This window comes from Rhodococcus sp. NPDC060090, assembly GCF_042729855.1.
In the GTDB taxonomy this organism is placed as follows: Bacteria; Actinomycetota; Actinomycetes; order Mycobacteriales; family Mycobacteriaceae; genus Rhodococcus.
Genome location: NZ_JBHWXB010000002.1, coordinates 1 through 57314, shown reverse-complemented (window position 1 = coordinate 57314; position 57314 = coordinate 1). Strand labels below are relative to the sequence as shown.

The following is a 57314-nucleotide window of genomic DNA, read 5'->3' as shown; positions in this document are numbered from 1 at the left end:
TCCACCTGCCGCTCGTGTTCCTCGCCGACAATCCCGGGATGCTGCCGGGCAGCGAATCCGAACGCGGCGGCGTCCTCCGCAGTGGTGCCCGCATGTTCGTCGCACAGACCACCGCCACGACGATGAAAATGCATGTGACGCTGAGAAAAGCCTATGGATTCGGATCCATGGTGATGTCGCTGATCGGGTTCGACGGGCAGGTCGCCGCGTATGCCTACCCGGGGGCGACGATGGGTGCCATGAGCGCAGACGCCCTCAGTGGCGCATCGAACGCTGACGACGGCCTCTCGGCGTCGCTTCGAGAAATGGAACTCGAGGCGTCCTATCGTTCGGCCGAGCACATGGGTTTCGACGAACTCATCAGTCCCGAGGAAACCCGCAATGCCCTGCTCACATCGTTGCAGCGGGGGATCTACGCACGACAGGCAGTGGCGGAACCCGTCGGCCGCTGCGTGATCGTCCCCTGAATTCACGCCGACCGACAGACTTTCGCTGAACGACAGACTTTCGCTGAACGACCTGCCCAAGGAGAATGCGTTGACCGAATGGACTCTCGGCGAGGTCTTCGACGCCGTCGCAGAAGCAGTACCCGAACGAACCATGACCGTCTGCGGGGATCGTCGGAACACCTTCGGTGAATCCGCGTTGCGCACCCGACGGTTCGCAAACTTCCTCGCCGAACGCGGATTCGGAGCCCATGCCGCAAGGGAGGGACTCGAGCGGTGGGAGTGCGGCCAAGACCGTGTCGCCATGCTCATGTACAACGACCTGTATCCCGATGTGCTGATCGGATGCCTCAAGGCGCGGGTCGTACCGGTCAACATCAACCCTCGCTACACGGCGCAGGAAGTTCGCAGTCTTCTCGAATACATTGCGCCACGAGGAATCGTTTATCACAGGTCGTTCGGTCCGGTGGTATCCGAAGTGATCGACGGTAGTGCAGCGCTGAAGGACGGCGTGGAGCTGCTGGTGTCCGTCGACGACGGCACCGACACGCCCGAACTGAGTAGTGTCGTCACCTTCGACGACGCTGTCGCACAAGGCAACCCGGACCTCAGGATCACAGGATCACCCGACGACCTGATGATGATGTGCACGGGCGGCACGACCGGCCGTCCGAAGGCGGTGCTCTGGCGACAGGGCGACGCGTACGTGTCGTCGATGAACGGCTCCGACCACGAGTCCGCCGAACCGATCAAGGCACTCACCGCATTGACCGGTCAGAGCTGGTTTGCGGTGTCGCCGCTGTCGCACGCGGCAGGGACGTGGACGGCGTTCTCAGGCCTGCTGGCCGGCCAGACCGTGGTGCTCTACGACGATCGGAACACATTCGATGCGCGTACGGCGTTGGAGATCGTCGAGAAGGAGAATGTGCTGCTCATGACCATCGTCGGCGACGCATACGCCGGCCCTCTCGTCGATGAGATGCGCAAGCGCCGACACAACTTCGAGTCGTTGGTGGTCATCGCAAGTGGTGGAGCCGCAACGAATGCGATCCACCGGAAGGCGTTCCTCGAGCTGCTCCCGAACGTGACCATCGTGGAAGGATACGGCTCGACCGAGACAGGCGGGATGGGATTCGGACGGAGCAGCCGCGGTGCCGAGGTAGACACGTTCGCCCCGATGCCGGGGGGATCTGCGGTGTCGCACGATCGCACCCGGCTGCTGAAGCCTGGTGATGACGAGATCGGATGGGCCGCCCGCTCCGGCCGAGTCCCCCTCGGTTACTTCCGCGACCGGCAGGCCACCGAAAACACCTTTCCGGTGGTCGACGGCGAGCGAATGGCGATACCGGGAGATCGCGTGAGGATGGCGGACGATGGGTCGCTGCGCTTGCTCGGCCGCGATTCGCTCGTCATCAACACAGGAGGCGAGAAGGTCTTCGTCGAAGAGGTCGAGGCAGTCCTACGCGCATATCCCGGTGTGGTCGATGCCCTGGTTATCGGTCGTGCGAGTGAACGCTGGGGCCAGGAGGTCGTCGCACTGGTGCACGTCGTGGACGAGATAACGTGCTTTGCAGAGCAATTGAAAGACGCTTGCGGCGCATCGCTCGCAAGGTACAAGATCCCGAAGCACTTCGTGTTCGTCCCTGCGATACGGCGCCTGGGCAACGGAAAACCCGACTACCGGTGGGCTGCCCAACAGGTGCAGGAAGAAGTGCTTTCGTGAGCGCACCCACCACACGCCTGGCGCCGTCGACCTCACCGGAGACGGAGTTCTTCTGGGCCTCCGGCGCCGACGGCCACTTGCGGATACAGGAATGTCGCTCGTGCTCGGCGCTGATCCATCCACCGCGGTCGGCGTGCCGTTACTGCCACGGCAGCGAGATGGGCATTCGCGTCGTCTCGGGTCGCGCGACACTCATCGGCTTCACGGTCAACCACAGGTTTGCGGCACCGGGAATGCCACCGCCGTACATCGTCGCCCAGGTCGCGCTCGAGGACGACCCGCGCGTGCGCTTGACAACGAACGCGGTCGCATGCGCGGAAGACGATCTCACGCTCGGTATGCGGATGGACGTGGTCTTCGAAGAAGCCGACGGAGTGTGGCTCCCACTGTTCCGTCCGGCCGAAGCCGCAGCGGTGACAGAACTACCGGCCGATGAACCGGACGCCGAATCGATTCGCCGAAGTGTGCGCCCGATGGTGAGTACGAACAAGTTCGAGGACGAGGTCGCGCTCACCGGAATCGGTATGTCGCGCATCGGTCGTCGTCTCATGGTCGATCCGTTGTCGCTGACCATCGACGCCTGCCGGGCCGCGATCGACGACGCCGGCCTCACCGTCGGCGACATCGACGGGCTTTCCACCTACCCGGGGGCCGGATCTCTCGGCCCGTTCACCGAAGGTGGGATCGCGGCCGTCGAATCGACACTCGGACTGAGGCCGACCTGGCACAACGGCGCCGCGGAGACGTTCGGTCCCGGAGGCTCGGTGATTGCAGCGATGCTCGCCGTGGCGTCCGGTCTCGCGCGACACGTGCTGTGTTTCCGCACGGTGTGGGAATCGACGTACAGCGAACTCGTGCGCACCGGCCGCACCGCACCGGCAGGCGGACTGCCGGATGAATGGTTCGCGCCGTACGGCGCCGTCTCGGCCGCGCACCTACTGGCACAGACTGCGCAGCGGCACTTTCATCGCTACGGAACGAACCGTGAGACGCTCGGGTGGATTGCGCTCAACCAACGCGCGAACGCCGCCCGGACGTCCGAAGCGATCTACCGCGACCCGCTCACCATGGACGACTACCTGGGTGCCCGCCCGATCACGACACCGTTCGGACTCTACGACTGCGACGTACCGTGCGACGGTGCAGTGGCGGTCATCGTGTCGGCCCGCGACACCGCCCACGACCTCGCGCAACCGCCGGTGTTCGTCGAAGCGGTCGGTACCCAGATACTCGAGCGGCTCGACTGGGACCAGAGCACCCTCGCCCACGAACCCCAGGTCCTGGGGCAGGCCGCGCACCTGTGGAGTCGCACCACGATGCGTCCCGACGATGTAGATGTCGCGGAGCTCTACGACGGATTCACCTTCAACTGTCTGTCGTGGATCGAGGCATTGGGCTTCTGCGACATCGGGGAATCGAAGGACTTCCTCGACAAGGGAACGAACATCGCGCTCGACGGAAGGTTGCCGTTGAACACCCACGGAGGTCAGCTCTCACACGGACGCACCCACGGTATGGGACTCGTGCACGAGGCAGTCACGCAGATGCGCGGCCACGGGGGAGACCGTCAGGTTCGAGACGCGCGTGTCGCGGTGGTGAGCAGCGGAGGGCTCACACCGAGCGGCGTCATGTTGCTGAAAGCCGATCGATGAACGCCGCGGACGCCGGAGCGCTCGCCGACACCGTGACCGCCCGAACCGTCGAGGTAGACGGAGCACAGATCTCGGCCTTGTGTTCGTACGTGGAGCAGCCGCGCGCGGTGATCGTCGCCTTGCATGGCGGAGCCACGACCTCCCGGTACTTCGATCTGGACGGCCATCCGGAACTGTCGCTGCTCCGCACCGCTGCGGCACTCGGCTACACCGTCCTCGCGATCGACCGCCCGGGCTACGCAGACTCGTTCGAATATCAGGAACGGTTCGACGATCCCGCCAACCGTGTCGACGCCGCCTACGGCGCTGTAAATGCACTGCTCGAAGGACATTCGCGCGGCGCCGGTGTCTTCCTTCTCGCGCACTCGGCAGGCTGCGACCTCGGTCTCCGGATGGCAGCAGACCCGCGAGGCGCGTCGCTACTCGGTGTCGAACTCGCGGGCACCGGCACACGTAAGCAACGCGAGGCGCTCGAGATCATCAAGCAGATGCGTACGACGCGGAACCGGGGCGCCATCCGGGATCTGCTGTGGCATCCCGAGGACACCTACCCGCCGGAGGTGCGTGGAGGTCGCAGCCTCACCTGCATCACCCCTCGCTACGAGGCGGTGGTCGCAGCCGAGTGGCCGAAGGACTTCATGCATCTCGCTCCCGATGTCTGCATCCCGGTTCGGTTCACCTATGCCGAGCACGAAAAGGTCTGGGAGACAGACGATGCTCTACGGTCGGAAATCGAGGAAATGTTCGTCGAATCCCCGCGCTTCGTCGAGCATCGGCAGGCAGGCAGCGGACACAACATGAGTGTGGGGTTCGCGGCGTCCGAGTACCACCGCGGTGTGGTGGCATTCGTCGAGGAATGCGCAGCAGGCGAGTAACGACCGTCACCAGGGTGTCGGTGCGTCCTGTCGTCGGCGGTCGCGGGCCCTGTCGATTCGGCGGTCGAGTTCCTCACGCAGAATGTCGTTGGTAGCGGGCACTACTCGCGTGTCGGTGCCCGGGGAGAACATGTAGCGACCGTCGTCGACGACATCGAACCAGCCGATATCCGATTCCGTCGTGAGGCGACCGTGAGCGTTCGGAGCGAGCAGTCGGATGCTGCCCGCACCGGAGCGGTCGCGGAGAAGGAGACGACGCAACGCGCGCGGTTCACTCTCGCCGATCTGCTGCCTCACCGATGTGGTGGCGGTCGGTTCGGTGAGTTCGCGGATGGAGGCGGCTCGGGCCTGCTCGTGTCCTCGGGGTGCAGTAGGTATCTGCGCGACGACGGCGCGGGCGAGGATGCTCGACTGGATTGGGACGATCTGGATGTCGCCGGAGGCATACTGGCGTGCGACAACAGCGAATGCGCCTTCTTTTCCGCCCCTGACTCGAATGTCTGCGGTCCCCGCATTTCCGTACATCTCGACGGCGAGCTCTCCGGCCTGCAGGATCCGGATCGCGTGGTCGAGACGCGGATCGGCCAGTTGTCTGCGCCACTCGTCGGCGGCGTGCCGGTCGGCGTCGTATTCGTCCTCCCACATCGACGCCGACCGGTAGCGCAGGGGGAATGGAAACTCGTCGTTTCCCGCCGCAGTCCACAGCGACAGGAAACGGTCGGGGGTCACATGCCAGGTCACAGCGGGTCGACTCCTAGGACGGGCGGGGCGGTGTCGGGGATCGACCCGATGAGTTCGTTTCCGTGATCGTTCGTGACGAGATAACTCGCGACCTGTCGTTCTTCGTCGTTGCCGCGCTGCTGGCCGCCCATCATGCCGGGCATCATTCCCATCGGGCGCATCGAGCCGGCGCGAGCGGCGGCAGTTCCCTGTTGAGATGCGGCGGGTGCCGAGGTGCCGGTCGCGCCGACGCCTCCGGCAACGCCGGGGCCGAGTGCAGGGCCACTTCCGGCTCCGCCCACGCCACCTCCGCTCGAGCCTGAGCCGCCACCGCCATAACCTCCGGTTCCGTACGTCCCGCTCCCGGGCATACCGGAGCCGGCAGCCGAAGAACCATACGGTTGACCTGTGGTGCTTCCGGGGAGGGTCGAAGTCGGGGCCGTCGAGGTCGGTGACGTGCGGGCCGATTCCGAGTCCGGCGAACCTGCCGCCCCGGTTTCAGCAGACTGCGAGGCTCCGCTACGGGAAGAATCCGTCTCGGAACTGTCAGGTGTATTGCCGTCGGCTGCAGCCCCCGCAGATTCGGACGGTTGACCGCCCGCTGCGCCGCTCCCGTTCGAGGCTGCCGCTGCGCTGTTGCCGCCACCGGATGCCGATGGGTTTCCGAAACTCGAGGGAACCGCGCTCGCGGCGCCGGCCCTGGTGGAGTCCTGGGGCGGAGGTAATACCGGAACCGCGGATCCGGAATCGCGGTAGTACGGCTTGTAGAGCGACTCCATGACGCGAATCGCCTGCTGACGCGCGGCCTCCTCCTGGCGCTCCCGGTCGGCGGCGGCGATGGGACTCACCAGGTCCATCGGCATCGGGACAGAGATCGACGGGGGAGTGACCGACGTCTTCACTCGCGCGCCCACATCCGCTGCGATCTGGAGTTTCTGCGACACCGCGAGCGACGCATCGCTCAACCGCTGGGCGGAGGTACCGAACAGTTCCGTCGACGACGACGCCGCGTTCGCAGCGTCGCCTTCCCAATGCTGGGCGATCTTGTCGCGGATCATGGCGGTGGCCACAGAGACCGTGAAGCTGAATACCGTTCCGAGCTTTTGCCATTCATTCGCCAGCGTGGTCATCGCAAGGGGACTGATCGTCTGGCTGAGCTGATAGATCGCGGCGTGATCCATGCCGTGGAAGTTCTCGAACTGCGCGATGTAATCGGGGTCGACACCGCTGTCCACTCGCCCCGCCAATTCATCGTGGCGGGCCTGTCGACGCGCGACCGACTCCGGCGGCACAGGGCCCAACAGTGGGGAGAGGAGTGTCTGGATCGGGTTGTCGGTGTCGGACATCGTCACAACTCCTGTTCGATGGTGGCGAGTTGGCGGGCCCAGTCGAACTCTGCGTCGAGGAAGGCTTCGCCGCCGGAAGCGAAGGCGTCGCGAAGATTGGTGAAGGCGACGATGAACTGGTCGACGCGTTCCTTTGCCGATTCGGGAGTGCCTGCGCCCTTGCGGGCGAAGCCTGCGGCGAGTTGCCTGGCGGACTCGAACTCGCCGAATCCTTCAGCGTTGCCGAGTGTCTTTGCAACCTCGGCTGCGTTCTCGAGTTCGGCGAGCACGGTGTCGCAGATCGCGAGGATCTCGTCGATCACGTGGGGTTCGAGGCGGACGAATTCGCTCACTGCGGCTTCTTTCCGAGATTGTTCTCGATGAACGGTTCGAACAGTGCGACGGTGTCGTGCAGCCCGCCGCAGCGTTCGTCGTAGGTGAGGGTTCGGGTGTGGTCGGGGTGGTAGAGACGGTCGAAGATGACGATCCCGAAGTCGGTCTGCAGCGTGATCGCGCACGCATTGTCCGGTTTGGGGTCGTACTCCAGCAGGGCGCGGCGCCCATTGACAGTCGTTTCGCTGGCGACATCGCCCACCTTGGCGAGTTCTTCATCGATCGTGACGTTTCCGGAGAGGACGATGAGCCCGTAGGCGCGGATGACACCCGGTATAGCGACCGGCGCTCGGTACCGGCACACCATGAAGGTGTACTGCTCCATCAGATAGTCGGCTACGTCTTTTGTGCGCGGGTCGTAACCGGCGTCGACGAGGACGTCGTCGGGGATGTCGAGGCAAGGGTCGAAGGTGATGTCGGGTCGGCCGGACTCATCGGTGAGCCGTGGCGGGCGTGCCGTCGGCGTCGTCGGTGCCGGTTCCTCGGCCACGACCGGTGTCGTATCGCTCGTGGTGGTGCATCCGCTGAGAAGAACACCCGCGATGATGAGCGCCGCCCCCACCCTTGCGGCGTTCAGAAGACGTGGATATGTCATTGCCAAGGATCCCCCCGATCCGTTCGGTCGCGCAGATATTAACGCAGAACCGGGCACGCGTCCGAGCCAGTGCCTCGGCTGCGAAGCTTTCCTCCGCTCACATGGGTTTCCGTTGCCTCATGACCCACGGAAACCCGGACAACGCGAGGAAAGTTCCGCGCGCGGCACTGGGACTTGTATCACAATTGGCTGTTAGGTCATCCGGCAGACAATTGGGTAACCACTGATCACGGCACCGTGTGCCCCGACCCATAGAGGAAGTGCGGCTCGTGAGTACTCCCACCTCGACCGACAGCCCGGAATCCGCCGCCGAGCGGCACCTGTCTGCAGCAGTGAAGGCCGCGGCGCAGGTCGCCGACATTCCCGCGTCGGTGACGCCGCGCCCGATCAAACGTGTCGCGGTGATAGGCGCAGGCACCATGGGCTCCGGCATCGCCATGGCATTCGCCAATGGAGGTCTGTCTGTCGCGTTGATCGAGCAGAGCCCGGAGGCGCTGGACCGGGGGATCGGCACGGTTCGGAAGAACTACGAGTCGTCGGCAGCCAAAGGCAAGATCACCGCTGAGCAGGCGCAGGAGCGCGCGGCGTTGATCGAACCGCACCTCGACTTCTCGGCAGCCTCCGACGCGGATCTCGTCATCGAAGCCGTGTTCGAGGACATGGGCGTCAAGAAGGACGTGTTCGGCAAGCTCGACGCACTGTGCAAGACGGGGGCGATCCTCGCGTCGAACACCTCGCGTCTCGACCTCGATGAGATCGCGCGCAGCACCTCACGCCCGCACGACGTGATCGGGTTGCATTTCTTCAGCCCGGCGCATGTCATGAAGCTCGTCGAGGTGGTGCGCGGCGAGGCGACCGCCGACGATGTCGTCGTCACGTCCATGGCGCTGGCGCAGTCGATCGGCAAGGTTCCGGTGCTGGCCAAGGTCTGCGAAGGTTTCATCGGCAACCGCATGCTCACCCCGTACCGTCGTGAGGCCGACTTCCTCCTGGAAGAGGGGGCGACGCCGCAGCAGGTCGACGCTGCACTGAAGGAATTCGGGCTTGCGATGGGGCCGTTCGCCATGGCGGATCTGGCGGGCAACGATATCTCGTGGGCGGCGCGTAAGCGGCTGGCGCCGACCCGTCCGAAGGATCTTCGCTACTCGCGGGTGGCCGATACGCTCTGCGAGGCAGGACGGTTCGGCCAGAAGACCGGATCCGGTTACTACACGTACGACGAGGGAAGTCGCACCCCGGTTCCGGATCCGGCGGTGGACGAGATCATCCGCACGTGCGCGGCGGAGGACGGTATAGAACGTCGCACCATCACCGACGAGGAGATCGTCGACCGCTGCATGCTCGCACTGGTGAACGAGGGGGCGGCCCTGCTCGGTGAGGGCATCGCCCAGCGGGCATCGGATATCGACGTCGTCTACACCAACGGGTACGGATTCCCGAAGCGCCGTGGTGGTCCGATGCATTACGCGGAAACGGTCGGACTCGACGTGGTGTTGCGGAAGATCCGCGAGTTCGAGTCCGCTCACGGTCGAGTGTGGGCCCCGGCGCCGCTGCTCGTCGAGCGCGTCGAGGGCGGGCACACCACCTTCTCCGGTTAGGCACACAACATGACTGTCGGTGTATCGCAATTTCGGTACACCGACAGTCCCGTCCGGGTAGGGCGCGGTCCGTAGACTGACAGCACGCGGGCGCCGCACGAGATCCCGGCGCCCGACTCCCGATGGGGAGGGGCAATGCGGACACGCACACGGTCGGCGATCGTCGTCGCGGTGGCACTGGTGGTGCTGCTTGCTTTCGTGCCGCCGATGGTGCGGGCCTATACGGATTGGCTGTGGTTCGGCGAGGTCGGCTACCGCGGGGTCTGGACCAGGGTGTTCATCACCCGGTGGGTGTTGTTCTTCGTCATCGGAGCGCTGGTCGGTGGTGCGGTGTTCCTCGGGATGAGGGTGGCATTCCGGGCCAGACCACTTTTCCCGTCCGCGCGCAGCGGAGACCCCCTCGAGCCGTATCGACGGGTGGTGCTGCAGCGGGGCCGTCTGTTCGGCGTAGGCATTCCGGTGATGTTCGGATTGCTTGCCGGGCTGATCGCGCAAGGGAATTGGGCGACCGTTCAGTTGTTCCTCCATGGTGGAGCATTCGATTCCGTCGATCCTGAGTTCGGGCTCGACGTCGGCTTCTTCGTCTTCGACCTGCCGTTCTACCGGTGGGTGCTCAGCTGGTTGTTCGTGGCGGTGTTCTTCGCGGGAATCGCGAATGTCGCCACCAACTACCTGTTCGGCGGGATCACCGTCGGCGGCAAGATGCGAAACGTCTTCTCGTCCTCGGCGTTGATTCAGATCGCCGTCCTGGCCGGAATGTTCGTGTTGCTCAAGGCGCTCGCATACTGGCTCGACCGCTACGCGCTCGTGTCGTCGGGACATCGGGAGCCCGCTTTCACCGGCGCCGGATACACCGACATCAACGCAGTGCTTCCCGCGAAGTTCATCCTCTGCGCCATCGCGTTGCTGTGCGCGGTGGCATGTTTCGCTGTGATCCGACTCCGCGATCTGCGGATCCCGCTGCTGTCCTTGGGATTGCTGTTCCTGTCGTCGATCCTGGTCGGCGGGATCTGGCCGTTGGTGGTCGAACAACTCTCGGTTCGGCCGAACGCGGCCGTGCGCGAAGCCCCCTACATCGAACGCGGCATCGAGGCCACGCGACAGGCATACCGGGTAGGTGACGAGACCGTCGAGTACGTCCCGTACGGGGGTATCGGCACCACGCCGCCCGAGGACACCCCCGCCGACGTCACGACCATCGCGAATATTCGCCTCCTCGACCCCGACGTCCTGTCGCGCACGTTCACGCAGCAACAGCAGCTGAAGAACTTCTACGAATTCCCCGAGAACCTCGATCTCGACCGCTACCGGATCGACGGGGAGCTACGCGACTTCGTCGTCGGAGTACGTGAACTCTCGCCCGAGCGACTCACCGGCAACCAGACCCACTGGGTCAACCAGCACACCGTCTACACCCACGGCAACGGTTTCGTAGCGGCCCCGGCAAACCGTGTCAACGCAGCGGTGCACGACGCGGCCGAGGGCGCCTCGAGCAGCGACAGCGGCTACCCGCTCTATACGGTCAGCGACATCGCGACGCACGGCACCGAGCAGTTGATCCCGGTCGAACAACCGCGCGTGTACTTCGGCGAGGTGCTCGGGCAGTCCGGGCAGGAGTACGTGATTGTGGGCGCCGCACCGGGTGAGGCGCCCCGCGAGTACGACACCGACACCTCGTCGTTCACCTACGACGGTGAGGGCGGCGTCTCGATCGGGAACTGGTTCGACCGCCTCGCGTTCTCGGCTCGGTACGGGGAACGCAACATCATCTTCTCCAGCGAGATCGGCTCGGAATCGAAGATCCTCTTCCACCGCGACCCGGCGAAGCGGGTGAACATGGTGGCGCCCTGGCTCGAGACGGACACGAACCCGTACCCGGCGGTGGTGGACGGCCGGATCGTGTGGATCGTCGACGGATACACCACGGTCGACGGCTATCCGTATTCGCAGCGCAGCACGCTTCCCGAGCCGGATGCGTTGCGCTCCCAGGAGATCAACTACATGCGAAATTCGGTGAAGGCCACCGTCGATGCCTACGACGGCACCGTCACGCTCTACCAGGTGGACTCCGCCGACCCTGTTCTGCAGACGTGGATGCGCGTATTCCCCGGCACCGTCCGGCCCGAGAGCGACGTGCCCGACGGCCTGCGTGCCCACTTCCGATACCCCGAAGATCTCTTCCGGGTACAGCGGGAGATCCTGGCCCGCTATCACGTCGACGATCCGCTGGAGTTCTTCACCACCAACGCGTTCTGGTCGGTGCCGAGCGACCCCACCATCGACACGAATCCGAATCAGCCGCCGTACTACGTGCTCGTCGGTGACGAAGAGACCGCGCAGCCGTCGTTCCGGTTGGCGGGAGCAATGGTCGGATTCCATCGAGAGTTCCTGTCCGCCTACATTTCCGCGCGCTCCGACCCGGAAGGATACGGGAAGATCACGGTACTCGAACTACCGACCGACAGTCTCACCCAGGGCCCGCAGCAAACGCAGAACTCGATGATCTCCGATACCCGCGTCGCGTCGGAGCGCACACTGCTCGAGCGGTCGAATCGCATCCACTACGGCAATCTGCTGACGCTGCCGATCGCCGACGGTGGGTTGCTCTACGTCGAGCCGCTGTACACCGAGCGGATGTCGGCGGCGACCGACGGTTCGACCTTCCCGCAGCTGGCCCGCGTACTGGTGAGCTATCGGGATCCGCAGACGGGTGGGGTGCTCGTCGGTTATGCCCCCACGTTGGCGGAAGCGCTCGACCAGGTGCTCGGCGGCGGTGCAGGCAGCGCAGCGACACCGCCGGGCGGCGACGCGGCGACGCCGGCCGAGGAAGCGCCACCGCCGGCTGAGGGGCCGGCACCCGCCGGAAATCCGGATATCGCGGCTGCCGCGCAGGACCTTCAGATGGCACTCGAGGAGCTGAGGGCTGCGCAACGCGACGGCGACTTCCGGTCGCTGGGCGCCGCACTCGACCGGCTACAGGGGGCGGTCGACGCCTACGTCGCCGCGACCGGAGGTCAGTGAACCGCCCCGACCAGACGCAACGCAAGATCGGCATAGAGGGCGCTGATCGTCTCCGGATCGCTGTATCGACCGGACGGGTACCAGCGGCAGATGTCGACGCACAGCGACATGAGGGCGAGGGTGACGCCCTCGGCGTCGGGCACCGTGAATTCGCCCGACGCGATACCGAGGTCGACGACGTCGCGAACCACCTTGGTGGTGTCTCGACGTAGTCCCTTGATGACGCGGTAGTGGTCGGGTTCGAGCGCGGTCAGCTCGTACTGGATGACGCGCGCGCGGCGATGATTCTGTGCTTGCCACTGCGCGAAAAGCCGGATGATCGAGGTGAGGCGCGTGGTGGCGTCGGCATCGAGGGGATCGGCGTCGCGCACGACCCGCAGTGCGAAGTCGTGGCCTTCGTACGCGATGGCGTAGAGAAGCTCTTCCTTCGACTTGTAGTGCGGGTACATGGCGGCGGGGCTCAAGTCGAGGCTCGCGGCGATCTGCCGGGTGGTGGTGCTGCCGTAGCCGTTCTCCGCGAACGCTTCGATCGCGGCCTCCCGCATGCGCGCGGCGGCCTTGGAGCTGCTGATCACGGTGTTCTCGGGTGCGCTCACGGAATCCTTCCTCGGTCTGGTTGACAAGCAAACCACAGCGCCGTTTAATAAGCGAGCGCTTAGAATCTAAGCGATTGCTTATCTATGAGGAGCAGTTGAATGCGACGCACCCTGTACGGCCCCGACCACGAAGCGTTCCGCGAGTCCGTCCGCGAGTTCGTGAATCGGTTCGTACTTTCCCGTGCCGAGGAGCTCATCGAGCGACACGAGATCCCGCGCGACATCTGGATCGAGGCCGGTAAGGCCGGAATCCTCGGGCTCGAGATTCCCGAGCGCTTCGGCGGCAGCGAGGCTGGCGACTACCGCTTCAACGCAGTCGTCGCCGAAGAGATGGCCCGCGCCAACATGGCGCTGTCGTCGTCGATCGGCATCCACTCCGACATCACCGTCCCGTACATCGTGCATCTCGGTAACGACGAGCAGCGCGAACGCTGGCTCCCCAAGTGCGCGACGGGCGAGCTCATCTGCGCCATCGCGATGACCGAACCGTCCGGCGGATCCGACCTCGCGAACCTCAAGACCACCGCGGTGCGCGACGGCGACGACTGGATCCTCAACGGTGCCAAGACGTTCATCACCAACGGCTACAACTGCGACCTCGTGGTCGTGGCGGCCCGCACCGACCCGAGCAAGGGAGCGAAGGGCATCTCGCTGTTCGTCGTCGAGCGCGGCATGAAGGGCTTCGAGAACGGTCGCAAACTCGACAAGGTGGGCCAGCCCGAAGCCGACACCGCCGAGCTGTTCTTCGAGAACGTGCGCGTTCCGCACGCCAACATGCTCGGCGAGGAGGGAATGGGCTTCATCTCGATGATGAAGCTGCTGCCGCAGGAACGCCTCGGCTCGGCGGTCAACAACGTGCACCACGCCAAGCAGATCCTGCTCGAGACCATCGAGTACGCGAAGGAGCGTAAAGCGTTCGGCAAGGCCATCGGCACCATGCAGTACAACAAGTTCCTGCTCGCCGAACTCGTCACGAAGATCGAGGTCGCGGAGGCGTACGTCGATCAGGCCGTCGAGGCCCACGCCGACGGCGAACTGACCGCGGTGGATGCGGCGAAGGCGAAGTGGTGGAGCGCACAATCCCAGTCAGAGGTACTGGACGCGTGCGTGCAGATCCACGGCGGCTACGGTTTCATGAACGAATATCGTGTGGCCCGCGCCTGGAAGGACGCTCGCGTGACGAAGATCTGGGCGGGTACCAACGAGATCATGAAGGAACTGATCGGCCGCGACCTGGGCCTCTAGCCCGGTAACGACAACCAACGAGGAGCATGTCATGCCCGAAGCTGTGATCGTGTCTGCCGTTCGCTCGCCCATCGGGCGCGCTATGAAGGGCTCGCTCAAGACCGTTCGCCCCGACGATCTGGCGACGCAGATGGTGGCCGCCGCGCTGGCGAAGGTCCCCGAGCTCGACCCCACCGAGATCGACGACCTCATGCTCGGCTGCGGTCAGCCTGCCGGCCAGTCGGGCTTCAACATCGCCCGTGTCGTCGCCGTGCAGCTGGGCTACGACTACCTCCCCGGCGTGACCGTCAACCGGTACTGCTCCTCGTCGCTGCAGACCACTCGCATGGCGCTGCACGCGATCAAGGCCGGCGAGGGCGACGTGTTCATCTCCGCGGGCGTCGAGTCTGTATCGAGCTTCGTCACCGGCAACGCCGACGGCCTGCCCGACACGAAGAACCCGCTCTTCGACGACGCGCAGGCGCGCAGCGCCACGCTCGCCGAGGGCGGCACCGCCTGGACCGACCCCCGCGGCGAGGGCCTGCTTCCCGACGTGTACCTCGGGATGGGCCAGACCGCAGAGAACGTCGCCTCGTTCACCGGCATCTCCCGTGAGGATCAGGACCGCTGGGGTGTCCGCTCGCACAACCGCGCTGAGGAAGCCATCAAGTCGGGCTTCTTCGAGCGGGAGATCACCCCGGTCACGCTCGCCGACGGCACCGTCGTGTCCACCGATGACGGCCCCCGCCCCGGCACCACGTACGAGGCCGTCAGCCAGCTCAAGCCGGTGTTCCGTCCCGACGGCACCATCACCGCAGGCAACGCGTGCCCCCTCAACGACGGAGCCGCCGCGCTGGTGATCATGTCCGACACCAAGGCCAAGGCACTCGGCCTCACGCCGCTCGCGCGCATCGTGTCGACCGGTGTGTCGGGCCTGTCGCCCGAGATCATGGGTCTGGGCCCGATCGAGGCGACCAAGAAGGCGCTGGGCAAGGCGGGGATGGGCATCTCCGATATCGACCTGTTCGAGATCAACGAGGCGTTCGCCGTGCAGGTGATCGGCTCGGCTCGTGAATTGGGCATCGACGAGGACAAGCTCAACGTCTCCGGTGGTGCGATCGCACTGGGCCACCCGTTCGGCATGACGGGAGCGCGGATCACCAATACGCTTCTGAACAACCTCCGGACCCATGACAAGCAGTTCGGTGTCGAGACCATGTGTGTCGGCGGCGGCCAGGGCATGGCGATGGTGCTCGAGCGGCTGAACTGATCCGGGCCATAGGTTCGGGCTAAGTCACCGTTAGGCCGCATGTCTGAAAAGGCATGCGGCCTAACGCGTTTCGTGGGTGTTTCGCTTTTGTAATTGGACCGTACATGGGCTATACAGTGTGTAGTCCCCGTCACAAGAGGAGATCGCTGCATGTCCGTACTCGACAGGTTCCGCCTCGACGACCGCGTTGCGATCGTCACGGGCGCCTCGTCCGGGCTCGGTGTCGCGTTCGCGCAGGCCCTCGCAGAAGCGGGAGCCGACGTGGTGCTCGCGGCCCGTCGCGTCGACCGGCTCGAACAGACCGCCGAACTCGTCCGCGCGGCGGGGCGTCGCGCCGTCACCGTGGACACCGACATCGCCGACCCCGAGCAGGCGCAGCGCATGGTCGATGTGGCCGTCGAGCAGCTCGGCAAGGTCGACATCCTGATCAACAATGCCGGGATCGGCACCGCAGTGCCTGCCACCAAGGAAACCCCCGACGAATTCCGGCGGGTCATCGACATCAACCTGAACGGGTCGTACTGGGCGGCGCAGGCCGCCGGTCGGGTGATGCAGCCCGGTAGTTCGATCCTCAACATCTCGTCGGTGCTCGGCCTGACCACCGCGCGCCTGCCGCAGGCCGCATACGCGGCGAGCAAGGCCGCGATCATCGGGCTCACCCGCGACCTCGCTCAACAGTGGGGCGCACGCAAGGGCATTCGTGTCAATGCGATCGCACCGGGGTTCTTCGAGACCGAGATGACCGACGAATACCTGCCCGGTTATCTCGACAGTATGAAACCGCGCATCGTCCTGGGTCGCACCGGCGACCCGGCAGAAATTGCCGCCACCGCAGTGTGGCTGGTATCCGAGGCGGCCGGGTATGTCACCGGCCAGACTATCGCGGTCGACGGTGGCCTCACCATCAACTGACCGCACCACTTCACGGAGGTTCGTAGTGAGCTCAACAGTCCGCACCGCCATCGTCACCGGAGCCGCGCGCGGTATCGGTGCCGCCGTCGCCCAGCGTCTGGCCGCAGACGGCATGCAGGTCGCCGTCCTCGACCTCGACGCTGCCGCCTGCGCCGACACCGTCTCTGCCATCGAGAGTGCGGGCGGCAAGGCACTTGCCGTCGGTGCGAACGTCGCCGATGAGGCCTCCGTGGCCGCCGCTGTGGAGAAGGTCGCCGAGGAACTGGGCGATCCCACCGTGCTGATCAACAACGCGGGCATCACGCGCGACAACCTGCTGTTCAAGATGACCGTCGAAGACTGGGACGCCGTGATGAGCGTGCACCTGCGCGGCGCATTCCTCATGGCGCGGGCAACTCAGAAGTACATGGTGGACAACAAGTTCGGCCGCATCGTCAACCTGTCGAGCACCTCGGCCCAGGGCAACCGCGGCCAGGTCAACTACTCCGCGGCCAAGGCGGGCATGCAGGGTTTCACCAAGACCCTCGCCGTCGAACTGGGCAAGTTCGGTGTCACCGCCAACGCGATCGCTCCGGGCTTCATCGCGACCGAGATGACCGCCGCGACCGCGGAGCGTGTCGGTGCGTCGTTCGAGGACTACAAGGCCGCTGCCGCCTCGCAGATCCCCGTCGCGCGCGTCGGTGAGCCCGACGACATCGCCCACACCGCGTCGTTCCTCGCTTCCGAGGGCGCCGGCTTCGTCTCCGGCCAGGTCATCTACGTTGCCGGTGGTCCGAAGGACTGACTTCATCGTCGGACGCGGGGGCGAGGACGTCGCTCATATCGCCCTCGCGCCACTTGGAGATCAGGCGGTGGAAGGCGACCGGGCCCGGCGCGAATGACGACGACGATGTGCGCGTCCCCTCGCCGTTGTAGTAGCCGGGGGTGCACTCGGTCAGGAACGCAGAATTGTCGACGGCCTTGTGGGCGATCGTGTCGCACCAGGCCTGCTCCGCCTCCACCGTCGGCTCCACCCACTTCGCGCCGGTCTTGCCGGCCATCGCGATGACCGCTGCGATGTGGGTTGCCTGATCCTGCAACACATGAGAGATGTTGACCGAGTTGCCATTCTGGATGGAAGCCAGGTGGAACAGGTTCGGGAAGCCGTGCGAATAGAAGCCGTGCAACGAACGTGGTCCCTGCGCCCACGTCTCGAGTAGCGTTCTCCCGTTCCGTCCGTACACCGGGAGAGTGCCCGACAGTACGCCCGAGATCCCGACCTCGAACCCGGTCGCGAAGATGACGCAGTCGACTTCGTATTCCGCCGCACCCACCACGACCGCGTTCTCGGTCATCCTGGTGATACCACCGTGGTCCGCTGTGTCCACGAGCGTCACGTTCGGCCGGTTGAACGTCGGCAGATAGAGGTCGCTGAAGCCGGGGCGCTTACACATGTACCGGTACCAGGGCTTGAGGGCCTCCGCCGTCGTCGGGTCGTCGACGACCTCGTCGATCCGCTCGCGCATCTTGTTCATCGTCACGAAGTCGGCCAGTTCGTCGCGGCGTTCGCGCTCGGCGGGGTCGAGGGAAGTATCCAGCGCACCGGTCATCATCTTGCGCTGCAGGCGCGCGTTCGCTGTCCACCCGTCCCGGACGAGGTCCTCGGCGGCGTTCTCCCCGGAGATGATGGCCAGGAAGTTGTCCATCCGCTCGCGTTGCCAACCCGGCTGCAGGGTGGCAGCCCACTCGGGATCGGTCGGACGGTTGTCTCGTACGTCCACCGTCGACGGTGTCCGCTGCATGACGAACAGATGCTGCGCACCTTCGGCGACGTGGGGGATCGCCTGGAGTCCTGTCGCGCCGGTTCCGACGACGGCGATGCGTTTGTCGGCGAGACCGGTCAGGCCGCCGTCGGGACTGCCACCGGTGTATTCGTAGTCCCAGCGGCTGGTGTGGAAGGTGTGGCCGCGGAAGTCCTCGATGCCGGGGATGCCGGGTAGTTTCGCCTGAGTGAGTGTCCCGGAGGACGCGATGACGTAGCGGGCACGGATGACGTCGCCGCGGTCGGTGCGCACCGTCCACTCGACTGCCTCTTCGTCCCACGTGAAATCGGTCGCCCGGGTGTGGAAGACGGCATCCCGATAGAGGCTGTAGTGCTCGGCGATCGCAACCGCGTGCTGCCTGATTTCCTCGCCGGGGGCGTACCGCCATTTCGGGACGTACCCGATCTCTTCCAGCAAGGGCATGTACACGTACGACTCGATATCGCAGTGGATACCCGGGTACCGGTTCCAGTACCACGTACCACCGAAGTCGCCGGCCTCGTCCATCATGCGGATGGATTCGACTCCGGCCTCGCGCAGTCGGGCACCGGCCAGCAATCCGCCGAACCCGCCGCCGATGACGAGTATCTCGACGCGGTCGGTCAGCGGTTCACGCTCGGCGCGCTCGGTGTACGGATCATGCATGTAGTAGCCGAACTTCCCCGCCGCGCGCTGGTACTGCGCGTTGCCCTCCGGTCGGATGCGTCGATCCCGTTCGTGACGGTATTTCCCGCGCAGGGCGTCGGCGTCGAAGTCGAGGTCGGCGGAAGGCGTTGTCGCTTCGGGCACCGAGGCACCTCTTTCGTCGAGTGTGGTCACCGTCACTTCGCGTGGTCGGGACCTTACATCAATTCTCTCGTGCTACGAATTCATTTTCAGCATTTCGAAAATCGAATTCGAAGAGAACAGACGCTTGAAATGCCACCCGCCGTGATCGACGAACCTGCTCACTGCGCCCGTTGGAGACCCTTGGTGTCGATTCGACGCCAGATCTCGGCGGCAGCGGTCTGCGCCGACGACATCATGCGCTTGTCACGGACGCGATCTGCCGGACCGAACACCGACAATGCGGCGGCCTCGGTACCGCCGATTTTCCCGATGGGCACGGCGACACAACTGAATCCTTTCAAACAGCGCTCCGGGTCGTAGGCCAGGCGCAGTTCACGAACGCGCGCGATCTCGGGGGATTCCACGCCGACGGAGTCGCCGATCGCCATCAACGCCTTACCGATCGTCGACGACGCGACAGGGAGCCGGTCGCCGACCCGCGACCGCACGAGTGGCACAGACTCGCCGCCAACCTTCTCGAGATAGACAGCCTCGGATCCGTCACGGACACCGAGGTGAACGACACAACCGGTAGCGCGATGCAGGCGGCGCAAGGTGGGCAGAGCAGCGCGACGCAAGGCATTCTGCTGCGCGGCCGCGGCGCCCAGCTCGATCATCCGCATGCCCAGCTGGTAATCCATGCCCTCGCGATACACCCAGCGGAGCGCAACGAGCTGTTCCAGCGCGCGGTGCACCGAGGTGCGCGGGAGCCCGGTGGCAGCGACGACCTGCGACAGGTTCAGACGGTCGGCACCCTCGAACACGTCGAGGATCACTGCCGCGCGCTGCAGACTTCCGGTCGGCCCCTCCATGTGGTCTCCTTCCTCGCCCCCGCACATGGGTAACACACCACCGCGTGCGCGGAGGCCAATTCTTCCGGCTACCGGAATCGCTACTGTCATCCCGATATGGCGTGCGGTGTACTCCGTTCATGCCGAATCCCTCATGTATGACTCCCGGCGCGATGTTGGCAGGTCGCCGCGCCGTGGTGACCGGCGGCGCCGCAGGAATCGGCGCTGCGATCGCAAGGTCGTTCGCCGCTCATGGCGCCGACGTACTCGTCGCGGACATCGAACCGGCCGGTTCGCTCGAGTTCGACCCCGCAGCGGGCGGGGCGATCAGTGTCGTCGAGTGGGATGTGTGCTCTGCGGAGTGTCTACCCGAACTCGTCGAGCATCGACCCGACGTGCTGGTCAACAATGTCGGCCACTACCTGCAGCCGCCCCACGCGTTCGCTACCAATGCGCCGTCGCTGTGGGACGGGCTTCACGAGGTCAATTTCGCTCACGTGCTGCGTCTGACGCAGGAGCTGCTCCCGGGAATGATCGAACGTGGCCGCGGCTCGATCATCAACCTGACCACCGTCGAATCCCACCGGGCGATCCCGGGGCACACCGTCTACTCCGCGTACAAGGCGGCGCTGACGCAGTTCACCAGGTCCCTGTCTGCGGAGGTCGGGCCTGCCGGTATTCGGGTCAACGCGGTGGCTCCGGATCTCGTCGAGTCGGTGCAGGTTCCCTACGCGACGCTCGTGCCCGAAGAAGATCTGCCGCTGTGGCCGAACTGGTCGCCGCTCGGCGGTCCCGGACAGCCCGAAGACGTCGCCGGGGTTGCGTTGTTCCTCGCCTCCGACCTGTCCCGGTTCGTCACCGGAGGCACCATCCACGTCGACGGAGGTACCCACTCCTCCGGCGGGTGGGTACCCCGCAATTCCGGCGGCTGGACCAACCGTCCCCGCAATCCCTGATCAGTACCACTGAAGGAAGTACAAGCATGAAGATTCTCGTAATCGGCGGCACCGGCATGATCGGCGCGCACGCTGCACTCCATCTGCGCGAACACGGTGACGACGTCACTGTCGCGGGACGCGGTCCGCTTCCTGACGACTCGCTCGTCGCCGATTTTCCGCTGCTGACCGGCGACTACACGGTGCCGACCTTCACCCGCGAGCAACTGTCGGGTTTCGAGGCCATCGTCTTCGCTGCCGGACAGGACCCGCGACACAAGCCGCGCGAGGACGACGACGAGCTGAAGTTCTGGGAGACCACACAGAGTGTCGGTGTGCCACGCTTCGCTCAGCTCGCCAAGGACGCCGGTGTAGGACGTTTCGTGCAGGTGGGAAGTTACTACCACCAGGTGCGCCCGGACATCGCCGACAACAACCCGTACGTCGCGGCACGCAAGGCGGCCGACGAAGGAGCCCGTGCGCTCGCCGACGAGTCGTTCAACGTCTGCACGCTCAACCCGCCGTCGATCCTCGGAGTCGTGCCGGGCGCCTCCACCCGCCGCTACCGGAAGATGGTCTCGTGGGCCGCGGGCAACGAGCCTCAGATCCCCGATTTCGCTCCCCCCGGCGGCACCAACTACCTGTCGGCCCGCTCGCTTGCGCAGGCCATTCGCGGCGCCGTGCACCACGGTGAGCCCGGGAAGGCCTATCTGATCGGCGACGAGAACCTCACCTACCAGAGCTTCTTCCAGATGATGGTCGACGCCGCAGGTGGCAATCGGGTGATCGCGGTAGAGGACGAGTCGCACCCGCTGCTGTCGGATGCGGCGATCGTCCAGGGACGCGGCAACACACTGGCATACGAGCCGGATACGAACGAAACGGCGCTGCTGGGCTATGACCGCAACGACTGCAGGCGTGCAGTCGAAGCGATGGTCGAAGCTGTCGTCGCGACGCATTCCGCGTAACCGACCTCACGAGCCTGGAGACCGATGTGAGCTCATCGAATGAAGTCGTCGTAGATCGTAGTCAGCTGCGTAAGGTCGCGCTGTCGAGCCTGCTCGGTACGGTACTCGAGTACTACGACTTCATCCTTTACGGCACCATGGCCGCGCTGGTGTTCGGTGAGCTGTTCTTCCCGTCGTCGAACTCCGTGGTCTCCACCATCGCTGCGTTCGGCACCCTCGCGGCCGGGTACGCCGCGCGGCCCTTGGGTGGCATCGTGTTCGGCCACTTCGGTGACCGCCTCGGGCGTAAATCGATGTTGATCGTGACGATGGTGATGATGGGTGGTGCCAGCTTCCTCATCGGTCTGCTGCCCGTGTACGAGTCGATCGGCGTGCTCGCGCCCGTGCTGCTCGTGATACTCCGCGTCGTGCAGGGTCTCGCGATCGGCGGCGAATGGGGCGGCGCAGCGCTGATGGTGATCGAGCATGCCGAGCCCGATCGCCGCGGAAGGTGGGCGGGGATCATGCAACTCGGGTCCCCGATCGGATTCCTTCTCTCGACGGTCGTGGTCATGGTGATCAGCCTCCTTCCGGACGACAGTCTGCACTCGTGGGGTTGGAGGGTGCCCTTCCTGATAAGTGCTCTGCTCGTCCTGATCGGCCTCTATGTGCGCCTGAGTGTGGTGGAGAGCCCGGTGTTCCAGGATGCGCTGGAGGACAACGACACCGACGAAAAAGCGAAGACCCCGTTGATGAAGGTGCTCCAGCGTCCGCGGCCCCTGATCCTCGCGTGCGCAGCGGGAATCGGGCCGTTCGCGCTGACCGCACTCGCGACGTCCCACATCATCGCCTACACCAAGGAAATCGGGTACGGCCAGTCCGACGTGATGCGCGCGTTGGTCATCATTGCGGTGCTGTCGCTGATCACGATCCCGCTGTTCTCTGCGCTGTCGGACCGTGTGGGACGCCGCGGTGTGGCCCTTGCGGGTGCGATCGGTGCGGTGGTCTTCGCGTTCCCCATGTATGCGCTGGTCGACACCAAGTCGGCGCTGTGGCTGACCGTGTCGCTGCTCATTGCGCAGGTGATCCAGAACCTGATGTATGCGCCTCTCGCACCGCTACTTTCGGAGATGTTCGGCACCGAGTCGCGCTACACGGGGGTATCGATCGGGTACCAGATGGCGAGCCTGATCGGAGCCGGGTTCACTCCACTGATCGCGAGCAGTGTCCTCGCGGCCACCGGAGTATCGAGCCTGCCGCTCAGCTGCATCGTCTTGGTCACGGCTCTCATCAGCGGTCTGGCGGTCTGGAGTATCGCTGAAACGCGGGGACGCGATCTGACCGCAGGGTTCGGAGAGCCTGCGTCGAGTGCCGCTGATCGGCCTGCGCACGACGGGGGAGTGCGCGTGGAATGACACCCGCATTGCCCGTGATTCGATGCCGTCCAGTGAGACTGTGGAACCTCGGATCGTAGTTTCCGCGATATCAAGAAGGCCTTTGGTCGGAGTACTGCGAGGAGGACTGCAATGGGCAACCCGGTGATCGTCGATGCGGCGAGGTCCCCGATAGGCCGACGCGGCGGCGCATTATCCGGGCTGCACGCTGCGGAACTGCTGGGGGCAGTTCAGAAGGGCGTGCTGGAGCGGCTCAACCTCGATCCGGCCGTCATCGAGCAGGTTATCGGTGGGTGCGTCACTCAGGCCGGCGAGCAGGCGTCGAACGTCAGCCGCAATGCGTGGCTGCACGCCGGACTGCCGGAACGGACCGGGGTGACGACCATCGACGCGCAGTGTGGGTCCGGTCAGCAGTCGGTACACCTGATCGCCGCCCAGATCGCGGCCGGCGTAATCGATGCGGGGATGGCGTGCGGAGTCGAGGCGATGTCGCGGGTGCCGTTGCTGTCCAACATCGCCGGCGACTTCGGTAGCCCGAAGCCTCCGGGCTGGAGTGTCGACATCCCGGCCCAGTTCGATGGCGCCGATCGCATTGCGCGGCGTCGCGGATTGACGCGCGACGACCTCGACGCATTCGGGTTGCGGTCGCAGGAGCGCGCAGCGGCCGCATGGGCGGCCGGTCGCTTCGACGCGTCGATCGTGCCGGTGAAGACTCCCGGTGCGGGGGGCGAGGCCCCTACTGTCGTGTCGCGTGACGAAGGCCTGCGGGACACCTCGATGGAGGCCCTGGCCCGCTTGAGACCGGTGCTCGAAGGCGGCCTGCATACGGCTGGTACGTCGTCCCAGATCTCCGATGGCGCAGCCGCACTCGTCGTCATGGATCAGGCGTGTGCGGAGGCGCTCGGCCTGCGTCCGCGAGCGCGGATCGTCGCGCAGTGCCTCCTCGGTGCTGAGACGCACTACCTTCTCGACGGCCCCGTGCAGGCCACGGAGTATCTGCTCGAGCGTGCCGGCATGTCGATCGGCGACATCGATCTTTTCGAGGTGAACGAAGCGTTTGCGGCAGTACCGATGTCGATGGCCCGTGTGCACGGCGTCGACGAGGATCGCCTGAACGTCAACGGCGGTGCGGTTGCGCTCGGTCATCCAGTCGGTTCGTCCGGTGTCCGGCTGATCGGTACGGTGATCGACGAGCTCGAGCGCCGCGATGCCGAACGTGCCCTCGTCGCGGTCTGTGCCGGTGGCGCAATGGCGACCGGGGCGATCGTCGAACGAATCTGACCGCCGCGACGGGCGTTCAGCGCCCGGCGCGTGTGGCCATGCCGTCGAAGAACAGGGACATGCAGTAGTCGGAGAGTTCGGCGAGGGTGTAATCGTCGTCGGGCTTCGGCCAGTAGACGGTGAACCACACGGAATCTCGAAGGAATCGGTGGAACACCCTGGTGGGAATATCTTTCCGGAGAATTCCTGCTTCCTTCCCTGCCTCGATCGCATCGATCCAGATCTTCTGGATGGAGTCTGCGAGGAGGCGGGCGTCGGCGAAGCCTTCGAGGTTGCGCAACTGGCCGAATTCCGATTGATATACCTTCGTCGCGTTGCGGCGGGCAGCACCGGTCGCAAGGGAGACGTCGACGATTGCCTTCATGCGAGCCCGCGGTTCGAGATCGTCGGCTCCCGCGGCTCGGTAGTCGTCGAGTAACTCCGACAGATATCCCGTCACCAGTTCGGTGACGATGGCGCTCTTGGACCGGAAGTAGTGGTAGAGCGCACCCGCATTCAATCCGACGGCGTCGCCGATCTCGCGCATCGAGGTTCCGGCGATACCGCGTGCTGCGAATGCGGCTGCGGCAGCGTCGAGGATCTCGGTCCGTCGGTGTGAGGGGACCGTTTCGTCTGTGCCGGTGGTTTGAACGTTCATTCAAGAAATGTAGCGACGGTGTCGGCGTGGGTCAAGTGCCGAGGGGTGCACACAAAACATCTCCGTAACTCGCTGTATGACAGTGACTTCCGAGCGAGGTGCTGGTGTTGCTGGCGAGCGGTCGAATGCTTGACGTCGGCGTTCGAGAATTCTATATTCGGCTTGAATGAACGTTCAAACGACGTTCGTCATCGGTGAAGCGACAGCGCAACGTCAAGTCGGTACGCGCGGCTCGTCCCGCGCACGTGTTCCCGAAATCTGATGAGGAGATCCCATGACCAGGGTTGTCTATGCACGCAGTGTCCACGACGAGCGCGAAATCGAGGCCTGCCTCGAGGTCCTGCGCGGCGGTCCGTTCGCCTTGAAGATCGGAAAGAACGTAGCCGAGATGGAGCGTCGGGTGGCCGATCTGTACGGTAAGAAGCTCGGCCTGATGTGCAACTCGGGTTCGTCCGCGTTGTATCTGGCGCTCGAACTGTTGGACCTGCCCAAGGGTGCCGAGGTCATCACCTCGCCGCTGACCTTCTCCACGGATGTCTCGCCAATCGTCCGGGGTGGCTGGGTCCCCGTCTTCGTCGATGTCGAGCCGGATACCTACAACGTCGACGTCACCAAGATCGAGGAGATGATCACCGACAAGACCGGGGCCATCCTGATTCCGAATCTTGCCGGCAACGCGCCCGACTGGGATGTCATCCGCGACATCGCAGACACGCACGGTCTCAAGGTCATCGAAGATTCCTGCGACTGTATCGGCACGACTCTGCGGGGAACCAGGACCGGATCACGCTCGGACATCACCGTCACCAGCTTCGCGATGGCGCACATCATCACCTGCGCCGGAAACGGTGGCATGGTCTGCCTCGACGACGAGAATCTGCGCGACAAGGGGCTGATGCTGCGTCGTTGGGGCCGCCGCTCCGAGCCGCACCTGTTCGGATCCAAGCCCGGCGGACGGGTGTTTCGTGAGGATCTCGACGGTGTCTCCTACGACAACGACTTCATCTTCGACGTCCTGCCGTGGAACTTCGAGCCGTCCGAGCTGGGTTCGGCCTTCGGTCTGGTCCAGCTGAGCAAGCTGGACGAGAACTATCGGCGTCGTCACGAGATCTTCGATGCCTTCACCGCAGCTTTCGGCACCTACCCGGAGTTGTTCCGGCTGCCCAAGCAGCTGGAGGACTTCCATACCGCATGGCTGTGCTATCCCGTCACGGTTCGTGAGGGCACAGGGTTCGAGCGTTCGGACCTGCAGGAATTTCTCGAGGGCGCCGGCATCGACACCCGCACCGTGTGGAGCGGCAATGTCACTCGCCACCCGATGATGCGCAACATCGAGTATCGGGTGCCCGCGGCCGGTCTACCGGCTGCAGACGAGGTCTTCGTCCGCGGCATGTCGCTCGGGATGAGCCACGGCATGAGTAAAGAGGAACTCGACCACGTGGTCGCGAGCATTCACGCGTTCGCCTCGAAGTATGCGAAGGCCGACGTCTGATCGCGCCGTCTGCTCGGTTCCGGAAGGAGGCTCGTGCATCAAAATTGGGACCAGGTTTCATCACTGGGTGGGAGTTGTGCTTGACCTCCACGATTACGGCGCTAACGTAGGGGTCGCAAATATAGAACAGTGTTTCAAATATGCCTCGACCGTGATTCGGGTAGACCTCGTACAGGAGCATCTCGTGACAATCGAAACGCCGTACATTCTCATTTCCGCCGACAGTCACGCCGGCGCCGATCACGCCACGTACCGCGAGTATCTCGAACCGAAGTGGCACGGGGAGTTCGACGCGTGGCGCGGCGAGTACAAGAACCCGTACCGCGACCTGGTCGACGACGGCCGGAACCGGAACTGGGACAACGAGCGGCGCATGCGCGAGACGCTCGGCGACGGCACCGTCGGTGAAGTGTTGTTCCCCAACACCGTGCCGCCGTTCTTCCCGAGCGCGGCCGTGCTCGCCGGGCCGCCGCGCGCCGAGGACTTCGAGAAGCGTCTCGCCGGGGTTCGTGCACACAACCGATGGCTCGCGGACTTCTGCAGTGATGCACCTGCGCAGAGGGCCGGTGTCGGCCAGGTCTTCCTCAACGACGTCGACGAGGCGATCGCGGATGTGAAGTGGATCAAGGAGCACGGCTTGCGAGGAGGTGTGCTGCTGCCGAACCTGGCACCGGACATCAAGTGGGTCAAGCCACTCTACGATCCCGAGTACGACCGGCTCTGGGAGGTCTGCGAAGACCTCGGGGTGCCGGTCAACAGCCATGCGGGCACCGGTCTACCTGATTACGGCCGCTACAAGACCTCCTCTCTGCTCTACATCAACGAGGTCGGCTTCTACTCGATGCGTCCGCTGGTGCAGATGATCCTCTCGGGTGTCTTCGAACGGTTTCCCAAGCTGAAGTTCGTCGTCTCCGAGCAGGGCTGCTCGTGGGCGCCGGATCTGATGCGTCAGCTCGACACCGTGGATCTGCGGGTCAAACGAACCGGGCGGATCGGTGAGCTGTTCTACAGCGAGGACGAGCAGCTGCCGTTGCGTCCGAGCGAGTACTTCCGCCGCAACGTGTGGGTTGGTGCGACGATGCCGTCGGCGCAGGACATGACGGTTCGAGGGACCCTCGGTGAGGGAAAGTTCATGTGGGGCAGCGACTATCCTCACAATGAGGGTACTTATCCGTTCACCCGCGAGTGCATCCGACAGGTCATGCACGACGTCGACGAGACAGAGTTGCGGAAGCTGTTCGCAGCCAACGCCGCAGAATTGTACGACTTCGACCTCGACGCACTTGCTCCGCTGGCCGCCAAGTACGGGCCCACGCCGTCCGAGGTCGCGCAACCGCTGACCGAACTGCCCGAGAACCCGAACGATGTGCTGATGCGGGAGTCCTTCGCCGAGCAGCTCGAACAGGAGCTGAGCGCATGACTCCGTACTCAGGAACTCCGATCATCGATACACACATCGGATTTCGAGAAGCCGGATACGACGAGTACGCCTTCATCACCAGGCAGACGAAGGACAGTCAGAGTCGTGACGAATTCACGATGCCCGCGCAGTACATGTTCAAAGATGTCCCGAGCGATCTGGTCACCGATGATCCGGTGTCGGTGACGCTGCGGGAGATGGACAAGCACGGCATCGAGATAGGCATGGTCAGCGTGGCCAAGGAGTCCGGGCAGCGGGCGATCCGTGCGTTTCCGGACCGGTTCGTTCCGCAGGGTTCGGCCGTCGATCCCAACGACATCATGGGCACCTTGACGCGGATGACACGGGAATACGAGGAGTTCGGTATCCGCTCTGTGAGCTCGTTCGCGGCAGGCACATTTCCGCAGGTGGCCCTCAATGCACCACAGATGTACCCGATCTACGCGAAGTGCGTCGAACTGGACATCCCGATCTTCGCGTGTGCCGGCATCGCCGGGCCCAGGCTGAAATCTGCGGTGCAGCACGTCGAACTGATCGACGACGTAATGTTCGATTTCCCTGACCTGGTGTTCGTCACCCGGCACGGTTGTGAGCCGTGGGAGGACCTGGCGATCAAACTGATGATCAAGTGGCCCAACCTGTACTACTCGACATCGGCCTTCGCCCCGAAGCACTACCCGAAGGCGATCGTCGACTACGCGAACACCCGTGGTGCGGGGAAGATCATCTACGCGGGCTATTTCCCAGCCGGACTGAGCCTCGACCGCATCTTCGGCGACATGCCGAATGTGCCGTTCAAGGACGACGTATGGCCGAAATTTCTGCACGACAACGCCAGCAAAGTCCTCAAACTGAAGGGATGATCCGACATGTCGATCGGTATCGGAGCGGATCACGATGCTCTTGCTGACTCGTTCGCTCGGTTCGCTGCGCGGAACGCACCCGTCGAATGGACCCGAGATCAGTTCGATCGGATAGGGCGAGGCGACCGCCCCGCCTTCTGGGAACAGCTGGTGACCATGGGGATCCCATCGCTGCACCTTCCCGAGGAGTACGGCGGGGCCGGTGCGGGTCTGCTCGAACTCGTGGTGGCGCTCGAACAATCCGGACACGGATTGATCCCGGGGCCGCTACTACCCACGGTCGGCGCAAGCGCTGTGATCGCCTCCCACGGAACCGATGCGGCGCGTACAGCACTACTTCCGAGACTGGCGACCGGCACGACGGGCGCTGTGTGCCTCGAACCCGGCACTGTCACTCTCGACGGCGACGGAGACGAGGTGATCGCCACGGGAACCACGGTCCCGGTGCTCGGTGCACTCGGAGCCGATGTCCTCGTTCTGGTGGGGACATGCCGCGATACGCCGGTCTGGTTCGTCGTATCCGCGGGCGATGCGGGCGTCGAAGTCCTCGGCGAGGAAGGCGTCGACCTGACCCGCGACATCGGCCGGGTGCGGCTGTCCGAGAAGCGGATCTCCGCGGAGAATGTCCTCGGTGCCATGGCCGACGAAGTCGTTGCGCTCACCGCCGTGCTGTTCTGCGCGGAGGCGGTCGGGGTTGCGCGCTGGGCACAGGAGACCAGCCTCGCCTACGCGAAGATCCGGGAGCAGTTCGGACGACCGATCGGGTCTTTCCAGGCGATCAAGCATAAGTGCGCACAGTTGCTCATTCGCATCGAGACGATGGCCGGCTCGGTGTGGGACGCAGCGTCGGCCGCTGACAGCGGTGACCGGCAGCAATTTGCGCTCGCCGCGGCGCGCACCGCGACAGTGGTCCGTCGTGAGGCTGTGGATGTGGTGCTCGACGCGCTCACCGTGCTCGGTGGTATCGGAAACACCTGGGAACACGACATCCACCTGTACTGGCGTCGTGCAGTCGGTCTGCTCGCGCTCGGCGGCTCACAGGACGTGTGGGCCCGTCGCGCGGGTGAACTCGCTCTGAGCGTCGAGCGCGAATCGACACTCGGCGCCCCGGACCGACCCGACTTCCGGGCCGGTGTCGCCGCGACCATCGGCGAGGCCGCAACGCTTGACGCTGTGGAGGCGCGGGCGTTCCTGGCAGAACACGGTCTGGTCTCACCGCACTACCCCGCTCCGTACGGGTTGGCCGCCGACACGGCCGGCCAGCTGATCGTCGCGGAGGAGTTCGAGCGTGCGGGTGTGACACCGCCCAGCACGGTGATCGGCGAATGGGCGCTGCCCTCGATCCTGCAGTACGGGACGGAGGAACAGTGCGAACGTCTCATCGCACGAACACTTCGGGGCGAGATCATTTGGTGCCAGCTCTTTTCGGAGCCTGGTGCAGGGTCCGACCTCGCGTCGTTGACGACCTTCGCCACCAAGGTGGACGGTGGCTGGCGCATCGACGGCAGCAAGGTGTGGAGTTCCAAGGCGCATGAGGCGCACTGGGGTATCTGTCTGGCCCGTACGGATCGGGACGCCCCCAAGCACCGCGGTATCAGCTACTTCCTCGTCGACATGTCCACTCCCGGTGTCGACGTCCGGCCGCTGCGGGAAGCCAACGGCGACAGTATGTTCAACGAGGTCGTTCTCGACGGGGTGTTCGTGCCGGACGCCGATCTCGTGGGTGCACCCGGTGAGGGCTGGAAGGTGGCGCGGACGACACTGGCGAACGAGCGGGTCTCGATGGGACGAACGCCCGTCGTGGGTCGCGACCGATTCGATCCGGTGGAGATCGTGCGCGCACTCGACCCGGTGGCCCGGCAGGACGCGATTCCAGTGCTCGGTCGGCTCACATCCATGACGGGAGCACTCGACGCGCTCGCGCACCGCAATGTACTCATGCGCCTGTCCGGCGGGATTCCCGGTGTGGAAGCCAGCGTCCTCAAGGCAGCGTCTGCGCAACACATCACGAACGTCGCGGCGCAGGTGCTCGAATGGTTCGGTTCGGAGGCCGCCGTCGGCAGCCTGGAGCAGAATGTCGTCGGGGGCGGCCGGGCAGCCAAGGCGTATCTGGCGACGCCGTCGCTGCTGATCGGTGGTGGCACCCTCGAAATCCAGCTCAATGTCATCGCAGAGCAGATCCTTGGTCTGCCGCGGGAGTCGCGATGAACGTGAGGATTCTGGAAGGCCGTACCGCAATCGTCACCGGCGCGAATGTCGTGACGTGTGCCCCCGCGCCCGGACTTCGATGACCAGGGAGGTGCTCGGTCCGGCTCCGCACTCGGGGGACGACCCGCTGTCTGCCGCGCACGTGACACGGTTCATCCTCGTCGGTGACGGGACCCGAAGCGACTAGAATGCCGTCGTGACCGACTCCTTGGCCGTGCCGATGAGCCCCGACGACATGACCGAGGGGCAGCGTCGGCGTCGGCGTCGGCTGACCACCGCGGTGATCGAGATGCTCGCCGAGACCGGTCCGGACGGGATCCAGATGCGGGAGGTGTCGGAGCGGTCGGGGGTGGCGATGGGAACCTTGTACCGGTACTTTCCGGCGAAAGAACACCTCCTCGCTGCGGCCATGGTCGCCTGGAACGACATTCTCGCCGAACGTCTCGAGGACGAACGCCGGTCCGGGCGCCGGAGCGGCGTTCACGGGCCGGTCCTCGAGCGGGTGACCGATCTCTACACGCGACAGATGAGGGCATTTCAGCGAGGCCCGCACTTCGCGCGGCTCGAAGTCGAGTTGCAGACCTCCGATGATCCCTACGTCCAGGACACGCTCGACGAGCGTTCTGCTGCCAACCGCACAGCCCTGTTCGAGATGATGGACGGTGTTCCCGCCGAACGTGCTCGGCTCGCATCACTTGCGATCGGCAGCACGATGCTCAATTCGTTGATCTTGTGGACCACCGGAAGAATTGCATTTCCGGAGGCGTTGCGGAACGTCCAGGACGTGGCACGGCTGGTTCTCGCCGACCACATGTGACGGGTGAGTGACGCTTCGCGCGTCGGACGCGCTGCGAGTGCCGTCCAGTGAGACTTGCGCCACAACGCCCTCGTTCGTCCGGTACGAAGGGCAGGTCCGGCCATCGCCGATGGTCGGACGTCGGATGTTCGGCCTCGTGCAGGACCGTCGAATGCGTTGTTGGAGAAGGAGTGGTGGATGTCCGATCCTCGTCTCGCGCCCGACGCGCGCGCGGACGCCGTTGCACGGCTCACCGCGCGGGGCGCGCCCTTCGAGATCGTCGAGGAGCAGGTTCGCGGAGTACAGATGCCGGTGTTCGGCACCAGGTACCGGTCGCTGAGCGCGCTACTCGCCGACTCGGCGCGCTACGGCGACACCGAGTACGTGGTCTGCGACGACCTCAGGCTGACATTCACCGAGCACCTCGCGCGGGTCGCGTCACTTGCGCAGGAGTTCCGCTCGCGCTACGGCGTGGGCCGCGGCGACAGGGTGGCGATCCTCTCCGCCAACAATGCCGAATGGATCATGACGTTCTGGGCTGCGACGTCACTCGGCGCAATCGCTGTGGGGATGAACTCGCTGTGGTCGGCCCGTGAGGTCGAGTACGGAATCGAGCTTTCCGGCCCGAAGGTGATCGTGGCGGATGCCGGGCGACGGGCCTTGCTCGGGTCCTCCGATGCCGAAGTGTTGTCGGTGGAGCATGATGTGCCGCATCTGGGTTCTGTCAACCCGCACGCAGAGTTGCCCGACGTGGAAATCGACGAAGACGATCCCGCGGTCATCCTGTTCACCAGCGGCACCACGGGACGTGCCAAGGGCGCCACGCATTCACACCGGAACATGATCGCGGCGGTGGATTTCCACCGATTCAACGATGCGCTCGCCGGCGAACTGGGTCAGGCGCCGAGTAGACGCCGGTTTCTGCTGGCCACACCGTTGTTCCATATTGCGGCGTTGCACAATCTTGCTGTGCCACGCCTCGCCTTCGGCGACACTGCGGTGATCAGCACCGGCCGGTTCGATGTCGATGGGGTGCTCCGGCTGATCGAGAAGGAGCGGCTCACCAACTGGGGCGCGGTTCCGACGATGATGACGCGCTTGATCGAGCACGGGGATCTCTCCCGCTACGACCTGTCGTCGCTGAAGGCGGTCTCGATCAGCTCCGCACCCTCCACACCGGTGCTCCGAGCGAAGCTGAAGGAGATCCTTCCGTCCGCGGAGCGCACGCTCGGCACCAGCTACGGGTCGACGGAATCATCCTCTGCTGCCACGCTCGCGTCGGCAGCAGACCTGGCCGAACGACCCGATACTGTGGGCCGGCCCGTACTCACGACGACTATCGAGATTCGCGACGCGACAGGATGCGCGGTCTCGGACGGTGTCGAGGGCGAAATCTACCTGCGTGGGCCGCTGATGATGCTCGGTTACTGGAACAACCCGCAAGTGAATGCCGCAACCATCGTCGAGGACGGGTGGATGCGGACCGGTGATCTCGGCACGATGGAAGACGGCTACCTCCGGATCAGCAGTCGGCGTTCCGATCTGATTCTCCGTGGGGGCGAGAACGTGTATCCGGCCGAGGTCGAGGCAGTCATCGACGAGCATCCGGCGGTGCGTGAGTGCATCGTGGTCGGAGCCGAGCATCACGACTACGGGGAAGAGGTCTGCGCGGTGGTCGTGGTGGCCCCGGGCAGCGCGGTGACGGATCTGGAGATGTCCGGCTACACGGCCGAGCGGATCGCTCGATACAAGGTGCCGACCAGATGGATCTTCCGCACGGATGAACTGCCGCGCAACGCGACGGGCAAGGTCAAGCGGGTGGATGTTCGAACGGCACTGCAGCAGTGACTGCTTCGCGGTGATTTCGCCGCGCCCCGTTTCACACAGAACTTCCCGTGAACGGCCATCCGGATCGCGGGTATTCGAGAGGACACATATGAGGCACAGTTGGATTCGAATGTCGCGTTTGATGGCTGTTTCTGCCGTCGGCACCCTGGCTCTGGTGGCGTGTGGTGGCGGGGGTGTGTCCTCGACGACGGCCGGTGGCCCCACCGGCGCACCCGACAGCGCCGCCGTCCTGCGGGTCACTGCGAGCGCGCCCACTCGCAATCTCGACCCGTACCTACAGACCAGCTATGGCGGGTGGGGTTACATCACGCCGGTGTTCGATCGGTTGACGGTGGTCGACGGTGACGGAGCCTTGCAGCCTGCGCTCGCCGAATCCTGGGAGTTCGCGCCGGACGGCTCGTATCTCGAGCTGAAATTGCGGACGGATGTCAGCTTCCACGACGGTGTGCCGTTCGATGCTGCAGCCGTGGCCGCGAACATCGAGCGCGGAAAAACCATGGAAGGCAGTACTGTCACGGCTGCGCTGAGTGACATCACCGGCGTCGACATCGTGGATGACCACACGGTCCGTCTCCTACTCGTACCCGGAACCGGTGTGGAACTTCCGGGCGTGTTCACCACGAACGTCGGAATGATGGTAAGTACCAAGGCAATCGAATCCGGTGCGGATCTGCGCAACGATCCTGGCGCCAGCGGGTCGGGTGCATACCTCGTGAGCGAGTACATCCCGGAGGAGTCCTTGTCGCTGACACGCGCCGAAGGCGCGAACTGGGACCCCGAAGCCGGTAAGGTCCAGGCGATCGAGTTCGAGGCGATCTCGGATGCCAGTACCCGCATGAACGGCATCAAGACGGGTGCGACGGACCTGACCTGGGTCAGTTCTGCCAACGAGGTCGTCGAAGCTCAGGGACTGGGCCGGTCGGGTGCGTTCGCCGTCGACGAGGTTCAGTTCCGGAACGTTCTCGGGCTCTACATGCGCGCACAAGGTGATCTCACGAAGCCTGAGGTACGTCAAGCGGTGGCAACCGCAATCGACCCGGACGCGGTCAGCGCATTGTTCTCGGGCACATGCACACCCAGCCGTCAGTTGTATCCGGCCGGGAGTTGGTCGGTGGACGACTCGTACGAGTACCCGTACACGTATGACGTGGAGAAGGCCAGGGGCCTCGTGGAGGCAGCCGGCGGTGCCGAAATCGCCCTGACGTTCGCCTCCGGCACCAACACCGAGAAGACCGCGAATGTCCTCCAGTCTCTCTTCGACGATGCCGGGATCACCGCCGAACTCAATCCGGTTCCGAACGTTCAGAACGAACCGCGGTACATCGCCGGTGATTTCCAGTCGATGGTTGCGAACAGCCTGAGCCCCAAGGTCGATCCTGCGGAGACGGTCAACACCTTCGTCACGGGCCCGTACGACCTGTCGAACGGCAATGCGGCGATCAAGGAGCTTGCGGACAAGGCCGCGGACCCGTCGCTCGCCGACGGGGAGCGTGCACCCTTGTACCAGCAGATCTGGGATCTCACGCTGCAGGAGGCGATGTTCGTGCCCATCTGCAATCAAACCAATGCGACAGTGTCCACCGACAAGGTCACCGGCGTCGACGACATGCCTTGGGCAGATCTGGGAATCTTCGACGTCCGCCACGTCGGGATGACCGAGTAGAGCACGCGGACAACGACACACTGATACGTGGAAGGGTTCGACGATGCTGCTGTACGCCGGGCGGCGACTGCTGGCAGCGATTCCGCTGCTGCTGATCGTGCCGTTGCTGATATTCCTGTTGATCGACCTGGCGCCGGGGGATCCCGCAGTGATTCTCGCGGGCGAGAACCCGAGCCCGGAGCGACTCGAAGAACTACGGGCGAGCCTGCACCTGGATCAGAACGTGTTCGTCCGCTATCTGGACTGGGTCGGGGGCGTGCTCCGCGGCGACCTCGGGACCTCTCTGCTGTCCGATCAGTCGGTCGGTGAACTGCTCCTGCGACGAATGGCGACGACCCTGTCGCTGGTGGCGTTCGCCATGGTGCTGGCCGTGGTGATCGGGGTCGTACTCGGGGTGCTGGCGTCGCTGCGCCCAGGCGGGGTGCTCGATCGTGCGATCAATGTCGTGGCCTCCGTCGCGATCGCCATCCCCGCATTCTGGTTCGGGCTCGTACTGGTCTCGGTGTTCGCGGTGTCGAATCAGATCTTCCCGGCATTCGGCTACGCGCCGCTTGCGGACGGTGTGGTGCCGTGGTTCCAGCACCTGGTATTGCCGGGTGTGGCCCTGGCGCTGCTACCGGCGGCAGAGGTGACGGTGCAATTGCGTTCCGCACTCGGGCAGGCGATGAGCAGCGACTATGTTCTCAACGCCAAGGCCCGTGGGCTCGCACCGGCGAGTGTCGTCCTCAAACACGGCCTCAAGAACGCGTGCATTCCGGTGGTCACGGTTCTCGGCTTCCGTGTCGCGGAGGTCCTCGGCGGTACCGTGACGATCGAGATCATCTACAACATGCCGGGAATGGGCAGTCTCGCGGTCAATAGTGTGCAAAACCACGATGTTCCGGTGCTGCTCGGATTCGTCCTGTTCACCACATGCGTCGTCGTGATCGTCAACCTGCTCGTCGACGTCTCGTACGGCTACTTCAACCCGAAGGTGCGCGCATGACATCGACGCTGTCCGACACCGTGAACGTCGAGCATTCGACGGGGATGCTCGCCCGTGTAGCAGGATTCGTCCGACGACGTCCGGTGACGGTGATCGCCGGTGCCTTCGTGCTCCTGCTCGTGGTTCTCGCTGTCTTCGCGCCAGTCGTGGCACCATACGATCCGTACGCCCAGGAGGTCGTCGACCGCCTTCAGCCGCCGTCGTCGGCGCATTGGCTGGGTACCGACGACTACGGACGGGACGTATTGAGCCGGCTGATCTTCGGAGTCCGCATCTCGTTGCAGGCCTCACTGCAGGCGGTCGCGCTCGCGCTCGTCCTCGGGCTTCCGCTGGGTGTGGTCGCCGGGTATCGCGGCGGCTGGGTGGACACCGTGCTCACCCGCATCATGGACGCGTTGATGAGCGCTCCGTCGCTCGTCCTGGCGATCACGATCGTCGCGGTCCTCGGGTCGGGTATCACCAATGCCATGCTCGCAGTGGGCTTGGTGATGGCGCCCCGGTTCTTCCGGGTGGCACGGGCCTCGACGATGGACGTGCGGGGAGACACCTATATCGAAGCGTCGGTTGCATTGGGATGCAGTACCTTCCGCACCATCTCCCGACACATACTTCCGAACGTGATGCCGCCGATCGTGTTGGTGATCTCGGTGTCGCTCGGCACCGCGGTCGCGGCTGAGGCGAGCCTGAGCTTCCTTGGGCTCGGTGCGGCGCCGCCGGCCGCGAGCTGGGGAGCAATGCTCAGCACTGCCGCGTCGAACATGCAGCTCGCCCCGTACCTGGTGTGGCCGCCTGGCGTGATGATCTTCCTGACCGTGCTCGCGTTCACCTATCTCGGCGACGGAGTTCGCCGCGCTCTGACGAGGAGTCGACATGGCGGCAACTGACACACTCACCCATCTCGAAAAGACCCAGCCGGACTCCACCTCGCCGTTGGTTCGGGTGCGCGACCTGACGGTCCAATTCCGCACCGGCCGCAAGGAATGGGTGACTGCCGTGCAGGACGTGTCGTTCGACGTCGCAGCCGGTGAATCGGTCGCTCTGGTCGGTGAGTCCGGATCAGGTAAGACTGTGTCGTCGCTCGCCGTGATGGGTTTGACCGGAGACACCGGCGGTCGGATTTCCCGCGGCAGCGTGGAATTCGAAGGGCGTGACCTGGTGGCAGCCCCGCGGGCGGAATGGCGGGCTTTGCGTGGCACCGGAATGGGCATGATCTTCCAGCAGCCCATCCGCAGTCTCAATCCCGCCTACACCGTCGGCGATCAGATCGCAGAGTCGGTCCGCAGGCACCTCGGTCTCGATCGCAAGGCTGCAATGGCTCGCGCAGTCGAGATGCTCGACATGGTGCAGATTCCGCGTGCTGATGATCGGGTGCGCGAATACCCGCACGCGTTCAGCGGTGGGATGTGTCAGCGCGTGATGATCGCGATGGTCATGGCCTGCAACCCGCGGTTGCTGATCGCGGACGAGCCGACGACGGCGTTGGACGTGACCGTGCAGAAGACGATCCTGCAATTGTTGCAGGACCTGCAGGAACAGACCGGAGTGGCACTGCTGTTCGTCACGCACGACCTCGGTGTCGTGGCGGAACTGTGCCGGCGAGTGGTTGTCATGTATGCGGGGGAGGTCATCGAGGACGGCATGGTCGACGACGTCTTCTTCACCCCGCAGCACCCGTATACGTCTGGACTGCTGTCGTCCATCCCACGACCCGGCATGAGTGCCGGTCGGAGGCTGGCTTCGATTCCTGGGCGCATTCCTGCCGCGGGTGAATGGCCCACGGGCTGCCACTTCCACGACCGCTGCACCCACGCCCGGACAGGTCTCTGCGACAGCATCCACCCGACGTTGGACGGGACCACATCCGGTCGTTCCGCACGCTGCCTGCGCGTGACCGACCTGGAACTGCAAGGAGTGACGGGATCATGAGCCTGCTCGAGGTAGCGAACCTGACGAAGTCGTTCCCGACCGGGCGGAACCTACTGGGCCGCCGCACCGGATGGACACACGCCGTGCGCGACGTGTCCTTCACCCTCGACGCCGGCGAATGCCTCGCCGTCGTCGGCGAATCCGGCGCGGGCAAGTCCACCGTCGGGCGCGTGGTGCTTCGATTGATCGAATCGGACTCGGGCACCGTCATGTTCGACGGGGCAGACGTGCTCGCTGCCAAACCCGCTCGGCTGCGCGAAATGCGACGCGGCATGCAGATGATCTTCCAGGATCCGCACAGTTCGCTCGACCCTCGGATGACGGTGCTCGATGCGGTCGTCGAGCCACTTATCGTGCATACCGATATGGATCGGTCGGCTCGTCGACGTCGTGCCGGAGAACTTCTGGACAAGGTGGGCATCGGTGCTCGCTATCTCGGGAGGTATCCCGCAGAGCTGTCCGGCGGACAGCTTCAGCGGGTGGCGATCGCTCGGGCTTTGACCCTCGAACCGAAAATGATCGTGTGCGACGAGCCCGTCGCGGCCCTCGACGTCTCAGTGCGTGCCCAGGTGCTCAATCTGTTGCGCGACCTGCAGGAAGAGCTCGGACTCGCCTACCTGTTCGTGTGCCACGATCTTGCTCTCATCGAGGTCATCGCCGACCGCGTGCTGGTGATGAAATCGGGCAGCGTCGTCGAATCGGGCACGGTTGAGCAGATCTATCGGTCACCTCGCGAGGACTACACGCGGGAACTGCTCGATGCGATTCCCGTCCCGGTTCCGCGGGCGGCGCGGCAAGTCTGAATTCGTCTAGTAGGACTTTGTTGCGTCGGGAAGGTGCGGTACACGATCTATCGGGACGGTATAGCGGTCAAGACCGTCGCACCGCTCGACCGGCTCGCCTTCCGCGAGATCAGTTCCCGGTATCTGTCCGACGACAAACGGATTCAGATCGCCGACCTACCTCGGGACGGTGTCAGAGCCGCGAAGACCGCCGAGCAACTGAACCGAGCTCCGTCGAGCGTGGTGGTGGGCCGGTGAGTTGATGGGCGACCACACCTACGCGTGGTACGTCTCGCTGCGGCGACGGCTGCACCCGGGTGTCCGATCCTGAATGAACGCGAGTATTGGCGCGCGCGACACGCTGTCAGCGAGTCGAATCCCGGTGTTCGGTGTTGTCGGATCTTCGAACCGAGGTCAAGACGGTCGATGCAGCCAGTCGTCGGAGTCATACGCACTTCCACTGACCGGGACTAGCGCCGACGGTGGTGGAAAGCCGGGTTAGTGTGCCGCACAACCTATTTGCACGAGGGGTTGGCGTGGCCCTCAGCGCCATCATCGTGTGCCCACCGGCATTCCGAGAGCCCGTAGGTGGGTATGTCGTGACCGTCGCGGTAGGAAGTCGAACCCAGGAGTGAAGTTGGAACGCGCCACGATCGCCGAGATGTTGCTCGACCGCTTAGGGGACAACCACCCCGGCACCCGGGCCAGAGACCAGGGCTGGACGTGGGACGAAACAGTCCGTGAAAGTGCGACACGAGGGGCGTTCGCTGCGTCACTGCGCCAGAACGGCCCGTTCCACATCGGTGTGTTGCTCGAAAACGTCCCGGAGTTCCTGTTCTGGCTCGGTGGTGCAGCGCTGACTGGGGCGACGATCGTTGGCATCAACCCGACCCGTCGCGGCGCCGAACTCGAGGCCGAGCTCCGATACGTGGATTGCCAGCTCATCGTCACCGACGCCGAAGGCATGGAGAAGCTTCAGGGACTCGACCTCGGACTGGCCGAGGATCGGTTCGTGCGCGTCGACGACCCGTCCTACGCGGACCGTGTTGCCGAGTACGCCGTCGAGGAGCCGACTTTGGATCCGTCGATCGACGAGTCCTCGCTGTATCTCCTGCTGTTCACCTCTGGCACCACCGGCATGTCGAAGGCTGTGCGCTGCAGTCAGGGCAGGCTCGCCCGGTTGGCGTACGCGAATACCGTGAAATATGGACACGTACGCGAGGACGTCGATTACTGCTGCATGCCGCTGTTTCACGGCAACGCGCTCATGGCGCTGTGGGCACCTGCGCTGGCGAACGGCGCTACCGTATGCCTGCCGGAGGTGCGTAAGTTCTCCGCGTCCGGATTCATTCCGGACGTGAAGTTTTTTGGTGCAACATTTTTCACGTACGTCGGAAAGGCGCTGTCGTATCTGATGGCGACACCCGAGCAGCCGGATGATATCGACAACACGCTGGTTCGTGGGTTCGGCACCGAGGCCTCTCCCGAGGACAAGGCTGAGTTCGTCCGTCGCTTCGGCGCCGAACTGTTCGAGGGCTATGGCTCCTCGGAGGGCGCGGGCTCGGTAAAGCTCGATCCCGATGCTCCCGCGGGTGCACTGGGGCGGCCCGCTCACGGCGAGATCGCCGTCGTCGACCCGGATACGCTGGTCGAGTGTGCACGGGCGAAGCTCGACGAGCACGACCGTGTTCTGAACCCGGACGAGGCTATCGGCGAGATGGTCGACAAGGGCGGCGCGGAGCGGTTCGAGGGTTACTACAAGAACGAGCAGGCCATCGCCGACCGGATCAAACACGGCTGGTACTGGACCGGAGATCTCGGCTACATCGACGAGGCCGGATTCATCTACTTCGCGGGACGCAAGGGCGACTGGATCCGCGTCGACGGCGAAAACACTTCTGCCCTGATGATCGAGCGGGTCATGCGCCGGCATCCGAAGGTCATCGCAACCGGGGTCTATTCGATCCCGGATCCCCGCTCCGGTGACCAGGTGATGGCCGCGCTCGAGATCTCCGACCTGACAGATTTCGATCCAGAGGAGTTCGCCGGATTCCTCGCCGTCCAGGACGATCTGGGCACCAAGTCCGCACCCCGCTTCGTTCGGTTGTCGACCAACCTCCCGGTCACCGGATCGAACAAGGTGCTCAAACGGGAGCTACAGGCCCAATTGTGGCGGTGCGACGAGCCTGTGTACCGCTGGGAGGGGCGAGGCGCACCCACCTACGCGCTGATGTCCGACGAAGACAAGAGTGAACTGGAAGCTCAGTTCGTGGCGTCAGGTCGACAGAGGTTCCTCGATGTCTGACGCGGGACAGAACAGCGATCGCCCGGTCGTCGTCGTGACCGGCGCGAGTCGTGGTGGTCGAGCGAGGCACCGGGGTCCTCATCAACCTGGTGTCGGGTTCGGCGACGACGGACCCGCCCGCACCGACGCGATCGTCGGGCAGGGATTCGACGCCGTGCCCGCACCCGCCCCTGAGCCCGCTCAGTGGAATCGCGCATGTCATCGGCGCCACAGCGTCGTAGTGCGAAAACTACCGGTCACCGAGATCGGACAAGCCTCGACACGAATCGGTCCGTGCGTCCGAATTCGCGTATAGCGACGAATGGGAGAGCAACGATGGAGTTGAAGGAGTCGCCGGCGCAGCTGGAGCTGCGAAGGGAACTGCGCGCGTACTTCGCGAGCCTGCTGCCAGAGGAGAAGCGCCGCAGGGCGGGTGAACAGGGTGTGGGCGGCGAGCACTTCCGTGAGGTCGTCAAGTTGTTGGGCCAGGACGGCTGGCTCGGCATCGGATGGCCCGAGGAGTACGGCGGCCAGGGCCGCTCCATCGAGGAGCAGTTCGTGTTCTTCGACGAGGTGCAACGTGCGGGTCTTCCGTTCCCGTTCGTCACCGTGAACACGGTCGGTCCGACGCTGATGAAGTACGGCACGCAGGAGCAGAAGGAACGCTACCTGCCGGGGATACTCGCCGGTGATATCGTCTTCGCGATCGGTTACACCGAACCGGAGGCCGGTACCGACCTCGCCTCGCTCAAGACACGCGCGGTTGCCGACGGCGACGAATGGGTCGTCGACGGCAACAAGATCTTCACCTCCGGTGCCAACACCGCCGACTACGTCTGGCTGGCGTGCCGCACCGCCCCCGAGGCTCCCAAGCACAAGGGCATCTCCATCCTGGTCGTGCCCACCGACGATCCCGGCTTCTCGTGGTCCCCGATCAACACCGTCGGTGGCCTGATGGTGACTTCGACTTACTACAGCGGCATTCGCATTCCGCAGGGCAATGTCATCGGTGACGTCAACGGCGGCTGGCAGCTGATCGCAGCCCAGCTCAACCACGAGCGCGTCGGCCTCGCCGCTATCGGCGGCCGCACGTACGGACTGTGGCATCAGGTTCTGGATTGGGCCAAGGACAACGGCGCTATCGAGATTCCTTGGGTTCAACAGGAATTCGCCCGCACGCACGCGAAACTCGAAGCGATGCGTCTGCTGAACTGGAAGATGACGGCGGCTGTCGCTGCGGACACGTTGTCCGGGGCGGACGCCGGCGCCACGAAAGCGTACGGCACCGAAACCCACATCGACGTGTATCGCACGCTGCTCGCGATCCTCGGCGCCTCCGGCCGGATCCGTCCCGAATCGCCGGGTGCGCTGCTGGCCGGGCAGATCGAGCAGATTTCCCGCCAGGGAATGGTCAACACCTTCGGCGGCGGTGTCAACGAGGTACTGCGCGACATGGTCGGCACGATGGGCCTGGGTCTCGTGCGTGAAAAGAGGGTCAAGTGAGCGACTTCCTCGCCGCACTCGAGGCTTTCGAGGGTAAGACACTCACCCCCACCACGTGGGGACCGGACGAGGTCAACGTCCCGATGATCCGGCACTGGGTCGAGACGATGGGCGATACCAATCCCATCTACCTCGACGACGATGCCGCCCGCACCACCGGGCGAGAAGGAGTCGTGGCTCCCGCGTTGATGGCGCAGGTGTGGACCATGCGGACCTTCAACGACAAGGTGGCGAACAACGATCCGTCGCAGGTATGGACGGACTTGATCGCGACGTTCGACGCCCAGGGCTTCACATCCGTCGTCGCCACCGACTCGGACTTCGAGTTTCTCGTGGAACTGCGTCCGGGAGACCGGGTGTCGCTCACCGAGGTGATCGAATCGATCTCGGAGGAGAAGAAGACCGGCCTGGGTGTCGGGCACTTCGTCACGACTCTGAAGACGTACCGCAACGGTGACGACGAGATCGTCGCTACCCAGCGTTGGCGCACACTGCGATTCGCACCCAAGCCTGCTGAGAAGTCGAAGGGTCTGCGTCCGCGTCCGGCACTCAACGCCGACAACCTCTTCTGGTTCGAAGCTGCCAAGGAACATCGACTCGTGATCCAGCGGTGCAGCACCTGTGGCACGCTGCGGCATCCCACCGGGCCCATGTGCGGGGCGTGCCGATCGCTCGAATGGGACACCGTCGACGCTTCGGGACGCGGCACCGTCTACAGCTTTGTCGTCAACCACCATCCTCAGATCCCCGGATTCGACTACCCGCTGATCGTGGCGACCATCGAACTCGAAGAGGGCACCCGACTGATCGCGAACATGACCGGCGTGACGCCGGACGAGGTCGAGATCGACATGCCGGTGGAACTGGACTGGATCGACGCCGACCCGGATCTGACGCTGCCCGCGTTCCGGCCGGCTGCACGGGAGGAGCACTGATGGACTTCAACTTCAGCGAAGAGCAAGAAGCAATTCGCACCCTCGCCGATGAGGTTTTCACCAGCAGGGCCGACATCGATCGGGTCAAGCGGGTCGAACTGAGCGACGAGCGCATCGACCGCGACCTGTGGCGTGAACTCGCGAACACCGGGCTGCTCGGCATCGCACTGCCGGAAGACCTCGGCGGCGGCGGACTTGGCCTGTCCGAGTTGTACGTGTTGCTCGAGCAGCAGGGCCGCCACGTCGCACCCGTGCCGATCTGGCAGGCGACGCTCGCCGCACTCACGATCGCCGAGTTCGGCACCGACGAGCAGCGCACTGCGCTGGTCCCGGGCGTCGCCGACGGCAGCCGGTTCCTCACGATCGGACTCGAAGAGTTCGGCCCGTACACCGAGGGAGACCCGCAGACCACAGCTGCCGAGAATGATGGCCGCTGGATTCTGACCGGAGCCAAGGCCGTCGTTCCGATCACCCATGTGGCGGATCGCGCGATCGTCTCGGCGACCACGCCCACCGGCGCGGCGCTGTTCCTCGTCGACCTCGCCGCCGACGGCGTGTCGGTGGAGCAGACACAGTCGACCAACTGGGAGATCTGCGGCAACGTCACGTTGGCATCCGCTCCCGCCGAGTTGCTCGGTCCCGCCGACGGCACCACCGCCCAGTGGCTGCTCGACCGGGTCGAACTCGCGCTGGCCGCGATGGCTCTCGGTGTCGGAGACGGCGCCGTGCAGCACGCCGTTACCTACCTCAACGGCAGGCACCAGTTCGGGCGCCCCCTTGCGACGTTCCAGGCGGTCAACCACCAACTGGCCGACTGCTACATCGACCTCCAGGCGATGCGTGTGACGCTCTGGCAGGCCGCGTGGCTGCTCGCCGAAGGTCAGGAACTCGGTACGTCGGTGCTCGTCGCGAAGTGGTGGGCCACCGACGGCGGTCAGCGCGTCGTGCATCGCACCACACACGTCCACGGCGGCATGGGTGTCGACAGCGACTATCCGGTGCACCGGCACCTGTTGTGGGGCAAGCAGATCGGCGCGACTCTCGGCGGATCGGCGTCCGACCTCGCCCGTCTGGGTGCACAGCTCGCCGCCGGTGTCGAGGTGGTCGCATGACCGCCACCGCCACCACACCTGCGTTGAACGGGCGCAGCTACGACGACATCACGGTCGGCGAGGTGCTGCCCGAGCTGGAGATCCCGTTGACCCGCACACTGATCGTGGCCACCGCGCTTGCGACCCGCGACTTCCAGGATGTGCACCACGATCCCGACCTGGCGCGTGAGCGCGGGTCCAAGGACGTGTTCATGAACATCCTCACCAGCAACGGCCTGGCCGGACGATTCGTGACGGACTGGGCCGGATCTGCCGTGTCGGTGCGCCGCGTGAAGATCCGCCTCGGCGCTCCCAACTACCCGGGCGACACCATGACGATGACCGGCGAGGTGGTCTCCAGGGAGAACGGCCTCGTCGAGGTGAAGGTGCAGGGCGCGAACAGCCTCGGCAGCCACCTCGCGGGCACCGTCACCGTCGCGTACCCCGCCGCAAGTGAAGGGAAGGACGCCTGATGGCTGTCAGCCCGCTCTCGGGTGCCGCCGCGATCGTCGGCATCGGCGCCACCGAGTTCTCGAAGAAGTCCGGCCGCTCGGAACTCCAGCTCGCGTGCGAGGCCGTGACCGCGGCTCTCGCAGACGCAGGCATCGACCCGTCCGAGGTCGACGGTCTGACGACCTTCACGATGGAGACCAACGGTGAGATCCTCGTCGCCCGCAACTGCGGGCTCGGGGAGCTGAAGTTCTTTTCCCGCATCGGCTACGGCGGCGGTGCGGCGTGCGCATCGGTGCAGCAGGCCGCGATGGCCGTGACGACCGGCGTCGCCGACGTCGTCGTGGTCTACCGCGCATTCAACGAACGCTCCGGAATGCGCTTCGGCGCGGGACAGCACGACCGTCCGATGGACTCCACCGCGGACCGTGCGGCCTACGCGTGGCTGACCCCGCAGGGCCTTGCGACGCCCGCCCAGTGGGTCGCGATGTTCGCCCGCCGGTACATGCACCAATACGGTGCGACGAGTGAGGATTTCGGCCGCGTTGCCGTGGTGGCTCGTAAGCACGCTGCCAACAATCCTGCCGCATGGTTCTACGGCAAGCCCATCACGCTCGAGGACCACCAAAATTCCCGGTGGATCGCGGAGCCGCTGCATTTGCTCGACTGCTGCCAGGAGACCGACGGTGGTCAGGCGCTCGTCATCGTCTCGGCCGAGCGCGCCAAGGACCTGCGCAACAAGCCCGCGATCATCAAGGGAGCCGCGCAGGGCAGCGGCAAGGACCAGCACATGATGACGAGCTACTACCGACCCGACATCGCCGGCATCCCGGAGATGGGTTTGGTCGGGCGTCAGCTCTACGGCCAGAGCGGTCTGACGCCGGATGACATCGATGCCGCGATCCTCTACGACCACTTCACTCCGCTGGTGCTCCCGCAGCTCGAGGAACTCGGCTTCTGCGGTGTGGGCGAAGCCAAGGACTTCATTCGCGAGGGCAACCTCGAGATCGGCGGCAAGCTTCCGAGCAACACGCACGGCGGCCAGGTCGGTGAGGCATATCTGCACGGCGTCAACGGCATCGCCGAAGCCGTCCGCCTGCTGCGCGGCACATCCACCAACCAGCCCGAGAGCATCGACAACGTCATCGTCACGGCGGGAACCGCGGTTCCCACCAGCGGCTTGATTCTCGGCACCACCTGACCCGAACCACTCCGGCATTCCCCGCGGCGCCCGACATCATCCGGGTCGCCGCGGGTAATGTTCTCGTCTACGGGATATGTAGCGGCGGAATCATTTTCGTCTCCTGTACGAAGCGTTCGATCCTGTCATCTTCGGCGGGATCACTGGAGAGTCCGAGACTGATTCCGTCGCAGTGGCTTCCGTACCACTCGCCGAGTATGCCGGGAAGTTCGCCCCAGGTACCTGCCGGTAGGAGCCGGTCGAGAACGTCGTTCGTGAGAAGGCTCGGCAGTGAGGCCCATTCCCGGGCCGCAACCATCTCGGTGAGTTTCGGTCCGAGGTCGGGCAGGTCCAGCAGTTCGAGCTGACGGTGGTACGCGGGTGTGCTGTAGAGGAAGGCGAGTTCGCGGCGACGCTCGTCGCGGCACGCATCCACTTCGTCGCAAGTCCGGCCGACCAGTGGCCGAACGTTGACCACGATTCGCGGGCCGCTGTCCGTGCGTCCGGCTCCGGCCGCCCCTGCCCGGAGCGCAGGACGAATCCGGGCCTCCAGGTACCGCGGGTGCGAAGCTGCGGGGTGGCAGACGAAGCCGTCCGACACCTCTCCTGCGAGCGCACACATCCCGCGATTCACGCCGCCCGTCCAGAAGCTCGGTGGCGCACAATCGATCGGGCCGGGGTCGAAATACGGCTGGAGCCGGTCGAATCGGTAGTGCGGTCCTTCGTAGTGGAGCCCCGAGCCTTCCTGGAACGCAGTGAAAATCGCGCGAACCGATCCGATGTAATCCCGAAGCTGACCGACCGGGTCGGTCCACGTGGTCGAGTAGCGGCCTACGATGTTGCCCCTGACCTGCGAGGCGAGACCGAGTTGGAAGCGCCCGTTCGAGTACTGAGCCAGATCCCATGCGGCGTACGAGGTCACCATGGGACTTCGAGGGAACGCCACCACCATGCTGGTGCGCACGACCAGGGTCGTGGTGTGCGCGAGAGCGAGCACGCTTGTCACGAACGGGTCGTGAAACGTCTCCGGCACGTGCAACACGTCGAATCCGAGCGTCTCTGCGCGACGCGCGTATGACGCCACATCGTTCAATGGGGTGTCGGCCGGTAGCGACGCAATCAGCTCCACAATGTCCTCGGTTCGTCGAAGAGGTTCTGTCGGGATGTCTACTGCCTGCGTTCGGAGCGGGCACACTGACGGACGAGGGCTCGCAGCCGCGTTCGGCACAGATCCGCACGGCTCGACAACGCCCAGGACTGCCGTCATCGCGTCCGCGTCGAAGAACTGCTCTGCCGACGCGAGCTCACAGACCCGGTTGGGCAACCCGCCCGCACACGCCAGCACGATCCGCGCTCGCACTGCCAACTCCTGAGCGATTCAACGGCGTCGGGCCTAACGCTGCAACATATCTCGCTCAACCCGGCTCAGGTCCAGCACCGCCAACTTCGGCTTACGTCCATCACATTCTCATAGCAATATGACAATGAATTAACGACTCAGGACGTTAGAGTGCCGTGCCTATCGCTGCGCGAGGTGATTGCTTGGTGCTTGTCGATTGTCGATGTCCGTCCGAGTAGAGCGCTCGTGAGATGTGACGAGTCGCCGACCGCACCATCGGCGCGATGTTCGACAGCTCTACCGTGCCGACACAGGAGACAGAGATTGCGCCTTCCGCTCCGTTGGGCCCGGTGATGGGTGCTGCGACAGAACTGATCGCCATATGGCAGGCGTTGCGCGGAATGACGTCGAGACCGTGCCGCTGACGAATCCGGCTCAGGCGGCAGTGGAGGGCGTCGAGGTCGGTCTGGGAGTTTCTGCGTGGGCTCATTCGCATCAGGGCGTCGACTCTCTCCGGTTCGAGGCCGGCGAGGAGTACCCGTCCGCTGATGGTACTTCCGGCGGGTAGGTGTGTCGCGACCTGCGAGGGGATGGCCGCGCTGGCCGCGCCTCCGATCCTGTCGAGGAAATAGACGGAGGAGCCCTCGAGGACTGTCAGGTGGACGACTCCCCGGGTGCTGGCGTGGAGTTCGTTGAGAATTCCCGATGCTGCTCCGCGCAGCCGGGAGTGGTCCTTGGCCCGGTTCATGGTGTACATCCGCGGTCCAGGCTGGTACCCGCGTGAGCGATGTTCGATCCACCCCTGATCGATGAGCTGAGCGAGGAGTCGGAAGACTGTGGAGCGAGGCAAGCCGGTGATGTCGGTGATCTCCTCGAGGTACATCCGATCCGGTCCGGCGGTGATCGCGTCGAGGATGAGCGTGAACCGTTCCACTACGCCCGGGCGTTGCTCGCTGGGTGTGGTGGACGTCGGATTGGGTTCGCTTCGCATCAATGTCATTGAATGACCTCCTTCGCGGCACTATACCAAGCAATTGCTTGGTGGTTCTACCTGCAAATATTAGGAGATGGGTCTGCCCGTGTGGGGAGCCAGGCCTTTCAATAGTGAGTCGACCACTTCGATGATCAGTTCGTCGTTCAACGGGTCGATCGTCTTGTTGTTGGCCATGACGAAGATTCCCTGCAACGTTGCGAAGAAGACAGTTCCGATGGTCCGGGCATCACCGAACAGCTCATTCTCCGACAAGCCGATGTCGACCAAGGTCGCGACCGGGGCGAAACTCGCGGCACGTGCGTGCCGCAGTTCATCGGTGACGTCTTCCCGTCGGTAACGGGACATCAGGTCCACCAATGCGGGGTTATCGGTCGAGAATCGAACGAAAGACACTGCGACATCGCGCAGGGTGGGCACGAAACTGCGGTCGTCGATTGTGGCCGCAGCCTCCAGTCTGGCGCCCAGACGTCGAAAGCCTTCCACGGCAAGGGCTTCGAGTAGCGCGGCTTTATCGGTGAAATGCCGGCTCGGTGCGCCGTGGCTGACGCCGACCGCACGAGCGACTTCGCGTAGCGACAGGCCGGCTTCCCCCGATGTCTGCAGCAATTCTTCGGCTTCTCTGAGGAGTGCCGCGCGAAGATCCCCGTGGTGATAGCCCTTGCTCATGGGGGCGAACTTTAGCAAACGACCGCGCAATGTAGGCATTGACAACATTGGTGGGCCGACTCTACTGTTCCGATGAACGAGGAAGGGCGCGTCCATGATCGCAACAGCAGTGTCTCCGTCGATCGGCGTTGAGGTTCAGGGAATCTCGGCCGCAGACTTCAGCTCCCCGGGCACGGCATCGACAACGTCCGAGCTGCTGGCCCGTCACGGTGTCGTGGTTTTCAGGCAGGCGCACGTCAGCGACACCGACTTGGTCTCCTTCAGTCGAATGCTCGGTGATGTGGTGGTGGCTCCGATGGGCGGCCTTCCGGACCATCCGGAAATCTCGCCCGTCACCCTCGATCCCAGCAAGAGCGAGTTGGCAGGGCTGCGTCGCAGTACGATCTTCTGGCACATCGACGGAGTCACCGACGACATTCCGCAGAAAGCCACGCTGCTGACTGCCCGTGAGGTCGTGGACGGCGAAGGGGACACCGAATTCGCGAACACCTATGCGGCCTACGATGCGCTGCCGAACTCGAAGAAGTCCGAGTTGGCAGAGTATCGAGTGGTTCACAGCTTTGCGGCAGCGCAGCGGTTGACTCATCCCGATGCCACTGAAAAACAGAAGGATGCGTGGAATCGTCTTCCCGCGCGCGAACATCCATTGGTGTGGAAGCATCGTGACGGCAGGCGCTCACTGCTGATCGGGGCGACGGCCGGGCACGTCGTCGGGATGAGTCCGGAAGACGGACGCGCGCTTCTCGACAGCGTTCTGGAATGGGCAACGCAACCGCAATTCGTGCTGCGTCATCGATGGCAGGTGGGCGATCTCGTAATATGGGACAACACAAGTCTTCTGCATCGAGCGCTCCCGTACGAGCCCACATCGCGTCGTCTGATGCATCGCACCACCCTGGTGGGCGACGAGGCCGTCGCATAGCCGGGGAGCTGCTCCGGCGTCGCACACTCAGTAATCTACGAATCGAAGGACGAACCGATATGGCACGAATCGAACCGCTCACTCTGCGCGAGTTCCCCAAGGAAATGCGTGGGGCGCTGGCTGCGATGACGCCGCCGAATCCACGACACGCGCAACCGTCCACCGAGGGGCGACCCAAGGCGCTCAACACGTTGGGGACATTCGCCCATCACCCGGAGCTGGCCAAGGCGTACTTCACCTTCAACGGTCATCTGCTGATGGCGACCACCTTGTCGGAACGCCAGCGCGAGCTTCTCGTGCTCCGGGTCTCCGTTGTGCGCGACTCCGGGTACGAGTGGATTCAGCACGTGTTCATGGCGCGCGATGCCGGTCTCGACGACGATGAGATCAGCCGGGTCACGTTCGGCCCGACAGCGCCGTTCTGGGATGACCTCGACGCGGCGATCCTGAGGTCCGTCGACGAACTCATCGTCGAAGGCGAGATCAGCGCATCCACGTGGAAGGTGCTGGCCGCGCACCTCGACGTCCAGCAGATTCTCGACCTGATCTTCACCGTGGGCAGCTACGACCTGTTGGCCCGGATGTTCAGATCATTCGAACTCGAGATCGACCAGGATATCAAGGATCTGGTGGCGGAACGCGCCGCGAAGGCAGAAGTCCTGTAGCGGCGTTCGCCCTCATCTCTGCAGCTACTCCAGCGCCGAGAGGGCCGACGATGACCGTCCAGGACTGAGTCGTTCCATCGGATCGGCCTAGTAAGTCCGAACCGAGTGTTTCCCGTTTGTCCTCGTGGGTAACCAGTGGCATCACTTGGAGGAGGATGCAATGAGTACGAACGCTTGGGTCGGAGTGATCATCATCGCGTTGGTGGTGTTGCTGTTGCTCGTCGGACTTGTGGTGGCACTGAGGCGTCGGGGTGTCGCGAAACGGCACGCCGAGGCAGCGCACATCCGTGAGCGAGTGACAGAGCGGCAGCCGGTAGTCGAACAACGTGCTGTGGCGGCAGACCAGACCGAAGCGGAGGCGCGACGGGCGGCAGCGGACGCCGAGGCCAAGGCCGCAGAAGCGCAGCGTCTCGGCAATCGCGCCGAAAATCAGCGTGCCGCAGCCGAACGGTCCCGTGCAGAATTGGACGACGAGGTGGCACGCGCGAACAAGCTCGATCCGTCGGTCCGCGAGGGCCACAGCACCCGCCGGACCGATCAATCGGACCCCGGGACCGGTCTGCCGCCTCGCAACTGAGCGTCGACCTTACGAATCTGCTGAGGTCACGCGAGCGCCGGGTCGAACGCAGGCCCTGCCGGTGGCTGCTCGGCGACGTGCGGCTTCGTCCTTGCACCAAGGGCGTATGCCAAGTGTCCGCCGAGCATGCCACCGAAGCCGATCAGCGCGGTCGCAGCCGTGCTGGCAGCGAGCGCCGCGGGGCTATTGCCGCGACGCCGCCCCAGATACGACAGGCCCATCAGCGCGATACCCGTCCCGTTGACGGCCGCGTGCACCAATCCGACCCGGCGCTGTGTGGTGTTGCATTCCGCGAAATCGACCCAGCCGGTGAGTGCTGAAGGCACCGCTGTGGCCAGTCCGATACCGACCAGCAGACGCGCAGCCTCCGGCTTGTGGAATGCGAAATCGAACAGTGGAACGGCGGTCCAGACCCCGATCGGCACCGCGACCAGCGCCGGATGCAGCGGGTGTCCGGGTGCCACGTCACCGCGCAGCAGATCACCTGCCGTTCCGGACGTGACACGGCGGACTGCATCGCGAATCGCGGTCGAGGGTCGGTCCAGCGAAGCTGCGGCTTCCAGTTTCGAGAACAATTCAGTCATGAGGAGCGGATACCTCCAGTGAACGATCCGAAACCTGATTCGATCGTGCGCCGCCGGGTATGCCGCGGACATGAATACACGAAGAACTACCTTCATTGCAGGGGTCTCCTTGGTAGCGCTCGTTGCCGCCGGGTGCGGTGACGACGAGGCAACGACAGATGAGGCGACTGTCGAAACGCCCTCGCCCACTACTGAGACGACAACCGACGACATGCAGACTCCGGTTCCTGCCCCCGGAATGGCAGGTGCATTCCAAGTGCCCGGCGAACCCGGCGACGACGACAGCGCCTTGACCTACGACGAAGTGGCGGTCCCCGTCGGCTCAGTGGTCACTGTCGATTCCGAGGAAGAGGACGGCCGCACCACGATCACGCTCGACGCGACGGGCTTGGCACCGGACCGGGACTTCGGGGTGCATGTGCATACCCAGCCGTGCGGTATGCAACCGTCGGATTCGGGACCGCATTATCAGAACGACCTCGACCCCGCTGCCACCCCGGAAGCCCCGTCGACGGACCCCGCCTACGCGAACCCCCAGAATGAGATCTGGCTCGACGTCACCACTGATGACGCCGGGAACGCGCAGGCTTCGACGACAGTCGAGTGGGAGTTCCGCGACGACGAGGCGAACTCCGTGGTGCTTCACGCACAGCACACCATGACCGAACCTGGCGAGGCCGGAATGGCGGGCGACCGCTTGGCTTGTATTGACGCCGACTTCTGACGGGAGTCGTCGAGAGCGCGGGTTACGACATCTCGGTGCCAGGGCGCCTAGGCCACTGTCGATGGTCTTTGCCCCCTGGGCTGTCCGCGAGTGACAGCCCAGGGGCACGGGACTCCGCGCAGTCCTCCTGGCCGGCGGAAGAACTTGCCTTGCCAGTGATCTCGGCGGTGGTGATAGTGATCTTCTCAGTGCGCCCTCGATGACGATGGCGCCGAGGGGTCAGCCGGCCAGATGGCGGCTGATGACCAGTCTCTGGATCTGGTTGGTGCCTTCGAAAATCTGGGTGATCTTGGCTTCGCGCATGTACCGCTCGACGCGGAAGTCGCGGGTGTAGCCGTAGCCACCGAGGACCTGGACAGCGTCGGTGGTGACCTTCATCGCCGCGTCGGTAGCGACGAGCTTGGCGATCGAGGCGTTGCGCGAGTACTGCAGTCCGGCGTCGCGGCGGCGCGCGGCGTCGAGGTAGGTGGCACGCGCCGAGTCGACCGCGGCGGCCATGTCGGCGAGCAGGAAACCCAGGCCCTGGTGGTCGATGATCTTGCGGCCGAACGCGGTGCGCTCCTGGGCGTAGGCAACGGCTTCGTCGAGTGCGGCCTGCGCGATGCCTGTGGCGACGGCGGCGATGCCGAGGCGACCGGAGTCGAGGGCGCTGAAGGCGATCTGCAGGCCCTGTCCTTCGGCTCCGAGGCGTCGTTCGGCAGGGACGAAGGCGTCGTCGTAGTGCGCCGAGGTGGTGGGCACGGCGTGCAAGCCCATCTTCTCCTCGGGCTTGCCGAAGCTCAGGCCTTCGGTGCCGTGGGGAACGAGGAAGCAAGAGATGCCCTTCGAACCCTCACCGGTGCGGGCGAACAGATTGTAGAAATCGGCGACACCACCGTGGGTGATCCACGCCTTTGCGCCGGTGATGCGGTAGCCGCCGTCGGTGGCGGTGGCCTTGCAGGTCAGTGCGGCCGCGTCGGAACCGGCCTGCGGTTCGGACAGGCTGTAGGCGCCGATGGTGTTGCCGCCGAGCATGTCCGGCAGCCACTGCTGCTTCTGCTCGTCGGTGCCGAAGGCCATCAGTGGGTGGCAGGCGAGGCTGTGGACGCTGACGGCGACGGCGACCGCGGCCCAGCGGGCGGCGAGTTCCTCGAGGACCTGCAGGTACACCTCGTAGGGCTGGCCTCCGCCGCCCCATTCCTCGGGATACGGCAGGCTCAGCAGCCCCGCTTCGCCCAGGGTGGCGAACACGCCCTTGGGGTAGGTTTCCGTCTTCTCGTGTTCGTCGACGATCGGTGCCAGAACCTTGTCGGCGACGTCGCGGGTCAGCTGGATGAGGTCGCGGGCCTCGTCGGAGGGCAAGAGACGGTCGACGGCCACAGGGCTCTCCTCGAAGAGATACGGAAAGTAGTACTGAACTCTGCTCCACAGTACTACCCACTGATCAGTACTGCAATCGGTCTTTCAGTACTATCGGCCGTATGGATACCCGCTTGTCCTTCGCCACCGCTCGTCGCACCGAACTGTTCGACGGGCTGGTCGAACTGTTCCTCGCGGAGGGCTTCGCGCATCTGACGCTCGATGCAATCGCCGCGCGCCTCCAATGTTCCAAATCCACCCTCTACACCCTCGCCGGCAGCAAAGAACAGCTCGTCACGGCGGCAACCAAGCACTTCTTCAAACGCGCAACCGAACAGGTCGAAGCGAAGGTCGCAGCTGCGGGCACCCGCGACCGCATTGCGGCATATCTCACGGCCGTCGGTGAGGCTCTCGCCGCAGCGTCGGAACAGTTCATGAACGACCTCGATGCTTTCGCTCCGGCCCGGGAGGTTTACGAACGAAACACCCGCATCGCTGCCCGTCGCGTCCAGGAGCTGATCACCCTGGGCGTCGCCGACGGCGATTTCCGTGGAGTGAACGCGGAATTCGCTGCAGACCTCGCTGCCACCATGATGGTGCGTATCCAGCAGGGCCGCGTCCGCGCGGCCACCGGACTCGACGATGCCAACGCCTACCGTGAACTTACTTCGATCCTCACGACCGGTATCAGCGTCTGATTGGCGGCTTTTGGGGCTCTACTGACTCATTCGTGGGTGATTTCTTCCCGGAGGCCGCGGCGGGTGACCACCGAGACTGAGCATGGCCAGGGCGATGAGAGCCTCAGGACTGCGGAACCCGAACGCGACGCGGGTGATCAGTCTGATCTTGGTATTGATCGATTCGACAACGATCGACACTGCGCTCGGTATCGGACCACACCCGATCGACGATGGACCCGACGGTGCGCCATGCGACCTGCATCAACTCGCACACCGCGGACTTCGAGCAGTGCGTGGCCAGCCACGCGATCGTCTCGTCGAACCGTCGCGTGTGTCCGGCCCCGTGCCGCGCCCACGGCACATACGCCACGACCACCCCGTGCGCACGGCACACCACGCGTGGTGCCGGTCCTTCGACGAGCACCGCGGTCAGGCCCGCATCGAGAGTTCGCCACCGTCGGCGCCCCGTCCCACCGTCATAGCCGGGACTCCCGCGCTGGCACACTCCGCATCGCGACCTGGCCTTGGCCGCGGGCCGTACCGAGACCACTACGCGATCTGCGTCGTCGTCGTATTCGACACCCTCGACGATCGTCTTTTCGACACCGAGGATCCGAGCCCATATCCTGTTGTTGCGCACGCCGTTTTCCGTATCTGTAGCGACCTGACCTTAGACAAGCCAGAACGCTACTGGGGCAACGGCGTGCGTTTCTATACGGTCCTCAGGTCACCCACAGATCGGTCAGTAGAGCCACATTCTCATGGATAACGGTGATTACCCATCAGGGTGGTCGGTGCGGTGACGAGCTTCCTGGCGCTGCAGTGTGGGCGCCGACATGCTACTCGTGTGCGGATCTGCATCAGAACCGCAACATATCGGTCGGTGTACCCGCACGTGGTGCGTCCAGTGTGGCGTTCGTGTGGGCGTGAAGCGCTGTGTGTGTGTCGATCTCCGGGACCGGCGCCGGGGCTGTCGTAGGCTGGCCCAGACACCGCCGGTACGGCGCTACGGGCTCCCGGCGCGAGATCGGGCAGCGGTTCGGGTAGCGCGATGATGCATTTGATGAATGAGCTAGCGGTCGCAGGTTGGCATAATCTAGCTTACCGACCTTCTCTGGCAATAGTTCTCGCGTCGGCTCTACTCCTTCTGACCGCGCACCGATAATGTACGAACCGTCGGCCCCGTGGTGGAGACCTCGAGTTCGGCGGCGACCGCGCTCAGGCTCAGCTGGCGCATGCCGAGGTTGCGACCGACGCAGACGATGTTGATCCTGCGGGGCACGTCTGCACAGCCCAGCCGCCTGTATCCCCCAAAACCTCAAGTTGAACCCAGTAACTCAGGGGAGTCCAAGCATGCTCGCATGTACGGCAATACCCTCGACTTCAGCACAACGAAGATGTCACTCGAATCGGCCCGTTGAACTGGAGAATCGATGAACGACCTCGAACGATTGATTGCCGTCGAAGAGATCAAGCACGCCAAAGCGCGTTACTTCCGCGGCGTCGACACCGGCGATCCCGAGCTGGTTCGTGGTGTTCTGACCGAAGATTGCGTGCTCGACTACACGGGGTGCTGCACCGACCCGGCGACCGGTCACGACTTCCTTCCTCAGATGAATACGGTGAGGCGAGGCCACGCGCCCCCGTACATCCGTGGCGGTGCTCGGCACCCTGATCTCGCTGCTGCTGATCGGCGTGCTCGGGTCGCTCTTCATCGGCTGGGCCGCGCTCACCGGCAACACCGACGACAACACCGGCCTCATCCACGGCCTCTACCCGAACATCGACATGAGCGGTCTCCTCCTCGCCGGCGTGATCATCGGATCGCTCGGCGTCCTCGACGACGTGACGGTCACCCAGACCTCGGCGGTCTGGGAACTGCACGAGGCCAACCCGACGATGGGCTGGCGCGGCCTGTACCGGGCGGGCATCCGCATCGGCCGCGACCACATCGCCTCGGTGGTCAACACGCTGGTCCTGGCTTACGCGGGCGCGGCGCTGCCGCTGCTGCTGCTGTTCTCGATCGCGCAGAGCGGTGTGGGGACCGTCGCCAACAGCGAGCTGGTCGCGGAGGAGATCGTACGGACGCTGGTCGGCTCGATCGGCCTGGTGGCCTCCGTGCCGGTCACCACCGCCCTCGCCGCCCTGGTCGTGTCGGCGGACCGCCCGGCCGAACGACCGGCCCAGGTGGCGACGGCGGGTGGCGGGGCCAGTGCCCCGGCCCGTGGCGGGCGAGGCCGTCGCCGCAAGCGCTGACGCGTCCGGCGAAGCGTCACGCCGGCGACCGCACGGCTGCCGGAACGGTTCAGCCCGCGCTCTGTTCCTCCGCCAGGATGCGGTCCAGGGCCTCGTCGAGGTGGCTGTCGAAGTCGGCGAGCGCGCCCTCCTGCCCCAGCGGCACCAGCTTGTCAGTGCGGTCGAGGAAGGCCACCAG

The 57314-nt window shown here is 64.7% G+C and carries 53 protein-coding genes and 3 pseudogenes (1 of these 56 running past the window's edge); 40 read left to right on the top strand and 16 right to left on the bottom strand.

The window, feature by feature from the left end:
• The 4 genes from ACFWCF_RS02615 to ACFWCF_RS02600 form a co-directional block, all read left to right on the top strand.
• A protein-coding gene (locus tag ACFWCF_RS02615) for an acyl-CoA carboxylase subunit beta (RefSeq protein WP_378556845.1) crosses the window boundary here: on the top strand, nt 1-467 show its 3' end. The gene continues 1030 nt to the left of window position 1, outside the view; only the last 467 of its 1497 coding nucleotides appear in the window; its start codon lies beyond the left edge, outside the window; the stop codon is at nt 465-467.
• 70 nt (nt 468-537) lie between these two features.
• Nucleotides 538-2169 carry an AMP-binding protein gene (locus ACFWCF_RS02610; RefSeq protein ID WP_378556842.1) on the top strand — a complete coding sequence of 544 codons (1632 nt, stop codon included), beginning with the start codon at nt 538-540 and terminating at the stop codon, nt 2167-2169.
• Nucleotides 2166-3821 carry an OB-fold domain-containing protein gene (locus ACFWCF_RS02605; protein WP_378556839.1) on the top strand — a complete coding sequence of 552 codons (1656 nt, stop codon included), beginning with the start codon at nt 2166-2168 and terminating at the stop codon, nt 3819-3821. The genes ACFWCF_RS02610 and ACFWCF_RS02605 overlap by 4 nt, the downstream gene beginning before the upstream one ends.
• Complete coding sequence (locus tag ACFWCF_RS02600) at nt 3818-4696, top strand: alpha/beta hydrolase (protein ID WP_378556836.1); 879 nt, start codon at nt 3818-3820, stop codon at nt 4694-4696. The genes ACFWCF_RS02605 and ACFWCF_RS02600 overlap by 4 nt, the downstream gene beginning before the upstream one ends.
• Before the next feature lie 6 nt (nt 4697-4702).
• Here the strand turns inward: ACFWCF_RS02600 and ACFWCF_RS02595 are convergent, their stop codons facing one another.
• Genes ACFWCF_RS02595 through ACFWCF_RS02580 form a run of 4 tightly spaced genes read right to left on the bottom strand, consistent with a single transcriptional unit; the run spans nt 4703 to nt 7729 of the window.
• Entirely contained in the window at nt 4703-5437 is a 735-nt protein-coding gene (locus ACFWCF_RS02595; protein ID WP_378556833.1) for an ESX secretion-associated protein EspG, read from the bottom strand.
• Nucleotides 5434-6762, bottom strand: coding sequence for a hypothetical protein (locus ACFWCF_RS02590; RefSeq protein ID WP_378556830.1), 1329 nt, complete (start codon nt 6760-6762; stop codon nt 5434-5436). Before ACFWCF_RS02590 ends, ACFWCF_RS02595 begins: the two co-directional genes overlap by 4 nt.
• Before the next feature lie 2 nt (nt 6763-6764).
• Nucleotides 6765-7094, bottom strand: coding sequence for a hypothetical protein (locus ACFWCF_RS02585; protein ID WP_378556827.1), 330 nt, complete (start codon nt 7092-7094; stop codon nt 6765-6767).
• Nucleotides 7091-7729, bottom strand: a complete 639-nt coding sequence (locus ACFWCF_RS02580) for a DUF3558 domain-containing protein (RefSeq protein WP_378556824.1) — start codon at nt 7727-7729, stop codon at nt 7091-7093. The genes ACFWCF_RS02585 and ACFWCF_RS02580 overlap by 4 nt, the downstream gene beginning before the upstream one ends.
• Before the next feature lie 269 nt (nt 7730-7998).
• Here ACFWCF_RS02580 and ACFWCF_RS02575 point away from each other — a divergent pair, with 269 nt between their 5' ends.
• Together ACFWCF_RS02575 and ACFWCF_RS02570 are read left to right on the top strand one after the other, a co-directional pair.
• Nucleotides 7999-9327 (top strand): 3-hydroxyacyl-CoA dehydrogenase NAD-binding domain-containing protein, encoded by a 1329-nt coding sequence (locus ACFWCF_RS02575; RefSeq protein WP_378490551.1) that lies wholly within the window; start codon nt 7999-8001, stop codon nt 9325-9327.
• A 135-nt stretch (nt 9328-9462) separates the two neighbouring features.
• The gene (locus tag ACFWCF_RS02570; protein ID WP_378556821.1) at nt 9463-12348 is read left to right on the top strand and encodes a UPF0182 family protein; all 2886 of its coding nucleotides are present in this window, start codon (nt 9463-9465) and stop codon (nt 12346-12348) included.
• On the opposite strand, the gene ACFWCF_RS02565 is transcribed toward ACFWCF_RS02570, so the two are convergent.
• Nucleotides 12342-12893 (bottom strand): TetR/AcrR family transcriptional regulator, encoded by a 552-nt coding sequence (locus tag ACFWCF_RS02565; protein WP_378557691.1) that lies wholly within the window; start codon nt 12891-12893, stop codon nt 12342-12344. The genes ACFWCF_RS02570 and ACFWCF_RS02565 overlap by 7 nt on opposite strands.
• Before the next feature lie 150 nt (nt 12894-13043).
• Between ACFWCF_RS02565 and ACFWCF_RS02560 the strand changes: the two genes are divergently transcribed.
• The 4 genes from ACFWCF_RS02560 to fabG all read left to right on the top strand — a co-directional run bounded on the left by ACFWCF_RS02560 (nt 13044) and on the right by fabG (nt 17134).
• Nucleotides 13044-14189, top strand: coding sequence for an acyl-CoA dehydrogenase family protein (locus tag ACFWCF_RS02560; protein ID WP_378556818.1), 1146 nt, complete (start codon nt 13044-13046; stop codon nt 14187-14189).
• A 31-nt stretch (nt 14190-14220) separates the two neighbouring features.
• On the top strand, nt 14221-15438 hold the full coding sequence (locus tag ACFWCF_RS02555; protein WP_378556815.1) for an acetyl-CoA C-acetyltransferase: 1218 nt from the start codon (nt 14221-14223) through the stop codon (nt 15436-15438).
• Nucleotides 15439-15588: 150 nt separating this feature from the next.
• Nucleotides 15589-16350, top strand: coding sequence for an SDR family NAD(P)-dependent oxidoreductase (locus ACFWCF_RS02550; protein WP_378556812.1), 762 nt, complete (start codon nt 15589-15591; stop codon nt 16348-16350).
• 25 nt (nt 16351-16375) lie between these two features.
• Entirely contained in the window at nt 16376-17134 is a 759-nt protein-coding gene (gene fabG, locus ACFWCF_RS02545) for a 3-oxoacyl-ACP reductase FabG (RefSeq protein ID WP_378556809.1), read from the top strand.
• On the opposite strand, the gene ACFWCF_RS02540 is transcribed toward fabG, so the two are convergent.
• Nucleotides 17103-18941 (bottom strand): flavin-containing monooxygenase, encoded by a 1839-nt coding sequence (locus ACFWCF_RS02540; RefSeq protein WP_378556806.1) that lies wholly within the window; start codon nt 18939-18941, stop codon nt 17103-17105. The two genes, fabG and ACFWCF_RS02540, sit on opposite strands and share 32 nt — an antisense overlap.
• Before the next feature lie 158 nt (nt 18942-19099).
• Nucleotides 19100-19792 (bottom strand): IclR family transcriptional regulator, encoded by a 693-nt coding sequence (locus ACFWCF_RS02535; RefSeq protein WP_378556803.1) that lies wholly within the window; start codon nt 19790-19792, stop codon nt 19100-19102.
• Between the two features lie 119 nt (nt 19793-19911).
• On the opposite strand from ACFWCF_RS02535, the gene ACFWCF_RS02530 reads away from it, so the two are divergent.
• From ACFWCF_RS02530 to ACFWCF_RS02515, 4 genes are all read left to right on the top strand, one after another.
• Complete coding sequence (locus ACFWCF_RS02530; protein WP_378556800.1) at nt 19912-20727, top strand: SDR family NAD(P)-dependent oxidoreductase; 816 nt, start codon at nt 19912-19914, stop codon at nt 20725-20727.
• A 26-nt stretch (nt 20728-20753) separates the two neighbouring features.
• Entirely contained in the window at nt 20754-21674 is a 921-nt protein-coding gene (locus ACFWCF_RS02525) for an NAD-dependent epimerase/dehydratase family protein (RefSeq protein ID WP_378556797.1), read from the top strand.
• A 26-nt stretch (nt 21675-21700) separates the two neighbouring features.
• A complete protein-coding gene (locus ACFWCF_RS02520) occupies nt 21701-23068 on the top strand; it encodes an MFS transporter (RefSeq protein WP_378556795.1) in 1368 nt (455 codons plus the stop codon).
• A 111-nt stretch (nt 23069-23179) separates the two neighbouring features.
• Nucleotides 23180-24328 (top strand): steroid 3-ketoacyl-CoA thiolase, encoded by a 1149-nt coding sequence (locus tag ACFWCF_RS02515; protein ID WP_378556793.1) that lies wholly within the window; start codon nt 23180-23182, stop codon nt 24326-24328.
• Between the two features lie 16 nt (nt 24329-24344).
• Here the strand turns inward: ACFWCF_RS02515 and ACFWCF_RS02510 are convergent, their stop codons facing one another.
• Nucleotides 24345-24965: a TetR/AcrR family transcriptional regulator gene (locus ACFWCF_RS02510; RefSeq protein WP_378556791.1), complete on the bottom strand. Its 621-nt coding sequence runs from the start codon at nt 24963-24965 to the stop codon at nt 24345-24347.
• Nucleotides 24966-25239: 274 nt separating this feature from the next.
• Between ACFWCF_RS02510 and ACFWCF_RS02505 the strand changes: the two genes are divergently transcribed.
• The 19 genes and pseudogenes from ACFWCF_RS02505 to ACFWCF_RS02415 all read left to right on the top strand — a co-directional run bounded on the left by ACFWCF_RS02505 (nt 25240) and on the right by ACFWCF_RS02415 (nt 46412).
• Nucleotides 25240-26457, top strand: a complete 1218-nt coding sequence (locus ACFWCF_RS02505; RefSeq protein WP_378556789.1) for a DegT/DnrJ/EryC1/StrS family aminotransferase — start codon at nt 25240-25242, stop codon at nt 26455-26457.
• A 184-nt stretch (nt 26458-26641) separates the two neighbouring features.
• On the top strand, nt 26642-27877 hold the full coding sequence (locus tag ACFWCF_RS02500) for an amidohydrolase family protein (protein ID WP_378556786.1): 1236 nt from the start codon (nt 26642-26644) through the stop codon (nt 27875-27877).
• Nucleotides 27874-28740: an amidohydrolase family protein gene (locus tag ACFWCF_RS02495; protein ID WP_378556783.1), complete on the top strand. Its 867-nt coding sequence runs from the start codon at nt 27874-27876 to the stop codon at nt 28738-28740. Before ACFWCF_RS02500 ends, ACFWCF_RS02495 begins: the two co-directional genes overlap by 4 nt.
• 6 nt (nt 28741-28746) lie before the next feature.
• A complete protein-coding gene (locus tag ACFWCF_RS02490) occupies nt 28747-30948 on the top strand; it encodes an acyl-CoA dehydrogenase (RefSeq protein WP_378556780.1) in 2202 nt (733 codons plus the stop codon).
• A gap of 220 nt (nt 30949-31168) precedes the next feature.
• Nucleotides 31169-31765, top strand: coding sequence for a TetR family transcriptional regulator (locus ACFWCF_RS02485; protein WP_378557688.1), 597 nt, complete (start codon nt 31169-31171; stop codon nt 31763-31765).
• A 177-nt stretch (nt 31766-31942) separates the two neighbouring features.
• Nucleotides 31943-33592 (top strand): class I adenylate-forming enzyme family protein, encoded by a 1650-nt coding sequence (locus ACFWCF_RS02480; protein WP_378556777.1) that lies wholly within the window; start codon nt 31943-31945, stop codon nt 33590-33592.
• Nucleotides 33593-33713: 121 nt separating this feature from the next.
• Nucleotides 33714-35255 (top strand): ABC transporter substrate-binding protein, encoded by a 1542-nt coding sequence (locus ACFWCF_RS02475; protein WP_378556774.1) that lies wholly within the window; start codon nt 33714-33716, stop codon nt 35253-35255.
• Nucleotides 35256-35298: 43 nt separating this feature from the next.
• Nucleotides 35299-36240, top strand: coding sequence for an ABC transporter permease (locus ACFWCF_RS02470; protein ID WP_378556771.1), 942 nt, complete (start codon nt 35299-35301; stop codon nt 36238-36240).
• On the top strand, nt 36237-37124 hold the full coding sequence (locus ACFWCF_RS02465; RefSeq protein WP_378556768.1) for an ABC transporter permease: 888 nt from the start codon (nt 36237-36239) through the stop codon (nt 37122-37124). Before ACFWCF_RS02470 ends, ACFWCF_RS02465 begins: the two co-directional genes overlap by 4 nt.
• On the top strand, nt 37111-38166 hold the full coding sequence (locus tag ACFWCF_RS02460) for an ABC transporter ATP-binding protein (RefSeq protein WP_378556765.1): 1056 nt from the start codon (nt 37111-37113) through the stop codon (nt 38164-38166). The genes ACFWCF_RS02465 and ACFWCF_RS02460 overlap by 14 nt, the downstream gene beginning before the upstream one ends.
• A complete protein-coding gene (locus ACFWCF_RS02455; protein WP_378556762.1) occupies nt 38163-38969 on the top strand; it encodes an ATP-binding cassette domain-containing protein in 807 nt (268 codons plus the stop codon). The genes ACFWCF_RS02460 and ACFWCF_RS02455 overlap by 4 nt, the downstream gene beginning before the upstream one ends.
• A 33-nt stretch (nt 38970-39002) precedes the next feature.
• Nucleotides 39003-39206 carry a hypothetical protein gene (locus ACFWCF_RS02450; protein WP_378556759.1) on the top strand — a complete coding sequence of 68 codons (204 nt, stop codon included), beginning with the start codon at nt 39003-39005 and terminating at the stop codon, nt 39204-39206.
• 4 nt (nt 39207-39210) lie between these two features.
• A pseudogene (locus tag ACFWCF_RS02445) lies at nt 39211-39422 on the top strand (CstA-like transporter-associated (seleno)protein).
• 157 nt (nt 39423-39579) lie between these two features.
• Nucleotides 39580-41253, top strand: a complete 1674-nt coding sequence (locus ACFWCF_RS02440) for an AMP-binding protein (protein WP_378556756.1) — start codon at nt 39580-39582, stop codon at nt 41251-41253.
• A gap of 315 nt (nt 41254-41568) precedes the next feature.
• Complete coding sequence (locus tag ACFWCF_RS02435; RefSeq protein ID WP_378556753.1) at nt 41569-42735, top strand: acyl-CoA dehydrogenase family protein; 1167 nt, start codon at nt 41569-41571, stop codon at nt 42733-42735.
• The gene (locus tag ACFWCF_RS02430; protein WP_378556750.1) at nt 42732-43670 is read left to right on the top strand and encodes a bifunctional MaoC family dehydratase N-terminal/OB-fold nucleic acid binding domain-containing protein; all 939 of its coding nucleotides are present in this window, start codon (nt 42732-42734) and stop codon (nt 43668-43670) included. Before ACFWCF_RS02435 ends, ACFWCF_RS02430 begins: the two co-directional genes overlap by 4 nt.
• A complete protein-coding gene (locus ACFWCF_RS02425) occupies nt 43670-44782 on the top strand; it encodes an acyl-CoA dehydrogenase family protein (RefSeq protein WP_378556747.1) in 1113 nt (370 codons plus the stop codon). Before ACFWCF_RS02430 ends, ACFWCF_RS02425 begins: the two co-directional genes overlap by 1 nt.
• Entirely contained in the window at nt 44779-45234 is a 456-nt protein-coding gene (locus ACFWCF_RS02420; RefSeq protein ID WP_378556744.1) for a MaoC family dehydratase, read from the top strand. The genes ACFWCF_RS02425 and ACFWCF_RS02420 overlap by 4 nt, the downstream gene beginning before the upstream one ends.
• Nucleotides 45234-46412 carry a lipid-transfer protein gene (locus ACFWCF_RS02415; RefSeq protein WP_378556741.1) on the top strand — a complete coding sequence of 393 codons (1179 nt, stop codon included), beginning with the start codon at nt 45234-45236 and terminating at the stop codon, nt 46410-46412. The genes ACFWCF_RS02420 and ACFWCF_RS02415 overlap by 1 nt, the downstream gene beginning before the upstream one ends.
• Nucleotides 46413-46479: 67 nt before the next feature.
• Here ACFWCF_RS02415 and ACFWCF_RS02410 read toward each other — a convergent pair whose 3' ends face one another.
• The 3 genes from ACFWCF_RS02410 to ACFWCF_RS02400 form a co-directional block, all read right to left on the bottom strand.
• The gene (locus ACFWCF_RS02410; RefSeq protein WP_378557685.1) at nt 46480-47520 is read right to left on the bottom strand and encodes an LLM class flavin-dependent oxidoreductase; all 1041 of its coding nucleotides are present in this window, start codon (nt 47518-47520) and stop codon (nt 46480-46482) included.
• 376 nt (nt 47521-47896) lie between these two features.
• On the bottom strand, nt 47897-48730 hold the full coding sequence (locus tag ACFWCF_RS02405) for an IclR family transcriptional regulator (RefSeq protein ID WP_378556738.1): 834 nt from the start codon (nt 48728-48730) through the stop codon (nt 47897-47899).
• A 60-nt stretch (nt 48731-48790) separates the two neighbouring features.
• A complete protein-coding gene (locus tag ACFWCF_RS02400; protein WP_378556735.1) occupies nt 48791-49390 on the bottom strand; it encodes a TetR/AcrR family transcriptional regulator in 600 nt (199 codons plus the stop codon).
• Nucleotides 49391-49484: 94 nt separating this feature from the next.
• Here ACFWCF_RS02400 and ACFWCF_RS02395 point away from each other — a divergent pair, with 94 nt between their 5' ends.
• The 3 genes from ACFWCF_RS02395 to ACFWCF_RS02385 all read left to right on the top strand — a co-directional run bounded on the left by ACFWCF_RS02395 (nt 49485) and on the right by ACFWCF_RS02385 (nt 51554).
• A complete protein-coding gene (locus ACFWCF_RS02395) occupies nt 49485-50312 on the top strand; it encodes a TauD/TfdA dioxygenase family protein (RefSeq protein WP_378556732.1) in 828 nt (275 codons plus the stop codon).
• A 59-nt stretch (nt 50313-50371) separates the two neighbouring features.
• Nucleotides 50372-50977, top strand: coding sequence for a carboxymuconolactone decarboxylase family protein (locus tag ACFWCF_RS02390; protein ID WP_378556729.1), 606 nt, complete (start codon nt 50372-50374; stop codon nt 50975-50977).
• Between the two features lie 160 nt (nt 50978-51137).
• Nucleotides 51138-51554 (top strand): hypothetical protein, encoded by a 417-nt coding sequence (locus ACFWCF_RS02385; RefSeq protein ID WP_378556726.1) that lies wholly within the window; start codon nt 51138-51140, stop codon nt 51552-51554.
• A gap of 26 nt (nt 51555-51580) precedes the next feature.
• On the opposite strand, the gene ACFWCF_RS02380 is transcribed toward ACFWCF_RS02385, so the two are convergent.
• The gene (locus ACFWCF_RS02380; protein WP_378556723.1) at nt 51581-52138 is read right to left on the bottom strand and encodes a DUF2231 domain-containing protein; all 558 of its coding nucleotides are present in this window, start codon (nt 52136-52138) and stop codon (nt 51581-51583) included.
• 70 nt (nt 52139-52208) lie between these two features.
• Between ACFWCF_RS02380 and ACFWCF_RS02375 the strand changes: the two genes are divergently transcribed.
• Entirely contained in the window at nt 52209-52862 is a 654-nt protein-coding gene (locus tag ACFWCF_RS02375) for a superoxide dismutase family protein (protein WP_378556720.1), read from the top strand.
• A 219-nt stretch (nt 52863-53081) separates the two neighbouring features.
• On the opposite strand, the gene ACFWCF_RS02370 is transcribed toward ACFWCF_RS02375, so the two are convergent.
• Nucleotides 53082-54221, bottom strand: a complete 1140-nt coding sequence (locus ACFWCF_RS02370) for an acyl-CoA dehydrogenase family protein (RefSeq protein ID WP_378556717.1) — start codon at nt 54219-54221, stop codon at nt 53082-53084.
• A gap of 101 nt (nt 54222-54322) precedes the next feature.
• Here ACFWCF_RS02370 and ACFWCF_RS02365 point away from each other — a divergent pair, with 101 nt between their 5' ends.
• Nucleotides 54323-54898 carry a TetR/AcrR family transcriptional regulator gene (locus ACFWCF_RS02365; protein WP_378556714.1) on the top strand — a complete coding sequence of 192 codons (576 nt, stop codon included), beginning with the start codon at nt 54323-54325 and terminating at the stop codon, nt 54896-54898.
• 18 nt (nt 54899-54916) lie between these two features.
• On the opposite strand, the gene ACFWCF_RS02360 is transcribed toward ACFWCF_RS02365, so the two are convergent.
• The 3 genes and pseudogenes from ACFWCF_RS02360 to ACFWCF_RS02350 all read right to left on the bottom strand — a co-directional run bounded on the left by ACFWCF_RS02360 (nt 54917) and on the right by ACFWCF_RS02350 (nt 56162).
• Nucleotides 54917-55078 carry a transposase gene (locus ACFWCF_RS02360; RefSeq protein ID WP_378556711.1) on the bottom strand — a complete coding sequence of 54 codons (162 nt, stop codon included), beginning with the start codon at nt 55076-55078 and terminating at the stop codon, nt 54917-54919.
• Nucleotides 55068-55520: pseudogene (locus ACFWCF_RS02355) on the bottom strand (helix-turn-helix domain-containing protein); the annotation flags it as partial. The pseudogene ACFWCF_RS02355 and the gene ACFWCF_RS02360, both read right to left, overlap by 11 nt.
• A gap of 498 nt (nt 55521-56018) precedes the next feature.
• Entirely contained in the window at nt 56019-56162 is a 144-nt protein-coding gene (locus ACFWCF_RS02350) for a hypothetical protein (protein ID WP_378556708.1), read from the bottom strand.
• Nucleotides 56163-56313: 151 nt separating this feature from the next.
• On the opposite strand from ACFWCF_RS02350, the pseudogene ACFWCF_RS02345 reads away from it, so the two are divergent.
• Both ACFWCF_RS02345 and ACFWCF_RS02340 read left to right on the top strand, forming a co-directional pair.
• Nucleotides 56314-56421, top strand: a pseudogene (locus ACFWCF_RS02345) (hypothetical protein); the annotation flags it as partial.
• A 112-nt stretch (nt 56422-56533) separates the two neighbouring features.
• Nucleotides 56534-57136 carry a YibE/F family protein gene (locus tag ACFWCF_RS02340; RefSeq protein ID WP_378556705.1) on the top strand — a complete coding sequence of 201 codons (603 nt, stop codon included), beginning with the start codon at nt 56534-56536 and terminating at the stop codon, nt 57134-57136.
• Nucleotides 57137-57314 lie beyond the last annotated feature (178 nt).

Coding starts and splice junctions, on each gene's coding strand:
- ACFWCF_RS02600 (WP_378556836.1), top strand. CDS start 3,818: ATGAACGCCGCGGACGCCGGAGCGCTCGCCGACACCGTGACCGCCCGA.
- ACFWCF_RS02590 (WP_378556830.1), bottom strand. CDS start 6,762: ATGTCCGACACCGACAACCCGATCCAGACACTCCTCTCCCCACTGTTG.
- ACFWCF_RS02580 (WP_378556824.1), bottom strand. CDS start 7,729: ATGACATATCCACGTCTTCTGAACGCCGCAAGGGTGGGGGCGGCGCTC.
- ACFWCF_RS02570 (WP_378556821.1), top strand. CDS start 9,463: ATGCGGACACGCACACGGTCGGCGATCGTCGTCGCGGTGGCACTGGTG.
- ACFWCF_RS02565 (WP_378557691.1), bottom strand. CDS start 12,893: ATGCGGGAGGCCGCGATCGAAGCGTTCGCGGAGAACGGCTACGGCAGC.
- ACFWCF_RS02560 (WP_378556818.1), top strand. CDS start 13,044: ATGCGACGCACCCTGTACGGCCCCGACCACGAAGCGTTCCGCGAGTCC.
- ACFWCF_RS02555 (WP_378556815.1), top strand. CDS start 14,221: ATGCCCGAAGCTGTGATCGTGTCTGCCGTTCGCTCGCCCATCGGGCGC.
- ACFWCF_RS02550 (WP_378556812.1), top strand. CDS start 15,589: ATGTCCGTACTCGACAGGTTCCGCCTCGACGACCGCGTTGCGATCGTC.
- ACFWCF_RS02535 (WP_378556803.1), bottom strand. CDS start 19,792: ATGGAGGGGCCGACCGGAAGTCTGCAGCGCGCGGCAGTGATCCTCGAC.
- ACFWCF_RS02530 (WP_378556800.1), top strand. CDS start 19,912: ATGCCGAATCCCTCATGTATGACTCCCGGCGCGATGTTGGCAGGTCGC.
- ACFWCF_RS02525 (WP_378556797.1), top strand. CDS start 20,754: ATGAAGATTCTCGTAATCGGCGGCACCGGCATGATCGGCGCGCACGCT.
- ACFWCF_RS02515 (WP_378556793.1), top strand. CDS start 23,180: ATGGGCAACCCGGTGATCGTCGATGCGGCGAGGTCCCCGATAGGCCGA.
- ACFWCF_RS02510 (WP_378556791.1), bottom strand. CDS start 24,965: ATGAACGTTCAAACCACCGGCACAGACGAAACGGTCCCCTCACACCGA.
- ACFWCF_RS02505 (WP_378556789.1), top strand. CDS start 25,240: ATGACCAGGGTTGTCTATGCACGCAGTGTCCACGACGAGCGCGAAATC.
- ACFWCF_RS02495 (WP_378556783.1), top strand. CDS start 27,874: ATGACTCCGTACTCAGGAACTCCGATCATCGATACACACATCGGATTT.
- ACFWCF_RS02490 (WP_378556780.1), top strand. CDS start 28,747: ATGTCGATCGGTATCGGAGCGGATCACGATGCTCTTGCTGACTCGTTC.
- ACFWCF_RS02485 (WP_378557688.1), top strand. CDS start 31,169: ATGAGCCCCGACGACATGACCGAGGGGCAGCGTCGGCGTCGGCGTCGG.
- ACFWCF_RS02480 (WP_378556777.1), top strand. CDS start 31,943: ATGTCCGATCCTCGTCTCGCGCCCGACGCGCGCGCGGACGCCGTTGCA.
- ACFWCF_RS02475 (WP_378556774.1), top strand. CDS start 33,714: ATGGCTGTTTCTGCCGTCGGCACCCTGGCTCTGGTGGCGTGTGGTGGC.
- ACFWCF_RS02470 (WP_378556771.1), top strand. CDS start 35,299: ATGCTGCTGTACGCCGGGCGGCGACTGCTGGCAGCGATTCCGCTGCTG.
- ACFWCF_RS02465 (WP_378556768.1), top strand. CDS start 36,237: ATGACATCGACGCTGTCCGACACCGTGAACGTCGAGCATTCGACGGGG.
- ACFWCF_RS02460 (WP_378556765.1), top strand. CDS start 37,111: ATGGCGGCAACTGACACACTCACCCATCTCGAAAAGACCCAGCCGGAC.
- ACFWCF_RS02455 (WP_378556762.1), top strand. CDS start 38,163: ATGAGCCTGCTCGAGGTAGCGAACCTGACGAAGTCGTTCCCGACCGGG.
- ACFWCF_RS02435 (WP_378556753.1), top strand. CDS start 41,569: ATGGAGTTGAAGGAGTCGCCGGCGCAGCTGGAGCTGCGAAGGGAACTG.
- ACFWCF_RS02425 (WP_378556747.1), top strand. CDS start 43,670: ATGGACTTCAACTTCAGCGAAGAGCAAGAAGCAATTCGCACCCTCGCC.
- ACFWCF_RS02420 (WP_378556744.1), top strand. CDS start 44,779: ATGACCGCCACCGCCACCACACCTGCGTTGAACGGGCGCAGCTACGAC.
- ACFWCF_RS02415 (WP_378556741.1), top strand. CDS start 45,234: ATGGCTGTCAGCCCGCTCTCGGGTGCCGCCGCGATCGTCGGCATCGGC.
- ACFWCF_RS02405 (WP_378556738.1), bottom strand. CDS start 48,730: ATGACATTGATGCGAAGCGAACCCAATCCGACGTCCACCACACCCAGC.
- ACFWCF_RS02400 (WP_378556735.1), bottom strand. CDS start 49,390: ATGAGCAAGGGCTATCACCACGGGGATCTTCGCGCGGCACTCCTCAGA.
- ACFWCF_RS02395 (WP_378556732.1), top strand. CDS start 49,485: ATGATCGCAACAGCAGTGTCTCCGTCGATCGGCGTTGAGGTTCAGGGA.
- ACFWCF_RS02390 (WP_378556729.1), top strand. CDS start 50,372: ATGGCACGAATCGAACCGCTCACTCTGCGCGAGTTCCCCAAGGAAATG.
- ACFWCF_RS02385 (WP_378556726.1), top strand. CDS start 51,138: ATGAGTACGAACGCTTGGGTCGGAGTGATCATCATCGCGTTGGTGGTG.
- ACFWCF_RS02380 (WP_378556723.1), bottom strand. CDS start 52,138: ATGACTGAATTGTTCTCGAAACTGGAAGCCGCAGCTTCGCTGGACCGA.
- ACFWCF_RS02375 (WP_378556720.1), top strand. CDS start 52,209: ATGAATACACGAAGAACTACCTTCATTGCAGGGGTCTCCTTGGTAGCG.
- ACFWCF_RS02365 (WP_378556714.1), top strand. CDS start 54,323: ATGGATACCCGCTTGTCCTTCGCCACCGCTCGTCGCACCGAACTGTTC.